Genomic DNA, 57671 nt, shown 5'->3' with positions numbered 1-57671 from the left:
GCCGGTGGGGCGCTCGCGGTGGCGGCGGTCCTGGCCGCGGTGCTGGCCGTTGGCGGGCTGCTCGGCTGGGTCGGCTGGTGGCACGGCCCGAACGCCGTCGAGGTGGGTTCCGGCCCGGTCGAGCCCGGGCCCGGCCACGCGGACGAGGCTCCCGGCGCACCCGCCGCGGGCGGTCAGGCCGGTGCACCCGCTCCTGGGCCGGCGGCCGGCGCGAACCCGGCCGAGGAGACCCGCTGGGTCGAGTCCACCCTCGCCGAGCTGTCGCTGGAGCAGCGGGTCGGGCAAATGATCATGGGTGTCGTGTTCGGGACCTCCGGAACGGACCGGAACCCCGCCGCGGTGGCGGCGAACCGGCGGACCTCCGGCGTGGACACCGCGGCGGAAGCCGTCGCCACTCTCGGCCTGGGCGGGGTGATCTACTTCGACGCCGGCGGGGCAGGACCAGGTGCGCTGCCCGACAACATAATCGACCCGGCCCAGGTCACAGCGCTCTCCGGCGATCTGCGCGCCGCCGCCCGGGTGCCGTTGCTGATCGGGACGGACCAGGAGCAGGGGGCGGTCCTGCGCATCCGGGACGGCGTGACCCTGCTGCCCGGCCAGATGGCCCAGGCCGCCACCGGCCGGGTCGCCGACGCCCGCGACGCCGCCCGGATCACCGGGGCGGACCTGCGCGCCCTGGGCATCAACGTCGACTTCGCGCCCGACGCGGACGTCAACAGCGACCCCGCGAACCCGGTCATCGGTGAACGGTCCTTCGGGGACGACCCGGCCGCGGTCGGGCGGTTCACCGCGGCCGCGGTGGAGGGGTACCGGCAGGCGGGGGTCGCGGCGGCCGCGAAGCACTTCCCCGGGCACGGAGCGACATCCGTCGACAGCCACGTCGAGCTGCCGACGATCGACCGGGACCGTGCCTCCCTCGCGGCGCTCGACCTACCGCCCTTCCAGGCAGCCATCGCCGCGGGCGTTCCCATGATCATGGTCGGTCATCTGAGTGTCCCGGCGCTCGACCCGAACGCTCCGGCCACGCTGTCGAAGGCGGTGGTGGACGGTCTCCTGCGCCACGAACTCGGCTTCGACGGGGTGGTCGTCACCGACGCTCTCAACATGGCCGCGATCACCAGGCACAACACCGGTGGCGCGGCCGCTGTGCGGGCCGTGCGAGCCGGGGTGGACCTGCTGCTGATGCCCCCCGACGTGGTCGAGGCCCGGGACGCCGTGGTCGCCGCGGTGCGGGCCGGCTCGATCACTCCGGACCGGCTCGACGACTCGGTGCGGCGCCTCCTGCGGATGAAATGGCGCCTGGGGCACGGCGCCGCGGCCACGCCGGACTCCCACGAGGCCACCGAGCCTCCCGAGATCACGGCCGAGAGCATCGCCCGGCGGGCCGTCACGCTCCTCGATCAGCCGACCTGCGGCCTGCTTCCGCTGCTCCGCGGCGGCATGCCTGGCGGTGACGGCGCCGCTGGCGGTGGTGCTGGTGGCGGTGACGGTGGCGGTGGTGCTGGTGGCGCCGTGGCCGAGGTCGAGCTCTCCGGCCCGTCGAGCGCGGTCCGGATGCTCCTGGCCGCGCTGGGGGAGCGAGGCACGGCCGCGAAGGTCGTCCCGGCGGGAGCGGCGCCGGGCCCGCCGGTCGCGCCGACCGGTAGCCAGGCCGGCGCCGCGGACGGCACCCCGGCGCCGATCCGGGTCGTGTTGGTCGGCAACTCCCCGCCGCCGATGGCCGACCGCCGGACTGTCGTCGTGTCGACCGGCACGCCCTACCAGCCGCCCGTCGGCGCCGGAGCCTGGCTCGCGACCTACTCCCGCGACCCCGCGTCCATGAAGGCACTGGCCGCCGTGCTCACCGGCGCCGCCGATCCGGCCGGTCGCCTACCCGTGACAACCCGCACCGCGACCGGCACCCCGCTTCCCCGCGGGTCAGGCCAGCCCAAACCCCGCCCCTGCTGAGCCCGCGCCCCCAGCTCCCGGACCCAGGGAACCGCGGGCCTCAGCCCAGCTGACACGCCGACGACCGCCCCGCGGGCCGGATCCACGCGCCCGACCAGCCAGACCGCACGGTGTCACCATCCTCACAGAAACAACAGGCCCAAACCCCCGACCCGCCCAGCGCGACAAACCAGAACAGGCCCAGACGGCAACCCAAGCAACGACAACCCCCCAGCCAACAGCCGCCCACCAGCAACCCGAACCAGAGGAACAAGCCGAGGCCATAGGCCCAAGCGGAACCAGAGGAACAAGCCGAAGCCATAGGCCCAAGCCACCCCAAAAACCCACCAACAACCCAACCCCAAGACCACGCCGGCGGCCGGGGGGCCCGGGGGGCAACGCCCCCCGAAAAAATAACGGCCACCCCCCAAGCAACACCTGGGCATGCGGAACTAGCGCGAGCGGGTGACGGGAATCGAACCCGCATGGCCAGCTTGGAAGGCTGGGGCTCTGCCATTGAGCTACACCCGCGATGGTGATCGGGACGAGCTTACCCCGTAGGATGTGGATGCAACGCCTCGGGGCGTAGCGTAGTGGCTAGCGCGCCTGCTTTGGGTGCAGGAGATCGGGAGTTCGAGTCTCCCCGCCCCGACCGATACCCTCGGCGCGTCACCCCGTCCAACGTCGTACCAGGAGACCGCCGCGCCGTGAAGGCCACCAAGGAGACCCTCAGCCCAACCCGGGTCAAGCTCACCGTCGAGGTGCCCTTCGACGAGCTCAAGCCGTCCGTCGATGCCACCTACCGCAAGCTGGCGCGCCAGGTGCGCGTCAGCGGCTTCCGCCCGGGCAAGGTTCCGCCGCGCATCCTCGACCAGCGCCTCGGGCGGGGCGTGATTCTTGACGAGGCGATCCAGGAGGCGCTCCCGCGCCTGTACTCCGAGGCCGTGCAGGCCGAGGAGGTCGACGTCCTGTCGCGGCCCGAGGTGGACATCACCGAGTTCGCCGACGGTGCGCAGCTCGTGTTCACCGCCGAGATGGATGTCCGTCCGCAGGTCACGCTGCCGGAGTTCGGTGACCTGGAGCTGGTCGTCGAGCCGGCGGTCGTCTCCGACGAGAAGGTCGAGGAGTACCTCGGTACCCTGCGAGACCGGTTCGCCGTGCTGAAGCCCGTCGAGCGTCCGGTTCAGGAGGGCGACTTCGTGTCGCTGGACCTGTCGGCGTCGGTGGACGGCGAGGCGATCGAGGACGCCACGGCCACCGGGATGTCGTACGAGGTCGGCAGCGGCAACCTGATCGACGGCATTGACGAGGCGATCACCGGGGCCTCCGAGGGTGACGAGCGCACGTTCGACACCGAGCTGCTCGCCGGCGAGTACGCGGGGCGCACGGCCCAGGTCACGGCGGTTGTCCGCGGTGTGAAGGAGAAGGAGCTCCCCGAGCTCGACGACGACTTCGCCACCACGGCCAGCGAGTTCGACTCGCTGGACGAGCTGCGTGCGGATGTCCGGACGCGGCTGGAGACGAGCCGGAAGGCGGAGCAGCTGGGCGAGGCCCGCGACAAGCTGCTCGACAAGCTGGTCGAGCTGGTCGAGGTGCCGGTTCCCGAGTCGGTGCTGACCGGCGAGCTGGAGGCGCGTGAGCACCGCCTCTCGCACGAGCTGGAGCACCTGGGGACGGACCGCGCGACCTACCTGGAGACGCTCGGGCAGTCCGAGGAGGAGTTCGACGCCGAGGTCCGCAGCTCCGCCGGCAAGGCGATCCGCTCGCAGTTCATCCTGGACGCGGTGATCGACGCCGAGTCGATCGGGCTGGACCAGGGCGAGCTGATGGAGCAGATCCTGATGCGGGCGCAGCGGGCGGGCGTGCAGCCGGACCAGTACGCCCAGCAGCTCGCGCAGGGCGAGGGTCTGACGGCGCTGATGGCCGACGTGCTCCGCACCAAGGCTCTGTTCCTGCTGCTGGAGAACGCGAAGGTCTCCGACACCGAGGGTAACCCGGTGGAGCTGAATCTTCCGCGCCGGCCGGCGGGCGACGAGTCCGACGTCGAGGACATCTCCGATGAGCTGGACGCGGAGGAGCTCACGGTCGCGACCTCCGAGCCCGCGGCGCAGGCGGCGTCCGCGAGCGAGAGCGGCGAGGACGCGCAGGCGTCGGCCGCGACCGGCGACGAGGCGGCGGACACAGCCTCGAAGTAGCAGCGACAGCGGTAACTGGCGGGTCCGGGGCGGTTCCCGGGTCCGCGCGGATGCCGCGTGGACGGCCTCCGGTTTATGCCCTGGTGTGGGCTGCGCCGGAGGCCGTCCGCGTGTCCGGGGACCACGCGCGGCCACCGGCAGGCACGCTGTGGTCCTGGCGGCGGGCCGGTGCGTCCGCGTCAGGCGGGTTCCGGTGCTGGTCGGGAGCGGACGCGATGATCGTGGATCCGGGGGTGTGGCCCGGTGTGGGCCGTGCTCCCGGGGCACGTGCCCCGGGAGCACGGCGATGCCGGACTGGCCCAGCCTCACGCCCAGCGCGAACATCGAAGGAGAAGCACCGGAACCGGCTCGGGTCACAGATAGTGTCGAGCCGGTCAATCAGATGCCGCCAAAGGAAGCCGAGGATCCGACCGTGAGTGACATCGCTGCCCCTCGCCTGGCTGTCCCGGGCCCGAGTCTCCGCTCCGCCGGTCCGAGCGGCCCTGGCTTCGACGAGCAGGTGTTCAACCGTCTGCTCCGTGAGCGGATCATCTTCCTTGGCTCGGTGGTGGAGGACTCGATCGCGAACGCGATCTGCGCGCAGCTGCTGCTGCTGAACGCCGAGGATCCCCAGCGGGACATCTTCCTGTACATCAACTCGCCCGGCGGTTCGGTCAGCGCCGGCATGGCGATCTACGACACGATGCAGTACGTCGAGAACGACGTCGCCACGGTGTCGCTCGGCCTCGCCGCGTCGATGGGCCAGTTCCTGCTGTGCGCGGGCGCGCCGGGCAAGCGTTACTCGCTGCCGCACGCGCGGATCATGATGCACCAGCCCTCCGGCGGCATCGGCGGCACGGCCTCCGACATCGCGATCCAGGCCGAGCAGATGCTCTACACGAAGCGGATGATGCAGGAGCGCATCGCGTTCCACACCGGCCAGCCCGTGGAGCAGATCGAGCGGGACTCCGACCGTGACCGGTGGTTCACCGCGGATGAAGCGAAGGACTACGGCTTCGTGGACCACGTCGTCCAGCGGGCCCGCCAGGTTCCCAGCGAAGGCCCGGTGAGCTGACGCCGGCAGCGTCCGCGAACCGTTCCGACCCTCGTCCCCGCGCTCCTCGGAGGCAGTCACCATGCACGGATCACAGGGCTACTACGCGCCGCAGAGCCGGTACGTCCTCCCCAACATCATCGAGAAGACGTCCCGCGGCGAGTACGGCATGGACCCGTACTCGAAGCTCCTCAAGGAGCGGATCGTCTTCCTCGGCGCGCCCATCGACGACACGTCCGCGAACGACGTGATGGCGCAGCTGCTGTTCCTGGAGTCCGAGGACCCGGACCGCGACATCTCGATCTACATCAACTCGCCCGGTGGCTCGTTCACCTCGCTGACGGCGATCTACGACACGATGCAGTTCGTCCGGCCGGACATCCAGACGATCTGCATGGGCCAGGCGGCGTCGGCGGCGGCGGTGCTGCTCGCCGCGGGTACCCCCGGCAAGCGGTTCGCGCTGCAGAACAGCCGGATCCTCATCCACCAGCCGTCCGCGCAGGGCGAGGGCCAGTCCAGCGACATCGAGATCCAGGCGCGGGAGATCCTGCGNATGCGGTCGCTGCTGGAGCGGATGCTCGCCGAGCACACCGGCCGTACCGAAGAGGCCATCCGCAAGGACATCGAGCGCGACAAGATCTTCAGCTCGGACGAGGCCAAGGAATACGGCATCATCGACGAAGTGATCAAGACCCGGAAGTCGTCGCGGCTCGCCACCGCGCGCTGAGCCTGCCTCGGGTGGTGCCGCCGGGCCCGGCGCCGGCGGGTCCGGCGCCGACTGGCCCGGCGAGGCGGCGGGGTGGTACCGGCGAGTCCTCGCCTGTGGCCTTGGCGGTACCCACCGGCGCGGCGCGGCCGGCTCGTCAGTGGCGGGTCGAGTGCGCCGCATTGGCATCGCCATCGCGCAATTCGGACACCCGATCGTGCTGTGACGCCGAACGGGCTGTGTGGACGAGCGAGGACGGGCCCGATGACCGTAGGCTGACCGGTATGAGCCCAGCGATTGGGCTCTCACCGGGCGCCTCCGCGGGGTACCGTCCCCACGGGGACGGATACAGGCAGACATGCGACGACCGGGCGGTGCGCACCGCCCCCGACACGCAGGCGACACCATCGTCTGGACGAAGGGACTGAGTCCTCGGTGGCACGCATCGGTGATGGCGGTGACCTGCTCAAGTGCTCCTTCTGCGGTAAGTCTCAGAAGCAGGTGAAGAAGCTCATCGCCGGCCCAGGCGTCTACATCTGCGATGAGTGCATTGATCTCTGCAACGAGATCATCGAGGAGGAGCTCTCGGAGTCCTCGGAGCTGAAGTGGGAGGAACTCCCCAAGCCACGGGAGATCTACGAGTTCCTCGACGGCTACGTCGTCGGCCAGGAGGCGGCGAAGAAGACGCTGTCGGTGGCCGTCTACAACCACTACAAGCGGGTGCAGGCCGGCGGCTCCACCGGTGACGGGGCCAAGAGCGAGGTCGAGCTCGCCAAGAGCAACATCCTGCTGCTGGGGCCCACCGGGTGTGGAAAGACACTCCTCGCGCAGACGCTCGCCCGGATGCTGAACGTCCCGTTCGCCATCGCCGACGCGACCGCCCTCACCGAGGCGGGTTATGTGGGCGAGGACGTCGAGAACATTCTTCTCAAACTCATCCAGGCCGCCGACTACGACGTCAAAAAGGCCGAGACGGGCATCATCTACATCGACGAGGTCGACAAGATCGCCCGGAAGTCCGAGAATCCCAGCATCACCCGGGATGTCTCGGGCGAGGGCGTGCAGCAGGCGCTGCTGAAGATTCTTGAGGGAACCACCGCGAGTGTCCCGCCGCAGGGCGGCCGGAAACACCCGCACCAGGAGTTCATCCAGATCGACACGACGAACGTCCTGTTCATCGTCGGTGGCGCGTTTGCCGGGCTTGACCGCATCATCGAATCCCGCATCGGCAAGAAGTCGCTGGGCTTCCGCGCGGTGCTCCACGGCAAGGACGATCCGGACGCCTCCGACGTCTTCGGCGACATCATGCCGGAGGACCTGCTCAAGTACGGCATGATCCCGGAGTTCATCGGCCGGCTGCCGATCATCACCAGCGTGGCGAACCTCGACCGCGAGGCGCTGATCCGGATCCTCACCGAGCCGAAGAACGCCCTGGTCCGCCAGTACAAGCGCCTCTTCGAGCTGGACGGCGTGGACCTCGACTTCACGACCGACGCCCTGGAGGCCATCGCCGACCAGGCGATCCTGCGCGGCACCGGCGCCCGCGGGCTGCGGGCGATCATGGAGGAGGTCCTGCTCTCGGTGATGTACGACATCCCGAGCCGTAAGGACGTCGCCCGCGCGGTGATCACCCGCGAGGTCGTGCTGGAGCACGTCAACCCCACACTGGTGCCGCGGGACGTGGCCGCCTCGAAGCGCAGCCCCCGCCAGGAGAAGTCGGCCTGACGCCGCCGAGGAGGCGCCCACCCACAGGTCACAGCCCCGACGGGGCCCGCGGAGATCGCCGCCGCGGGCCCCGTCGGCGTGATGCCATACCCTCGGCTGTGTGACGGACGCAGGTACGGGGAGCACGGCAGACGACCTGGCCGGGCTCGCCAGGGTCGAGAAGGCGCTCGCGGGTCGGTTCCCGCACCGGATGCACCCCGATCTGGAGCGGATGCGTGACCTTGTCGATCTGCTGGGCCATCCCGAGCGGTCGTTCCCGTCGATCCACCTGACCGGGACGAACGGCAAGACCTCGACAGCGCGGATGATCGACGCGCTGCTGCGGTCCTTCGGGCTGCGCCCGGGCCGGTACACGTCGCCGCACCTGGAATCGGTCACCGAACGGATCAGCATCAACGGCGCGCCCGCGAGCCCCGAGGTCTTCGCCCGCGCCTACGACGACGTGATCGCGTACGCCGAGTTCGTCGATTCGCGGCACGCGGAGCGGGTCACCTTCTTCGAGCTGCTGACCGCCATGGCGTTCTCCGCCTTCGCGGACTCGCCGGTGGACGTCGGCGTCATCGAGGTGGGGATGGGCGGCACCTGGGACGCTACCAACGTCATCGACGCGGGCGTCTCGGTGATCACGCCGGTCTCGATCGACCATCGCGAGCTGGGATCGACCGTGGAGGCCGTCGCCGGGGAGAAGGCCGGCATCATCCGGCCGGACGCGCTGGTGGTGCTGGCCCAGCAGTCGCTGCCGGCCGCCGAGGTGCTGCTGCGCCNGGCATCGGAGGTCGGTGCCACGGTGGCCCGGGAGGGCCTGGAGTTCGGCGTGGTCGGCCGGCGGGTCGCGGTCGGCGGGCAGATGCTGACCCTGCGGGGCCTCGGGGGGACCTACGAGGAGGTCTTCCTGCCGCTGCACGGCGTTCATCAGGCGCACAACGCGGCGGTCGCGCTGGCGGCCGTGGAGGCTTTTCTCGGCGGCGGGCAGAACAGCCTCGACGCCGACGCCGTCCTCGCCGGATTCGCCCAGGCCGACTCGCCGGGGCGGCTCGAGGTGGTCCGCCGCTCGCCGACCATCGTCCTGGACGGCGCGCACAACGTCGCCGGTGCCCAGGCACTCGCGGCGGCGGTGGGGGAGGCGTTCGGCTTCGACTCGCTCGTCGGCGTCGTCGGGGTGCTGGGCGACAAGGACGCCGACGGCATTCTCGCCGCGCTGGAGCCGGTGCTGAGCAGTGTGGTGATCACGCAGAGCGCGTCCTCGCGGGCGATGCCGGCGGATGACCTGGCCGCCATCGCGGTGGATCTCTTCGACGCCGACCGGGTGGAGGTCGCCCCTCGGCTCGACGACGCGCTGGAGGCGGCGGTGCGGCTGGCGGAGGAGGAGGGTGAGCTCGGTGGTACCGGTGTGCTGGTCACCGGGTCGCTGGCGACCGTGGGGGAGGCCCGGCACCTGCTGCGCCGCTGACGTGCGCCGCTGAGGCGTACCGCTGGCGTGCGCCGCTGGCATGTACCGCTGGCATGTACCGCTGGCATTGCCCGCGCGCCGCTCCGACGGGTGGGTCGGGGGAGTGCGCGCGCCGGGAGCGATCGCTGACCCTGTAGGTTTGCCAGGGGCCAACCGGTCACGCCCGCCAGGCCACGACCGGCCGCCCGTCCGCGTCGAAGATGACGATTCGAGTCTGAAGGAGTCCCGTGTCCGCCGAGCGCACTCTCGTCCTGGTCAAGCCCGACGGCGTCAGCCGTGGTCTCGTCGGTGAGGTCATCGGCCGCCTCGAGCGCAAGGGGCTGAAGATCGTCGCGCTGGAGCTGCGCACGCTGGAGCGCTCGGTCGCCGAGACGCACTATGGCGAGCACGCCAGCAAGCCCTTCTTCGGGGAGCTCGTCGACTTCATCACCTCCGGCCCGCTTGTCGCGCTGGTGGCGGAGGGTCCCCGCGCCGCGGAGGCCGTCCGTGGCCTGATGGGCGTCACCGACCCGGTCAAGGCCGCTCCCGGCTCGCTGCGCGGCGACTTCGCGCTGGAGATCGGTCAGAACCTCGTGCACGGCTCGGACTCGCCGGAGTCCGCCAAGCGCGAGATCGACCTTTTCTTCCCGGGCCTCAGCTGACAGCTCGCCCCTGGGCCCGCCGACGGATGGCACGCGGACGCGGCCAGCCTGCCCGCACCGGGCCCGCGCACCGGCGGCGGGCGGCTGGGCCTCGCCGGTTCGGTCGTCCGTCCGTTCGGCCGCCCCGCTGTCCGGCCTCCGCGGGTGGTCGCTCGCCTGTCGGGGGTGGCCAGCAGCCCCACCGAGGGTGAGCCCCCGGTGGGGGCGGCGCTCACAGGTGGCTCATCTGTCTGGCAGGCGCCTGGTCATCCCGCTGGTGTTGGGCGGTACGCCCCCCGATGGGGGAGGTTCCGTCCACACCAGGTGCCCGGTCGGTGGCGATGCGCCGCCGACCGGACGCCTGTCCGGGGCTGATGTGGAGCCGGCCAGCGTGCCGCGCCTGCCCCGATAGGGGCGGGGTGACACGCTTCCCGGTCGGCTCGGCGACGCCGTCGGGGGCGGTCTACGCTTTCAACTGCCCGGAGCGTGCCCGGTAGCTCGCCGCAGTCGCCTCCCCAGGCGGCCACGGTGAGCGTGTCCACGCGAGGCGCATCCGGGCCGTCCCGCCCGCTCGACGAACTCTGTACGCGTTTCGCGCGTTGGTCGGAGATGGGCCGGTCGGTGTCGTCCGTGCGCCGTCCGGTTCCGCCCACCTCGCGCCCCTCGGGAAGGCCGGCACCCGACGATGTCCAGTTCGCTGTCGTTCCTCGGTCGTGACATGGCCGTCGACCTCGGTACCGCCAACACGCTCGTCTATGTCCGTGGCCGAGGCATCGTTCTCAACGAGCCCAGTGTGGTCGCGATCAACACGACGACCTCCGGCATCCTCGCCGTCGGAACCGACGCGAAGAGGATGATCGGCCGCACGCCGGGCAACGTGGTGGCGGTACGTCCCCTCAAGGACGGCGTCATCGCCGACTTCGAGACCACTGAGCGGATGCTGCGCTACTTCATCCAGAAGGTGCACCGCCGACGGCACTTCGCGAAGCCGCGGCTGGTGGTGTGCGTCCCGTCGGGCATCACCGGGGTGGAGCAGCGGGCCGTGAAGGACGCCGGCTACCAGGCTGGCGCCCGAAAGGTCTACATCATCGAGGAACCGATGGCGGCGGCGATCGGCGCGGGCCTCCCGGTGCACGAGCCGACCGGCAACATGGTCGTCGACATCGGCGGTGGCACGACCGAGGTCGCGGTCATCTCCCTGGGCGGAATCGTGACCAGCCAGTCGATCCGGACCGCCGGCGACGAGCTCGACACCGCGATCATCTCCTACGTCAAGAAGGCGCATTCGCTGATGCTCGGCGAGCGGACCGCCGAGGAGATCAAGATGGCGATCGGCTCCGCGCACAAGATCCCGGACGAGCCGAGCGCCGAGATCCGCGGGCGCGACCTGGTCACCGGCCTGCCCAAAACCATCGTGGTCACCGCGGAGGAGATCCGCAAGGCCATCGAGGAGCCGGTGAACGCGGTGATCGACGCGGTCAAGGTGACTCTCGACCGGTGCCCGCCGGAACTGTCCGGCGACATCATGGACCGCGGCATCGTCCTGACCGGTGGCGGCGCGCTGCTGCGCGGGCTGGACGAGCGGTTGCGGCACGAGACCGGCATGCCGATCCACATCGCGGAGAACCCGCTGCACTCGGTGGCGATGGGGTCGGGCAAGTGCGTGGAGGAGTTCGAGGCCCTGCAGCAGGTTCTGATCTCCGAACCGAAGCGCTGACGCCGCGGTGGGACGTGACACCAGGCGATCCCGGCTCGTCATCGCCGCCCTGCTCGTCCTCGCCTTCACGCTGATCACGCTCGACTACCGGACGGGCGACTCCGCCACCGGTGTCCGGGGTGCGCTGCACTCGGTGGTGGGCGGCGTGGAGAACGCGGTGACGACGGTGACCCGGCCGATCGGGCGCACGGTGTCGTCCCTGACCCACCCGAACCGTTACCACGACCGTGNCGACCGGCTCACCGAGGAGAACGCGCAGCTGCGCCGCCAGATCAACGACGACGCGGAGATCGAGCGGCTGGCCGGCGAACTCTCGAACCTGCGGCTGCTCGCGGACAAGGGGCAGTACGCCGTCGTCCCGGCGCGGGTCATCGCGGTCGGTGACGTCACCGGGATGGACTGGACCGTGACGATCAACGCCGGCCGCCGGGACGGGCTCGCCGTCGACAAGGTCGTCGTGAACGCCGCGGGCCTGGTGGGGTCGGTGGCCTCGGTGAGCGACAGCACCGCCGTCGTCAGGCTGATCTGCGATCCGACCAGCCGGATCGGGGCGCGGCTGGAGCGCACGCAGCTCCTCGGGGCCGTGGCCGGCGGCCAGGGGCCCTCGACTCTGTCCTTCACCCTCTACGACGCCTCTTACCAGGTAAAAGAGGGTGACCGATTGGTTACGTTTGGTAGTCTCGACTATGTGGCGGGAGTGCCGATCGGCGAGGTGACCAGGGTGGTGGACGTGGGGGGCCTCTCGCGTACCGCCGAGGTCCGCCCGTTCGTCTCGATCGGCACCCTCGACCTGGTCGGCGTGGTCGTGGGCGGTCCGGCGGCGGATCCCGGCGACCGGGTCCTCCCGCCCCGCCCGCTGGCGGACGCCGGCGGTCCCCAGCCCTCCCAGGGGCAGGGCCAGGCCGAGCAGCCGGCCCCGACCGGCGGCGTGCCCGCGCCGCAGGGCGGGGGGTGACGCGGAGTGTGGGACACCGGGGCCGCCGAGGAACAGTTGCAGCCGCGCGTCTTCACCGCCGCGGTCGTGCTCCTGCTGGTGGCCGTCGTCCTGCAGGTTTCCGTGGTGGCGCGGCTCGGCGCCCCGCTCGGTCGTCCGGACCTGGTGCTCGTGCTGCTGGCGACCGTGGCGTTGATCGAGGGCCCGCTGCTCGGGGCGCTTCTCGGGTTCACGGTGGGGCTGGTGGCCGACCTGCTGTCCACCCACGTGATCGGGCAGACGGCGCTCGTCCTGTGCCTGGTCGGGTACCTCGCGGGGCTGGTGATGAACGCGGCTGAGCGTTCGATCGCCGTGCCGCTGGCGGCGGTCGGGGCGGCGGCCGCGCTCGGTACCCTCGGCAACGCCGCCGCCACCGCCATCCTGGGCGATGCCGCTCTCACCGGCCCCCAGGCCCTGGTGCGGGCACTGGCCGCCGGCCTCTACGCCCTGCTGGTGACCCCGTTCCTCTTCCCGCTGGCCACGGCCGCCTCTCGCCGCCTGCACCGGGACCGGAGGCGGCTGTGACCGACCGGATGCGAATCCGGCTGCTCATCCTGCGGGTGCTCGTGCTGTCCCTGCTGGTGACGCTGGGCGCTCGGCTGTGGGTGCTGCAGATCCTGGACGGTGATCGGTACCGCCAGGTCGCGGAGACCAACCGGGTCCGCGAGGTGGTCACCCCGGCCACCCGCGGGATGATCGTCGACGACGAGGGGCANCCCCTCGTGCGTAACCGGACCTCCCTGGTCATCTCCGTCAACCGGTCGACCATCGACCGGCAGGCGGACAAGGGGCAGGCCGTACTCGACCGGCTGGCCAGCGTGATCGATACGCCGCGGGCCGAGCTTGAACAGCGGATCCGCTTCTGCTCGGCGACGGTGAAGGCGCCCTGCTGGAACGGCTCGCCCTACCAGCCGGTGCCGGTGGCCAAGGACGTCGCCCCCGCGCAGGCGCTCGCGGTGATCGAGCACCCCGACCGCTTCCCCGGTGTGACGGCGGACCTGCAGGCCGTCCGCGAGTACCCGAACGGCTCGCTCGCCGCCCATGAGCTGGGCTACCTGGCGCCCGTCTCCCAGGACCAGCTCGACGACCAGGGCAGTGAGAAGGGCTACCACCTCAACAGCCTGATCGGTGTGGCCGGTCTCGAGTACACCTACGACGACGAGCTGCGTGGCGCGGACGGGGTGGAGCGGCTGGAGGTCGACCGCTTCGGCCGGGTGGCCGGCACGGCCTCCACCACGCCGCCGGTCAGCGGCGACCATCTGGTGCTGAACCTCGACCTGGACGTCCAGCGCGCCGCCGAGCAGGCGCTGGCCCGGACGCTCGAGTCCCTCGGCGCAGGTGCGCGGACAGCGTCCGCCGTCGTGCTGAACGCCCGCACCGGTGGTGTGGTCGCGCTGGCCAGCCTGCCCTCCTACGACCCCTCGGTGTTCGTCGGTGGGATCTCCCAGAACGACTACGCGGCGCTGTCCGACCCGGCGAACGGGACCCCGCTGCTTTCGCGGGCGTACCAGGGGTCGGCCGCGGCGGGCTCGACGTTCAAGGTCGTCTCCACCGCGGTCGCGATGGAGAACATGGGTGCGACGGGCGACCAGAAGTTCGACTGCGCACCGACCCTGCAGGTCGGTGACCAGATCTTCCACAACTTCGACGGCTCCTCGGCCGGCCCGATCACGCTGCGCCAGTCGCTGGTCATCTCCTGTGACGTCGTCTTCGACAAGTTCGCCTATGACGCCTGGGTCGCCGACGGCGGCCTGCGCAACGGCCGCGGTCCCTACCCGGAGCCCAAGGAACACTTCGTCCGGATGGCCGAGGCCATGGGCTTCGGGCNCCGCACCGGGATCGACCTTCCCGGCGAGACCTCGGGGGCCGTGGTCGACCGCGAAGGCGCCCGGAAGATCTGGGAGCAGCTGAAGGACTCGTACTGCCGACGGGCGCAGAACGGGTACCCGGAGGAACCGGACCCGGTCAAGGCGGAGCGGTTCCGCAAGTACGCGGCCGAGGCCTGCGTCGACGGGTACCTGTACAACGCGGGTGCCGCCGTCCAGTTCTCCATCGGTCAGGGCCAGTACCTCTCCGTGAGCCCGCTGCAGCTCGCCTCCGCCTACGCGGCCATCGCCAACGGCGGGACCCTCTACAAGCCCACGCTCGCGAAGGCGACCGTCTCCCCGGACGGCACGGAAACAAAGCTGATCGAGCCGACGGTGACCGGCCGCCTGCCCGTCTCCGCGGAGAACCTCGCCTACATCCGGGACGGCCTGCGCGGGGTGACCACTGAGCCTGGCGGCACCGCGACCAGCGTGTTCGCCGACTGGCCCAGCGATCTGGTGCCCGTCGCGGGCAAGACCGGGACCGCCGAGGTGGAAGGCAAGGGCGACACCTCCTGGTTCGCCTCGTTCGCGCCCGCGAACGACCCCCAGTTCGTCGTCGTCGTGAGCATCCCGGAGTCCGGAACCGGGGCCGAGTACGCGGCACCGGTCGCCAAGGAGATCTACCAGGCGCTCTACGGTGTCGGCCAGCCGGCCGCCCTGCCCGGTGGCAGGCCACCGGCGGAACTGCCTGAGCTCGGCCGGAGTGGCACGTTCATCGGTGGCCCGGAGGTGACGTCGGACGCGCCGGGCCAGGGCGCCGCGGCGCAGCGGACCTCCCTGCAGGGCACGCCGAGTGAGGGCATGGAGCTTTCGCCCGGCCCGGAGTCGACGACGGTGTCCGGGGCCGTGACGACCGTGTCCGGATCGGCGCAGTCCGGCCGCCACGGCTGGGCCCTGGATCTCCGCGGTGACCGGACCGGTGGCGGTGACCGGACCGGTGGCGGTGACCGGACCGGTGGCGGTGGCCGTTCCCCGCCGTGACCGACACGCCGTACGAGCGCGCCACGACCAGTGTTCCGCGGCCAGAGCGTCGTGACCGGCACGTCACACACATGTCCGCGGCCCCCGCACACGAAGGTCGACACACGGAGGTCGACGCCGGACATCAGCCAGGGGAGGGGCGATGACGCAGGATCCCGGCCCCACCGCACTGCGCTCGTCCCCGGTGCTTGTCCGGGGCCGCATGGGGCAGCTGCGGGACCGCGCCTCCGGGCGGCACTCGCCGCTGCGGCGACTGGACTGGACGCTGCAGATCTGCGTGATCGCGCTCGCGCTGGTCGGTGCGCTGCTGGTCTGGTCCGCGACCCGGCAGCGGATGGAGGAGGCGGGCAGCGACCCGCAGACCTTCCTGAAACGACACCTGCTGAACCTGGTGATCGGCCTGGTGCTGGGGGCCGCGGCCACGGTCGTCGACTACCGGATACTGCGGGCGTACGCGCCCTTCGTGTACCTCGGCTCGCTGGTCGGGCTCATAGCGGTGCTCCTCGTCGGCACCACCGTCAACGGCGCCCACTCCTGGATCGTGCTGCCGGCCGGCTTCCAGCTTCAGCCGTCGGAGTTCGCGAAGGTCGCGCTCGTCGTGGGCGCCGCCATGATCCTGGGTGAGAAGCACGAGGACCGGCATACCGGGATCCGCCGCGGTGCGCCGGGTCATGGAGACGTCCTGCTCGTGCTGGGTCTCGCGGTCGTCCCGATGGGTCTGATCATGCTTCAGCCCGACTTCGGGACCGTCATGGTGCTCGTCTTCGTGACCCTCGGCATGCTCGCGGTGAGCGGCGCGCCCCGCCGCTGGGTACTGGGGCTGGTGCTCTGCGGAGTGCTGTTCGGTGCGGCGATCCTCCAGTTCCACCTGCTGAAGCCCTACCAGGAGGCCCGGCTCACCTCGTTCGTCTCGGAGAACAAGGCGGCGTCCTCCACCGGTTACAACGTCGACCAGGCGATGACCGCCATCGCGAACGGCGGCGTCCTGGGGCGGGGGCTGTTCGACGGGCAGCAGACCCAGGGCCAGTTCGTGCCCGAGCAGCAGACCGACTTCGTCTTCAGCGTCGCGGGGGAGGAGCTGGGGTATCTCGGCGCCGGGGGCGTGATCGTCCTGCTCGGTGTGGTGCTCTGGCGGGCGATCTCGATCGGGCTCGATTCCCAGGACTCGTTCGGCGCACTGATCGCGACGGGTGTGGTCTGCTGGTTCACCTTCCAGATCTTTGTCAACATCGGCATGTGTCTCGGCGTGATGCCGGTGACCGGGCTGCCGCTCACATTCCTCTCCTACGGCGGATCGTCGATGTTCGCGAACCTGATAGCGGTCGGGCTGCTGCAGAACGTCCGCCTGCGCTCGCGCTCCGATCCGTATGCGCTCTGAGGTTCCCGGCCGACCGTCCGCGGGCAGGCCGCCACCCGCGGACGGTCGGGCATCGGCCGGGTGCCGTAGGCTCGCGGGCATGCCCGGACAGTCGCTGTTCCCTCTCCTGGAGCCACTGCTCCCACGGGTCCGGAAGCCCGTCCAGTATGTGGGCGGCGAGGGGAACTCGGTCGTCAAACCCTGGGAGGGTGCCGCGGTCCGCTGGTGCCTGATGTATCCCGACGCCTATGAGGTCGGCATACCGAACCAGGGCGTCCAGATCCTGTACGAGATCCTGAACGAGCAGCCGGACGTACTCGCGGAGCGCACCTATTCGGTCTGGCCGGACCTCGAAGCGCTCATGCGTGAGAACGGCATCCCGCAGTTCACCGTGGACGGCCACCGGGCCGTCCACGAGTTCGACCTGTTCGGCATCAGCTTCTCCACCGAGCTCGGCTACACCAACATGCTCACCGCGCTGGACCTCGCCGGCATCCCGCTGCGTTCCGCCGACCGGGGTGACACCTCGCCGCTGGTCATCGTTGGCGGCCACGCGGCCTTCAACCCGGAGCCGATCGCGGACTTCGTCGACGCGGTCGTCCTCGGCGACGGCGAGCAGGCCGTCCTGCGCATCACCGAGGCCACCCGCGCGTGGAAGGCCGCGGGTTCGCCCGGCGGCCGGTCCGAGCTGCTGCACCGCCTCGCCCGCCTCGGGCTCGTGTACGTGCCGGCGTTCTTCGACGTGAGCTACCGGGCTGACGGCCGGATCCGGGCCGTGACGCCGAACCGGGACGACATTCCGGCCCGGCCGGCCAAGCACACGCTGACCGACCTCGACTCGTGGCCGTACCCGAAGGCCCCGCTCGTGCCGCTGGCGGAATCCGTCCATGAGCGGATGAGCGTGGAGATCTTCCGCGGCTGTACGCGCGGGTGCCGTTTCTGCCAGGCCGGGATGATCACCAGGCCGGTGCGGGAACGCAACATCGCCACGGTCGGCGCGATGGTCGACGCGGGGCTGGCGGCCTCGGGCTTCTCCGAAGTCGGCCTGCTGTCGCTGTCCAGCGCGGACCACAGCGAGATCGGCGAGATGGCCAAGGAGCTGGCCGACCGTTACGAGGGCACCAACACCTCGCTGAGCCTGCCGTCGACGAGGGTGGACGCGTTCAACGTCACCCTGGCCAACGAGTTCTCCCGCAACGGCCGGCGCAGCGGGCTCACCTTCGCGCCCGAAGGCGGCTCGGAGCGGCTGCGCAAGGTCATCAACAAGACGGTCAGCGCGGAGGACCTGGTGCGCACGGTCAGCACCGCCTACGCGCACGGCTGGCGGCAGGTGAAGCTCTACTTCATGTGCGGTCTGCCGACCGAGACCGACGAGGACGTCCTGGAGATCGCCGACCTCGCCCGCGAGGTCATCCGCGCGGGCCGGCGGGCCAGCGGCCACCGCGACATCCGCTGCACCGTGTCGATCGGCGGCTTCGTGCCCAAGTCACACACGCCGTTCCAGTGGGCGGCGCAGGCGTCCCACGAGGTGACCGACCATCGCCTGAAGCTGCTGCGCGACACGGTTCGCGCCGACCGCGAGGTGGGCCGGGCGGTCGGTTTCCGCTACCACGACGGGCGCCCGGGCATCATCGAGGGCCTNCTGGCCCGCGGTGACCGCCGGGTCGGCAGGGTGATCGAGCGGGTGTGGCGCGAGGGCGGCCGGTTCGACGGCTGGAGCGAGTACTTCTCCTTCGCCCGCTGGGAGGCCGCCTGCGCGGCGGAGCTCGGCCCGCTCGGTGTGTCGCTGGACTGGTTCACCACCCGCGAGCGCGACGAGCGCGAGGTCCTGCCCTGGGACCATCTCGACTCCGGGCTGGACCGCGACTGGTTGTGGGCCGACTGGCAGGAGGCGCTGCGGGAGACCGAGCTGGACGACTGCCGCTGGACGCCCTGCTACGACTGCGGTGTCTGCCCGACGATGGGCACCGCGAACGAGATCGGTCCCACCGGGCGCAGCCTGCTTCCGGTGGTCTCCGTGGCCGCGGCACGTGGCTCGTCAGCCTGAGGGGCCGCCACCGCCGCCGGTGGTAGCCCGTATCCGTGTCCGGTTCGCCAAGCGAGGGAGGCTGCGCTTCCTCTCACACCGGGACATCGCCCGAGCCTTCGAGCGTGCCCTGCGCCGGGCCCGGCTGCCCGTCGCGCTCTCCGCGGGCTTCAGCCCGCACCCGCGGCTGTCGTGGGTCGGTGCCGCGCCCACCGGGGCGGCCAGCGAGGCGGAGTACGTCGAGATCGCGTTCTCCGCGCCGGTGATTCCGGAACAGGTGCGGGAGGCGTTGGACGCGGCGCTGCCGCCTGGTCTCGACGTGGTTCGCTGCGCCAGCGCCGAGGGCCGGCCGCTTCCCGACCGGATCGACGCGTCCCGCTGGCAGGTGCGACTACCTGGGGTGTCGAAAGCGCAACTTGAAGTGGCCATTCCCGCGCTGATGGCGCGGGACTCGCTCACCGTGGAACGAGTGATCAAGGACGGCCGTCGCGAGATCGACGTTCGCGGAGCCGTGGTCTGGGCCGTTTGCCGTGCAGAGAACGACACCTGTGCGATACTGGACGTGGTCGTACGGCACACGACGCCCGCCGTTCGACCCGACGACGTGCTGACCGCCCTATCCGCGGTTGCCGTTCTCAGCGTTCCGGTACCGCCCGAGCCAACACGACTCGAACAGGGCCGACTGCTTGAGGACGGAACGCTGGCGGACCCGCTGGCGCCGGACCGCGATGAGGCTGCCCGGCCGGTGAGTCGACTCGAAGCGTGATGAGGGCGTCGCAGGATTGCCGGCGGGTAACTGCCGGACCGAGACAGTGGCTTCTGCGCGGTCGCGACTGCTGACACAGCGCGCCCGGGAGCCCGAGAGGCTTCATAACCCGTGCCCGACGACGACCAGATCACCGAAGAGCAGACCGCATCCGAGTCCGCCACCGCGCGGCCGACACGTCGGCGGCGCGCCGCCGGCCGACCCGCTGGCCCTCCGCCGGCGGGTGCCGAGCCAGGAGCTGGCGCCGAGGGAGGCTTGAGCAGCTCCGAACCGGCTGTGACAGCGGTGCCCGCCGCGACGGCGGTTCCGCCAGCGGTGCCGGTCACGGCCGCCGTGCCGGTCACGGCAGCGGCCGCGGCGTCTCCAGTCGTGACCGAGGCCGCGGAGGAATCCGCTGCCGCCAAGCCGACGCGGCGTGCCGCGTCCACCCGGCCGCGGCGCGCGTCCCGAGCGGCCAGCGAGGCCCTGCCGGGCCCGGAGGCGACCACGGAGCCGGCCCCAGCGGTCACACCTGTTCCCTCCACCGGGGCAACCGCGGCAACCGAGCCAGCGCCGCCCGCGGCGCCGGTGCCTCCCGCCGAGGTCGTACCGCCCGCGGCGGACGCTGTCGCGGAGAAGCCGGTGCGGCCGCGTCGTCGCGCCGCCCGGGCTTCCGGGACCGCCAAGGCCACCACCGCCGAACCGCCGTCGACCACCGAACCCCCGTCGACCACCGAGCCCGCAGTCGGTGTCCGGGAGGTGGCCGTTGCCGCGGCTCCGGTCGAGAGCCACACTCCGTCCGGAGCACCCGCAGACACTACGGATCAGAGCGTGGCCGCCCCCGCGGCGACCAGGCCGCGCCGCACCCGCGCTCGTCGGGCGGCCACGAAGGTCGAGCCGGTCGTGGGCGACGAGCCGGTCGTGGGCGAAGAGGGCTCGGCGAGTGGTGCGCAGGAGCCCCCGGCCCCCGCGCCGGTAGCCGTTGCCGAGCCGGCCGGCCGCGACGCGGCGTCCGGTGACCTCGCCGCGATCTCGGGGCCGGCAACCGAGAACGCCCTGGACGCCACGGCGACGCCTGACGGCGAAGCCGAGGCAACCGCTGGAACCGAGGCCGCGGCGGAAACCGAGGCGGTCGCGGAAACCGGCGCCGTGGCAGCCACGGAGGCGGTCACGGAAGCCGAGACGGTCACGGACGCCGAGACGGTCACGGAGGCCGAGACGGTCACGGAGGCCGAGGGCGTGTCCACGGCCGGTGCCGAAGCCGGTCCGGCGCCGCAGGCCCCCGGTACCGAAGGCGATCGTCCGGCGCGCTCGACGCGGCGGCGTACGCGGGCCGTCACGCCGACCTGGACCAGTGGGGCCGAGCCGGCGAGCGTCGCACCGGCGTCGCGGCCCGCGGCCCGCCGCCCGGTGGCGATGATCATGTTCCAGCAGCCTGAGCCAGCCGCTCTCGACCAGTGGACCCGCCCCCGGCGAGGCCAGGCCGAGGGCGTGCGGTCCGATGGTCTCGGCGCCGACGCGCCGCGCACCGCTGATCTCGGTGACGACACCGCCGCCGACGAGGACGAGCTCACGGCCGGTCTCGACGAGGGCTCGGACACCGGCGCCTCGGCCGGCGGCCGGGACGAGTTCGCGGCCGGCTCCTCCGCGGAGACGGACGCGGACGGCGACGCCGATCTGGACGCGGACGCCGACGAGACCGGTCCCGGTGGGACCCGCCGCCGCCGCCGCGGCCGCCGCGGCCGCGGCCGGGCCAGGGGCGAGGACGAGTTCACCGGTATCTCCGAGGACGACGGCGGCGAGGTCGAGGCGCTCGACCGCGAGCTCGAATCCCCCGCGGAGGAGCCCGAGAGCAGGCCTGGCAGGCGCCGCACGCGCCGTGCCGGGGCACGGGAGCCCTTCGGTGAGGCGACCGACGGCGACAGCGACCTCGACGCCGATCGGGACGCCTCCGCCGAGGAGGACACGGACGACGACGGCGGCGAGATCGAGGACGGTGCGGAGGACTCCGCCGAGGACGGCACGGAGGAGGACCGCGTAGGCGGTTCCCGCCGCCGCCGGCGGCGGCGGCGGCGTTCCGGCACCACTGCCGACGGGGCGCCCACGCCCGACGACCCGCCGAACACCGTCGTGCACGTGCGTGAGACCCGCAAGGATGACGACCTCGTCCGCGGGGTGAGCGGTTCGACTCGGCTGGAGGCCAAGCGCCAGCGCCGCCGTGAGGGTCGCGACATCGGTCGCCGCCGGGTTCCGATCGTCACCGAGGCCGAGTTCCTGGCCCGGCGTGAGTCGGTCGAGCGGCGGATGATCGTCCGGCAGAACGGGGACCGCACCCAGATCGCGGTGCTTGAGGACGGCGTGCTGGTCGAGCACTTCGTCACCCGGGCGAGCTCGGCCTCGTACGCGGGCAACGTCTACCTCGGCCGGGTGCAGAACGTCCTGGCCAGCATGGAGGCGGCCTTCGTCGACATCGGCAAGGGCCGCAACGCCGTCCTGTACGCGGGCGAGGTCAACTACGACGCCTCGGGCCTCGACGGCCGCCCCCGCAAGATCGAGCAGGTGCTGAAGTCCGGCCAGTCGGTGCTCGTCCAGGTCTCGAAGGACCCGATCGGGCACAAGGGCGCCCGGCTGACGAGCCAGGTCAGCCTGCCGGGCCGCTACCTGGTCTACGTCCCCGACGGCCAGAACGCGGGTATCAGCCGCAAGCTGCCGGACACGGAGCGGGCCAGGCTCAAGAGCATTCTCAAGAAGATCACTCCGGAGAACGGCGGCGTGATCGTCCGGACCGCGGCCGAAGGCGCGAGCGAGGCGGAGCTGGAACGCGACGTCGAGCGGCTCGTCGCGCAGTGGGAGGACATCCAGCGCAAGGCGCAGAAGGCCAGCGCGCCGTCACTGCTCTACGGCGAGCCCGACCTGGTGGTCCGGGTCATCCGCGACATCTTCAACGAGGACTTCACCGAGCTCGTCGTCCAGGGCGCCAACGAGGCCGCGACGGTCGAGGAGTATGTCGACACCGTGGCTCCCGACCTGCGGGACCGGGTGCGCCGCTACGTCGGCACCGGGGATGTCTTCGCGGAGTACCGGGTGGACGAGCAGCTCTCGAAGGCGCTGGACCGCAAGGTCTGGCTGCCCTCGGGTGGTTCGCTGGTGATCGACCGGACCGAGGCGATGACGGTCGTCGACGTCAACACCGGGAAGTTCACCGGCAAGGGTGGCAACCTGGAGGAGACGGTCACCAAGAACAACCTGGAGGCGGCGGAGGAGATCGTCCGCCAGCTCCGGCTGCGTGACATCGGTGGCATCATCGTGATCGACTTCATCGACATGGTGCTGGAGAGCAACCGAGAGCTGGTGCTGCGCCGGCTCACCGAGTGCCTCGGCCGGGACCGCACCCGTCACCAGGTCGCGGAGGTGACCAGCCTCGGCCTCGTCCAGATGACCCGTAAGCGGGTGGGCCAGGGCCTCCTGGAGGCATACAGCGAGCCATGCGCGCACTGCANCGGGCGGGGCGTGACGATCCATCTGGACGCCGGCCACGCCACCCCGCCGGCGCCGCCCGTCGCCGCGTCCCCCGCGGCGGTGGCACAGCCCGCGGGTGCCCCCGGCCGCCGCGCGCGGTCGGCGACGAAACCGGCAGGTCCGGCTCTGGCTCCCGCCGCGCAGGTCGGGATCTCCGACGGCGGCCCGGCGGCGCTCGGCGGCCCTGACGGAAGTGCGATCGGTGCCGGGGGCGCAGACGGCTCCGGTGCCGGCGGCGAGCCGCCGGCCGCGGCGAACGGCCTTGCTCCGCAGGCCGACGGCGTGACCAGCCCTGACGTGGCTCCCTCGGCCGCCGGCCGCATCAGCTCGGTGACCGCCGCCGCGGTGACCGGGCCGGGTCGGATCGACACCCCTGAGGCGGGTGGCACCACCGAGACGGGTGGTACCGGGAGCGCGGTGTTCGCCAACCATGACGATCCGGACAGCGTTCTGCAGACCGAGGCGAGCGATGCCGGCCCCGTCGCGGGGGCGGAAAAGCCCGCGCGTGCTCGGCGGCGGCGGGCCTCGCGGCCGGTCTCGAAGCCGGCGGAGACGCTCCAGCCGTCCGAGGTGGCCGGGAGCTGAGCAGGTGCCTGGGCGTGTTCCGGCCCGGCTGGTGACTGGCCGGAACGGAACACGCCCGGGAGGACCGGGCGGGGGCCGGGTGGCCTCGGGGGTGGACGGATCCCCTGGCCTCGAAACCCAGCCTCGAAACCCAGGCGGGTTGGAACCCCAGGACCTCAGGTCAGGTTGGAGATGTTCCGACCGACGGCTGCCGGGGTCGTCCGGACGAACCCGTGGCAGGTGCGCTGGCGCACGAGTTCGTCCAGCGTCGCGCGGGAGCGCCGCAGTGCTCCGTCCAGCGCCTGGCGGGCCCGCGGCTCGTCACCCATCTGCAGGGCGTAGGAGGCGACGACCAGCGTCTGGACCAGATCGTCCTGTTCGGACAGGGGGTCGGCCATCCGCATGGAGCCGGGTGTGCCCGCCGCGGCGGTCGCCGCCGGCCTGCGGGGGACAGCCGCGGACGAGGACGGGACCGGCGGAACCGGCGGGAACGGCGGGAACGGGGTGGCGGGCACCTCGGGGGACAGCGTGCCTGGAGGCGTGCTGTCCGCGTCGCTGGTCAGCTCGCGGCCGTGCGCCGCGAGCCAGGTGGCCGCGATCGCGGTCAGCAGCGCCCACCCGGCCCGGGCCCAGGCCGGGGGGTCGAGCAGGTCGTCGAAGGTCAGTTCCGCGGTGACCAGCGCGATGAGGATGACGAGGGCGGCGGTGGCCGCGGGGGTGCTCCGGCCCGGGTGCCCCATCCGCGTTGCGGTACGCAGGCGGCCGGCCGGGCCCGCACCGGTGGGGGCGGCGGCCGCGAGCAGCGGGAGGCTGGCGACGACGAGGGCTGCGACGGTGGCCCCGCCCGCCACCCACGTCACGTACTGCCAGGTCACCGGATCGCCCCCTAGGTGGAGAGTTGCCCCGGCCTGCTTCGGCCGCGTTTGCTGCACGGCTCCGCGGTGCGGTGCGTAGCCGGCCGCTGGAGAACCCCACATGCTCGCCGCGGCTATCGGGTCCGGCCATGGCCCGTCCGGGTCATAGCCAGGATGACCCTGTCGGTGCCTGTCTATCGCCCGTGTCCGCTTCTCAGGTTGCCTTCCTGTGTCCTCCCATCGTTCCCGGGTTGGGCTGTGGTTCGCTGGGACGCTTCTTCCTGACCCCGTGCCGGACCCCGCGCGGACGACGAAGTTCCCATCGGGCACGGGGCCTGTCTCACCCCCGCGCGGATGACCTGTAAGGTGGACGGACACGGGACAGTCGCGTGCTCGCGATGTCGCGCCGTCCAACAGGCGCGGTGTCAGCACCATCGGGGCGGTCTGGCGCCGGGATGCTCTGAACAGTCCGCCTTTGGCGGGTGGTCAGAGGCCCGGAGAGTCGGGCCTCAGGGTGGTCTGACGCGGGCGCCGACCACGTGGGCAGACGTGACGGGCCGCCAGAGCGGTCCATGCGGGATCCAACAGCAGGGAGATCTGGTGTACGCGGTCGTTGCCAGCGGCGGCAAGCAGCACAGGGTCGCCGTCGGCGATGTGGTCGACGTCGAGCTCCTCTCCGGTGAGCCGGGCGCGGCCGTGAACCTACCGGCAGTGCTTCTGGTCGACGGTGAGTCGGTCACCCACGACGCTGACGCGCTCGCGTCCGTCGAGGTGACAGCTGAGGTCGTCGGTGTCGTGAAGGGTCCGAAGATTCGGATTCACAAGTTCAAGAACAAGACCGGCTATCACAAGCGTCAGGGGCATCGCCAGAAGTACACGCGCCTGAAGGTGACCGGGATCGAGACGGGGAAGGCCTGACGAGATGGCGCATAAGAAAGGCGCGAGTTCCTCGCGCAACGGCCGTGACTCGAACGCGCAGAGGCTGGGCGTCAAGCGTTTCGGCGGGCAGCTCGTCAAGGCCGGCGAGATCATCGTCCGTCAGCGGGGCACCCACTTCCACCCCGGTGACCTGGTCGGCCGCGGCGGCGACGACACGCTGTTCGCCCTCGCCCCCGGCCACGTCGAGTTCGGCCGTCGGCGCGGGCGCCGGGTCGTGAACATCGTTCGCAGTGAGCAGGGCGGCAGCGCCGAGAAGGTTGCGGTCAACGCCTGACCGGTGAGTGTCACGCAGTTGGTGACGCCGTAGTTTGTTGATGTTCACAGGGCGCCGCGTGAGCCATCCCTGAACCCGAGGGGGCGGCTACGCGGCGCTCTCGTGTGTTCCCCGCCCGCGGGCGCGGAGGACGGAGAGGTGGCCGATCATGGCGTCGTTCGTCGACCGGGTGGTTCTGCATGCCGCCGCCGGCGACGGCGGCCACGGTTGCAGCTCGATCCACCGCGAGAAGTTCAAGCCGCTGGGCGGTCCGGACGGTGGCAACGGCGGCCGCGGCGGGGACGTCCTGCTGCGGGTCGACCATGGGGTGACCACGCTCCTGGACTTCCATTTCCACCCGCACCAGAAGGCTGGCAGCGGGCGTCCCGGCCAGGGGTCGAACCGGCACGGCGCGGACGGCGACGATCTCGTCCTGGCGGTGCCGGACGGGACCGTCGTGCTCTCGCCGGACGGCGAGGAGATCGTCGACCTGGTCGGTGTGGGCAGTACCTACGTCCTCGCGCGTGGTGGCCGTGGTGGGCGGGGGAACGCGGCGCTGGCCTCGTCCCGCCGCAAGGCGCCCGGGTTCGCCGAGCTGGGGGAGCCCGGGGAGCACCTCGACGCCGTCCTGGAACTCAAGAGCGTCGCGGACGTCGCGCTCGTCGGATTCCCCAGCGCGGGGAAGTCCTCGCTGGTCGCGGTGCTCAGCGCCGCCCGCCCCAAGATCGCGGACTACCCGTTCACGACCCTGGTTCCGAACCTGGGAGTCGTTCAGGCCGGCGACCACCCGCCCTACACCGTCGCGGACGTCCCGGGGCTGATCCCGGGGGCCAGTGAGGGCCGCGGCCTGGGGCTGGAGTTCCTGCGCCACATCGAGCGCTGCTCGGTGATCGTCCACGTGCTCGACTGCGCCACCCTGGAGCCCGGTCGTGACCCGCTGACCGACCTGGACGTCATCGAGGCGGAGCTCGCCGCCTACCCGGCCGACCTGTCGGACCGTCCTCGCCTCGTCGTCCTGAACAAGATCGACGTGCCGGACGCCGCCGATCTCGCCGAGCTGGTCACGGCGGAGATCCAGGCCCGCGGGCTGGCTGTCTTCCCGATCAGCACGGCGAGCCGCGACGGCGTGCGGGCGCTGTCACTCGCCCTCGCCGAGCAGGTCGCGAGCCTGCGCGCGGCGGCGCCCAGCCTCAGTGCCACCCGGGTCGTTCTACGCCCGCGGGCCGTGGACGAACCGGACTTCACGGTGCGCCCGCAGGGCGACGGGTTCGTCGTCGGGGGGACGAAGCCGCTGCGGTGGGTTCGCCAGACCGACTTCACGAACGAGGAGGCCATCGGTTACCTGGCGGACCGACTGGCGCGGCTCGGTGTCGAGAAGGAACTGGCGCGGCAGGGGGCGGTGCCCGGGGTGGAGGTCACGATAGGCGAGGTGACCTTCGACTGGGAGCCGACCCTGTCCGGGCGCCAGGCCCTCCTCATCGAGGGTGCCGTCGGAGCGGATGGCGAGGACGGTGACGGGTACGGCCCGGCCCGGATCGCCGCGCCGACGATCGCGACGGTCGGTGGGTCCGGCGGCATGCCCGGCACCCGCACGGCCGCCCGCGCCGGCGCCGCCGCCCCCGCGGCCGCGGCGGCCGACCTCCCGCTCGGCCCGCGCGGCACCGACCTGCGGCTTCGGACGTCCAGGCGGCCGACCAGGGCGGAGCGGGCCCGCCGCCGGGGCGATCACCTCGATCACTTCGACGGTGACGCGACCGGCGACGCGGGTGAGGAGCGTGGCTAGGCGGTGGTGGTTCGTCCCTTCGTCACCGACGCGGCCCGCATCGTCGTCAAGGTCGGCTCCTCCTCGCTGACGACCGCCGCCGGCGGGCTCGACTCCGCTCGGGTGGAGGCGCTGGTGGCCGCCGTCGCGGGCAGGGCCGCGTCGCCCCACGGAGCGGATGACGGCCCCCACGCCCGGGACGCCGGTTTGGTCCTCGTCTCGTCGGGGGCGATCGCCGCCGGGCTCGCGCCCCTCGGCCTTTCCCGGCGGCCCCGGGACCTGGCCACTCTGCAGGCCGCGGCGAGTGTCGGCCAGAGTTCGCTCGTCCACTGCTACGCCGACGCGTTCGGCCGGGCCGGCCACCGGGTCGGCCAGGTGCTGCTGACCGCGACCGACGTGACCCGGCGCACCCACTACCGCAACGCGCGCACCACGCTGGAACGGCTGCTCGCCCTGGGCGTGGTGCCGATCGTGAACGAGAACGACGCCGTCGCCACCCAGGAGATCCGCTTCGGGGACAACGACCGGCTGGCCGCGATCGTCTCCCATCTCGTGTCCGCCGACCTGCTCGTCCTGCTGTCGGATGTCGACGGCGTCTACGAGTCGAATCCGCGGCTGGGCCCGGCGGCCATGGTGCGGGATGTCCGTTCCGACGCGGATCTCGAGGGCCTCTCCGCCCGGGGCACGGGCACGGCCGGCGTCGGGGTCGGCGGCATGGCGACGAAGATCGACGCGGCGCGGATGGCGGCGGCCGGCGGTGTCACGACCATCGTGACCTCGGCCGCGCTCGCCGCCGCGGCGCTGGCCGGCGAGGACGTCGGGACGGTGTTCCACCCGACGGGTCCGCGGCCGTCGTCACGCCTGCTGTGGCTGGCGTACGCGACGGCCCCCGAAGGCCGGCTCTATCTGGACGAGGGCGCGGTGTCCGCGGTGGTCGACCGGCGGGCCTCACTGCTGCCGGCCGGTGTGACCCGGGTCGAGGGTGACTTCTCCGCGGGCGATCCGGTCGACCTGGTGGATCCGCGGGGCCGGCCGGTGGCGCGCGGTCTGGTCGAGTTCGACTCGGTCGAGCTGCCCGGTATGCTCGGCCGCTCGACGATGGATCTGGCCGCGGAGCGCGGCCCGTCCTACGAGCGGGAGCTCGTCCACCGGGACGACCTGGTGCTGCTGTCCGCCCGGCGCTGACCCCGGGGCCGCGGACCGCGGCCGGGTGACGAGTTGCCCGGGTCCGCGGTCCGCGGCGCGATACGCCGGTAGCCTCGACGTCGGCGGCGCATGGCCGCACCTCGACGCGGGGCCAGCTTCCCGTCGGATGTCGCGGACTTCTCGGAAGGAATGCGGTCATGAACACCTCGGCGGAGGACGTCCGAGCCAGTGCGGTGCGAGCCCGGCGGGCCGCCGGCCTGCTCGCCCCGCTGCCGCGGGCGACGAAGGACGCAGCCCTGCTCGGCATGGCCACGGCGCTGATCGACCGGGCCGCCGAGATCCTCGCCGCGAACGAGGTCGACACCACCGCGGCGCGGGCGGCCGGCACATCCGACGCGCTGGTCGATCGGCTCACGCTGACCCCGGCGCGGATCGAGGCCATGGCCGGCGGGCTGCGCCAGGTGGCGGGGCTCGACGATCCCGTCGGCGAGATCGTCCGCGGCCGGGTGCTCGCCAACGGGCTGGAGCTGCGGCAGGTCCGGGTGCCGCTGGGCGTCGTCGGGATCATCTACGAGGCGCGGCCCAACGTCACGGTCGACGCGGCCGGGCTGTGCGTCAAGAGCGGCAACGCGGCGCTGCTGCGCGGCAGCGCCTCCGCGCTGCACTCCAACCGGGTGCTGGTCGACGTCCTGCGGGGCGCCGCCGAGGCGGCCGGGCTGCCCGCCGATGCCGTTCAGCTCGTCCCGGGGGCTGATCACGAGTCGGTGAAGCACCTGATGCGGCTGCGTGGGCTGGTCGACGTGCTCATCCCGCGCGGCGGCGCCGGCCTGATCCGCACCGTCGTCGAGGAGTCGACGGTGCCCGTCATCGAGACCGGCGTCGGCAACTGCCACGTCTACGTGGACGCCGACGCCGACCTGGACGTCGCACTGGCCGTCACGGTGAACGCGAAGACCCAGAAGGTCTCGGTGTGCAACTCCGCCGAGACGCTGCTCGTGCACGCCGGGATCGCCGCGGAGTTCCTGCCGCGGGTGCTTGCCGCGCTGGGCGAGGCGGGGGTCACCGTGCACGGTGATGAGACCGTCCGCGCCGTCGACCCCTCGGCGGTCCCGGCCACCGACGAGGACTGGGCGACGGAGTACCTGTCGCTGGACATGGCGGTCGGTGTCGTCAACTCGCTCGACGACGCGATCGAGCACATCCGGCGCTGGAGCAGCGGCCACACCGAGGCGATCGTCACCCGCTCGCTGGCGGCGAGCCGCCGTTTCATCGCCGCCTGCGACAGCGCCGCGGTGATGGTCAACGCCTCGACCCGTTTCACCGACGGTGAGCGGTTCGGGATGGGCGCGGAGATCGGCATCTCCACCCAGAAGCTGCACGCGCGCGGGCCGATGGGGCTCACCGAGCTGACCTCGACGACGTGGGTCGGTATCGGGGACGGCCACCTGGTGTAGGCGGTGGCGGGGCGCCCGCCGCCGGTGACAAGGATGTTTCCGCTGGTGACGGGCCTGTCGCCGGCCGGTGAGCAGGTGGCCCGTGGGTGCGGTTCGCGGCCCTGGGAAAGTCCGTCATCCCTCGTCAATCCGTCATGTGCCGCCGACCACTGGCACTATGGAAGGTGGTAGTAGCACCAGGCACCGGACCGGAAGGTGGCCATGTCGTCGCAGGGATACGCGTTCGCTGACGTCGCGGATGTGCGGGAGCGGCTCCGGGAGACGGGTTACCTCGCCGACGAGGCGATCGCCACCACGGTCTTCCTCGCGGACCGGCTGGGTAAGCCGTTGCTCGTCGAAGGCCCGGCCGGTGTCGGCAAGACCGAGCTGGCAAAGGCGCTGACCAGTGCCGTCGGCGCCGAGCTGATAAGGCTCCAGTGCTACGAGGGGCTCGACGAGGCCCGCGCGCTCTACGAGTGGAACTACAAGAAGCAGCTGCTGCGGATCCAGGCCGGCGCGGGTGCGGGTGCCGAGGGCACGGCGGAGGAGTCGTCCGGCTCGGCGGCGTGGCGCCAGACGCACGACGACATCTTCAGCGAGGAGTTCCTGCTCTCCCGCCCGCTGCTCACCGCGATCCGGCGGGACTCCCCGACGGTGCTGCTGATCGACGAGACGGACAAGGCCGACGTCGAGGTCGAGGGCCTGCTGCTGGAGGTGCTGTCCGACTTCCAGGTCACGATCCCCGAGCTGGGAACGTTGAAGGCGACCCGCCGCCCGTTCGTCATCCTCACCTCGAACGCGACGCGGGAGCTTTCCGAGGCGCTCAAGCGGCGCTGCCTCTACCTCAACCTCGACTACCCGTCGGCGGCCCGGGAGAAGGAGATCGTCCTGTCCCGCGTCCCCGAGCTCGGGGAGCGGATGGCCGAGTCGCTGGTGCGGATCGTGCGCTCGCTGCGGGCGATGGAGCTGAAGAAGGCGCCGTCGATCGCCGAGACGATCGACTGGGGCCAGACGGTCCTCGCCCTTGGTTTCGACACCATGGACGACGCCGCCGTCACCTCGACCCTCGGTGTGGTCCTCAAGCACGCCAGCGACCAGGCGCGCGCCATCAGCCAGCTCAAGCTCGGCGCCAACTGACGGTGCCAGCCCCCGGTCCGGCGTCGCCGCGCTCCGGGGTGGTGCGGCGCCGGGCGCTGTAGGACCAGGACCGGAGGTCCCGATGAACCTGCTCGACCGCACCGTGGCGTTCACCGCCGCCCTGCGCCGCGCGAACGTCCCGGTGAGCACCGCCGAGACGGTGGACGCCGTGCGCGCGGTCGGCGCCGTCGGGTGGGCCGACCGGGAGGCGGTACGGGCCGCGTTCGCCGCCACGATGTGCAAGCGGCCGCTGTACCGGAACGCGTTCGACTCGCTGTTCGACCTCTACTTCCCACCGCGGATCGGTGACGGTGTCACGCTGGCCGACTCCGGCGGCGGCTCCGGCTTCCCGCAGCAGTCCGACGGCGTCGACGGCGCCGACGGGGAGGCACCCGAGCTCACGCCCAAGGAGCTCGAGGCGCTGCGCCGCGCCATGCGGGACCAGCTGCGTGACGCCCTGCTCGACGGGGACGACGACAAGCTGCGAGACCTGGCCCGCCGCTCGGTGAGCGCGTTCGGGGCGTCCCAGAACGGCCCGGGCCAACGCAGCTATTTCATCTACCGGGTACTGCGGGCGATGTCGCCGGACACGCTCATCGCCGACCTGCTCGCCTCGATGCTCGGCGAGGAGGAACGCGGCGGGCTCGGCGAGCGGGTCGCCCGCCAGACGATCGCCGATCGGATCAAGGCGTTCGAGGACATGGTGTCCTCCGAGGTGCGGCGGCGGATGGCGGAGGAGCGCGGGATCGAGGCGGTCGAGCGTTCGGCGGTCAAGCCGCTCGCCGATCAGGTCGACTTCCTGCGCGCCTCCCAGCGCGATCTCATCGAGCTGCGCCGTCAGGTCTATCCGCTGGCCNGGAGGCTGGCGACCAGGCTCACCGCGAAGCGGCGGCTCGGCCGGTCCGGCCGGCTGGACTTCCGGCGCACGGTGCGCGCCTCGCTGGCCACCGGCGGCGTGCCGATGGAGACGAAGCACAAGCCGCACAAGCCACACAAGCCGGAACTGGTCGTCCTGTGCGACGTGTCGGGATCGGTGTCCTCCTTCGCGCACTTCACGCTCATGCTCACCCACGCCCTGCGCGAGCAGTTCTCCAAGGTGCGCGCCTTCGCGTTCATCGACACGACCGATGAGGTCACCCGCTTCCTGCGGGGCCTCGACCTGGGCGACATGATGGCCCGGATCGCCTCCGAGGCCGACCTGGTCTGGTTCGACGGCCACAGCGACTACGGCCACGCCATCGACGTGTTCGCCGAGAAGTACCCGGACGCCGTCGGCCCGCGGACGTCCCTGCTGATCCTCGGCGACGCGCGCAACAACTACCGCGCCACCTCGGCCGCGGTTTTCCGCCGACTGTGCGGGCAGGCCCGGCACTCCTACTGGCTGAACCCGGAGCCGCGCAGCTACTGGGGGTCCGGCGACTCGGCCACCGGCGCCTACGCCGACTTCGTCGACGAGATGGTCGAGTGCCGCAACGTCGAGCAGCTCCAGCACTTCATCGAGCGGCTCCTGCCCACCTGATCCGGTAACCGTTCCGGGAGCGTCCCCCGACAGGGCTCCGCGGCAGGGCGGAGAAAGTTCTCTCTCCNGGCGAACCGAGCACGCCCCGGCTGCGTCAAACCCCTCCGACGGCGACGCGGAGTGCGTCTGCCGCCTCATCCACCGGTGACCGGGCGCGGGCTGGCCGCGGGGTCGCCATGGAGGCCAGACGGAGGGGTGCCGCCAGTGGCAACCACGACCACGCCCGCATCGACCACGCCCGCATCGACCACGCCGGCCTCGCCTGGGTCGGCTGGACCGATGGCGCCGCCGCCGCACAGCGGCGCGATCGGCCCAGGGCCGAGACCTTCGGGGCCGGCAGCCGCGGCGCCCTGGGGGAGCGGACCGGCCCCGGCGGCGCGACCTGGTCCGGAGCACCGCCCGGCAGGGGCGGGGGTGAACAGCCGTCCGGCCTGGGCGGCTCCGGACCGCCGGGCTGCCCGGACCGCCTGGGCTGAGGGCCTGCCTTCCGGCCGTCGCCGGCTGCTCCTGCTCGGCGGCGTGATCATGTTGGCGGTACTGGTCGGCGGCGCTGCCCTCGGCCTCCTCGGGGAGGCACTGGACGACAACGCGTCCGACGCCGGGGCCACCGCGTCCGCTCCGGCTGCCATCCCCGTCGACCCCGTCGACCCCGTCGACCCCGCGGACTCCGGGAGCTCGACCGGATCGAGGGGTACGGACAGCTCCACCGCCGAGTCGGCCGCCGCGGCGCCGCCGTCGGACATGCGGGTCCTCCCTGACAGCTCCCGTAGCGGTGTCGTCGCGCCGGGCCGGGAATCGTCCGGGACGAGTGTGCCGTCGGGCCCCGGTGGCCAGGCGGCGCGGCCCGACGGCGTGCAGCCCCGCATCGTCCGCGACGGTACGACCGCCCTGAGCGTGCCGGCGGGTGAGGTGGACAAGGCCGTCCAGGCGCTGTCGGCGAAGGCGGACAGCCTGCGGGGGTATGTCGAGTCCAGCGAGGTCAGCGGAACTCCGTCCACCACGGACGACGCCCATCAGTACGCCACGGTGACCCTCCGGGTGCCCACGGCGTCGTTCGACGCGCTGCGCACCGGTCTGGATCAGCTCGGCACCGTGTCATCGTCCACGACGTCCTCGCGGGATGTCACCGGTGAGTACGTCGACCTGGAGGCGCGCAAGCGCGCGCTGGAGTCGTCCCGCGGCGCCTACCTGACGCTGCTGTCGAAGGCGACCACGGTGGGGGAGACCCTCTCGGTGCAGCAGGCGATCGACGGGGTGCAGATCCAGATCGAGCAGATCGAGGGCCAGCGCATGGTGCTCGCCGACGCCAGCGATCTCGCCACCCTGACCGTGCGCGTCACCGAGGCCGGTGCGCAGCCGAAACCCGAGCCGGGTGACGACCCCTCCGGGCTGGCGGAGGCGGCGCGGAAGTCCTGGCACCGATTCGTCAACGGCATCGAGGGCCTCGTCGCGCTGCTCGGCCCGCTGGCGCTGCTCGGTCTCGTCGCGGGTGCCGGCTATGTGATCTTCAGAATCGTCCGTCGGCTGCGCCGCGGCACCACGGCCGCCTCGCCGGCCGCGTCACCGGCACCGCCGGCCGTGTCACCGAGCGCGTCGCCGGCCCCGCCGGAGGGGCCGGCAGCCGGGTCCGGTTCGTAGCCAGATGTGAAGGACGTGCCCTGCCCCGTGCGGCCTACCCGCGGGCCAGGGCGGCGTCCACGATGCTCTGGGCCTCGGTCAACACGGCAGTGAGGTGCTCGGGGCCGCGGAAGCTCTCCGCGTAGATCTTGTAGACGTCCTCGGTCCCGGACGGGCGCGCGGCGAACCAGGCATCCGCCGTCGCGACCTTCACGCCCCCGATCGCCGCCCCGTTGCCCGGCGCGGACGACATCGCGGCCGTGACCGCGCCGCCGGCCAGCGTCGTCGCGCCGAGACCCTGCGGGGTCAGGGCCGAGAGGACCTTCTTCTGGGCCGGCGTGGCCGGGGCGTCGACGCGCCGGTAGGCCGGGGCGCCGAAGCGTTCCGTCAGCTCGGCGTAGAGCCGCCCAGGGTCCCGGCCCGTCACGGCGGTCATCTCGGCGGCGAGCAGGCAGGCGATGATGCCGTCCTTGTCCGTCGTCCACACCCCGCCGGAACGGCGCAGGAAGGAGGCGCCCGCGCTTTCCTCGCCGCCGAAGCCGAGCGAGCTGTCCGCGAGCCCGTCGACGAACCACTTGAACCCGACCGGAACCTCGTACAGCCGGCGCCCGAGATCGGCCGCGACCCGGTCGATCATTCCCGAGCTCACCAGCGTCTTGCCGACCGCGGCCGCGGCGGGCCAGTCCGGCCGGTGCGCGAACAGGTAGGCGATCGCGGCCGCGAGGTAGTGGTTCGGGTTGAGCAGGCCGGCGCCGGGGGTGACGATGCCGTGCCGGTCGGCGTCCGCGTCGTTCGCGAGGGCCACGTCGAAGGAACCGGCCAGCCGCAGCAGCGAAGCCATCGCGTAGGGCGAGGACGGGTCCATTCGGATCTTGCCGTCCCAGTCCANGGTCATGAAGCCGAACGTCGGGTCGACCGAGGTGTTGACCACCTCGATGTCCAGTTTGTGCCGTTCCGCGATCTCCTGCCAGTAGCGGACGCTCGCGCCGCCGAGCGGGTCGACCCCGATGCGGACCCCGGCCGCGCGAATCGCGTCGAGGTCGACGACGTTCGGCAGGTCCGCGACGTAGGCGCCGACGAAGTCGTGCACGGTGGCCGCCGCCAGCGCCTCGCGGTGGGGAACCCGGGCGACCCCGGCCAGGCCTGCCGCCAGCAGTGCGTTCGCCCGGGCCTGGATGGCGCCGGTGGCCGCGGTGTCGGCGGGCCCGCCGTGCGGCGGGTTGTACTTGAAACCCCCGTCGGCCGGCGGGTTGTGCGACGGGGTCACGACGATGCCGTCCGCCAGGCCGCCCGCCAGCCCGCCCGACCCGCCCGCCCGACCCGCCCCGCCGGTGCCGCTCCCGCCGCCGCGGCGGTTGTGGGCGAGGATGGCGTGCGAGATCACCGGGGTCGGTGTGGCTTCACCCGTGGGGGCGATGCGTACGTCCACCCCGTTCGCGACCAGCACCTCCAGCGCGCTCGCCAGCGCCGGCGCGGAGAGCGCGTGCGTGTCGACCCCGATGAACAGCGGGCCGTTCGTCCCCGCGGCCGACCGGTACTCGCAGATCGCCTGGGTGGTGGCCAGGATGTGATCCGCGTTGAAGGAGGCGCGCAGTGCGCTGCCGCGGTGCCCGGAGGTGCCGAAGGCCACCCGCTGGGCCGGGTCCGCCGGGTCGGGATGCACCTCGTGGTAGGCGGTGAGCAGCGCGGCCGGGTCGATGAGCTCGTCGGGAGCGGCGGGTTGCCCCGCGCGCGGGCTGTTCGGCATGGGCGGGCTCCATGGGACGGTGATCGGCTCCCCGGCCAGCCTAGTACCGGCGCCCGCCATGGTCCGTCCCGCGGACGGCGTCCGTCCGCGGGACGGCGTCCCGGAGTGACGCAGGCCATTGCGCCGGCGGTGCGGATGACCGGGCATGTGACTTGGCAACGGGGTTAGGGTCCCCACGTGCGACTGGGCGTGATGGGCGGGACGTTCGATCCAGTGCACAACGGGCACCTTGTCGCGGCCAGCGAGGTCGCGGCGCTGTTCGATCTGGACGAGGTGGTCTTCGTCCCGAGCGGGCGGCCGTGGCAGAAGGCCGACCGGGAGGTCTCGGCCGCCGAGGACCGCTATCTGATGACCTTCCTCGCGACGGCGGAGAACCCGCAGTTCACCGTCAGCCGCATCGACATCGAGCGCAGCGGCCCGACCTACACCATCGACACGCTGCGCCACCTGCGCCGGCTGCGCCCGGACGCCGAGCTGTTCTTCATCACCGGCGCCGACGCCCTCGCGCAGATCCTCACCTGGCGTGATCACACCGAGCTGTTCGGCCTCGCCCACTTCATCGGGGTGACCCGGCCGGGCTACCACCTGCGCCGTCATGCCAGCCTGCCCGACGAGTCGGTCAGCCTCCTGGAGGTGCCGGCACTGGCGATCTCCTCGTCCGACATCCGGCAGCGGGTCGCCCGGGCGGCGCCGATCTGGTATCTGACCCCGGACGGTGTCGTCCGTTACATCGTGAAGCGGGGGCTGTACGACCCGGGCTCCGTCCCCTCGGCGTTCACCGCGGGCGCCAGGAGGCCGGGAACCGGGGAACATTCGGCCTGATGACCGCAAACGCGGTCGCCGATTCGCGTCAGGCTGTGTCACGCTGGACGTGGTCACCCGAACCGCGGGTGGCCGGCGCACCCCCGCGGGGTGTCCCGCCCGGCGATGTCGAGGCCGGCGGGGCGGATCCGCGGTCGCGCGGACGTGGACCCCGCAGGAGACCGAAAAGCGTGACCGCTTCCCCCCGAGCCACCGAGCTCGCCCTCACCGCCGCCCAGGCCGCTGCCGACAAGATCGGGCAGGACATTCTCGTCCTCGACGTCAGCGAGCGACTCACGATCACCGACTGTTTCGTCATCGCGTCGGCCGACAACGAGCGGCAGGTCAAGGGGATCGTCGACGAGATCGAGGAGCGGCTGCGGGCACTGGGCGCGAAGCCGCTGCGCCGCGAGGGCGAGCGGGACGGCCGCTGGGTCCTGCTCGACTTCGCCGACATCGTCGTGCACGTCCAGCGGGCGGAGGAGCGCACCTACTACAGCCTGGAGCGGCTGTGGAAGGACTGCCCGGTCATCCCGTTCACCGACGCGGACGCCGCCGCCGTCGCGGACGCCGCTGTCGGGGTCGGCGCGGCGCAGCCGCGGTGAGGCTGCTTCTCTGGCGGCACGGGCGGACGTCCTGGAACGACAGGGGCCGCTTCCAGGGGCATGCGGACCCGCCCCTCGACGACACGGGGCGCCGGCAGGCGGCGACAGTCGGCCCGGTGATCGCGGCGTTGCGGCCGGAGCTTGTGGTCTCCTCGGATCTGGTGCGATGCCGGGAGACCGCTGCCAGCATCGGGTTGCCCGTGCGCGCCGACGCCCGGCTGCGGGAGATCGACCTGGGTGGGTGGTCCGGTCTCACCGGGTCTGAGGCCGCCGCCCGGTTCCCCGAGGAGGACGCCGCCTGGCGCCGCGGCGAGGACGTCCGCCGCGGCGGTGGCGAGACGTACGGGGAGGTCGCCGAGCGGGCCTTCGCCGTCCTTGACGAGATCATTGCCGAGGGGCTGCCGGTCTACCCTTCCGGGCTCGTGGTCTTCGTGCTGCACGGCGGTACGGCGCGCGCGCTCATCGGGCGGGCGCTGGGTGTCCCGCCGGCGAACTGGTGGGTGTTCGGCCCGCTGGGCAACTGCCGGTGGTCCCTGCTCCGTCGGGAGCACGGCGGTTTCCGCCTGTCGGAACACAACGGCGGCCCCCTCGCCACGGCCGTCCCGGTGCCTGATAAGGTCGTCAGCATCGGGTCGGGGGGCACTGCTCCTCTCCCGCCCGCGGAGGCGATCCTGCCGACGCAGGAGGGGCCGACAGCAGGTGATACGGAACCTGTAGACTTGCGAGCGCAGCCGGCGAGTGGCTGAACAAGCAAGAGCGGATTCCGGTAAGCTAAGATAGAAGCAACGCAAACTTAATACGGGGCTGTGGCGCAGTCTGGTAGCGCATCACACTGGCAGTGTGAGGGTCAGGGGTTCGAATCCCCTCAGCTCCACCCAATTTTCGAGAGTTCCGGCGGCATGGCATAGCCAGCCACGGATGAGCAGCGCGGTGTTCTTTCAGCGGCTGCCGGCTATGAATCTGGATGTTCATTTGGTCGCGGCTGTCCCGGCTGGCTCGTAGCGGCGCCCACGGGCGTCGTCATCCGAATGGCCTCGAGGGGCGTCACCGTATCGGAACCCGCCGCCAGAGGGCTTGCTCCGGCGTGCGGCCATGCGGCCGCATGGCCGCGCCGTCGGGTCCGGCTTGGCGAGCGCCGCCGTGGCGAGTTCGCGCCTGCCTCAGCCGTCTTCCGGAAACACTGCGAGGTTTTCCAGGAGTTCGGGCGTCCTGTCGGTTTGTCGGGTATCCGACAGGTGGAAACGCCTTGGTTCTACAGCGGAGTGGCAGTCGGCGTGGCGCCAGGGGCCATCTCTGAATACGCTGTCAAGACCAACCGGCCGCGGCCGGTGACGGCACGCGGGGCTGTGTACTCGCGTCGCCGAAGGTTATGGCCAGGCCCCAGTCGGGGACGTTTCCCGGGTACCGGGCGGGATGCCGGGTGCAGACCACTCGAGGCTGTCGTGTATACGTCACCCGCCGGTTGGCCGTGGTGGCCTTCAGTCGGATTCCTTCGGCTTCTGCCCAGGTCCCGGCCCTTCTAATGGCACCGCTGCTCCAGCGGTGGCGGAGCAGCGGTCGGATGCGCCGCTCATCGCAGATGCACGTGCGTTCTCGCTTTCGGTCACGCTGCGTTCTCATAATTCGTTGCGTACACAAAGAGGCTCACTCGTCTCCGAGGGCCTGCCCGGCCATTCCCCGCTGTCCGCAGTCCACGGCGTGCCGGGTCTGGAAGCCCATAGTACGGAGCTCCGACGTCGCCCCAGCACGTCACGGCCTGTCCTCGATTGTGTGATCGTCGCCGGCGTTCCGGGTGCGCCGCTCTCGGTGGCGGAGGTTTCCCGCACGATACGGAGAGTTAATAGCAGGCGGTCCGGGAGGCGGCGCCGTGACCCGTTCGGCAGGCCCGCGGTTCAGCTCAATGCCGCTGATCCGCCGTTGCGTCACCAAGGGGTGCTTGGTACTGTGGCGGCGCGGATGGCGGAAATCTTCGCTTTTGCCGGGCCAGGCCCGGGCGGGCCGGTGTGNAACTCGTCCGAGTCGCAACAAACAATGCAGATCTGCCGTGAAGGCCTGCCCGTCATCCCTGTGCTGAAGACTTGTGCGCTCAATCATCGTCCTTTTACGTTCGCCGGTGTTGTTTCTGCTGGCCGTGAATCGGGACACGGGTGTCAGGAGGGCTGCCGAATTGCATGCGTACATGAACAGGCGTATGGCGCTGAAAGCCGCTGGTCTGGGCACGGTTGGATTTGCGGTCGGCGCCGGCGCGTTCGGAGGTGCCGCGTCTGCCGCCGGACCGGCGTCGGCCGGAGAACTGGCGAGGGTACTCGGGTCGAAGGTCCTGTTGCCNGGAGACCCGGGCTATGATGCCGAGCGCGCTGCCTTCAACACCTTCATCCAGCATCACCCCAGGGCCATTGTCCTCGCGGAGAACGCGCGGGACGCCGCGGTCGCCGTTCGGATCGGTGCCGGGCTGGGCCTGCCCATCGCGGTGCAGGCGACCGGGCACGGTATCGGCGTCCCCGCCGACGGGGCGTTGCTGATCAACCTTCGGAAGCTGACCGGCGTCACCGTCGATCAGCGTCGGCGGACCGCGCGGATCAACGGTGGCGTGCCCTGGCGGGACGTGCTGACGGCGGCGGCCCCGCTCGGCCTGCTCCCGCCGGTCGGCTCGACCTCGCACGTGGGCGCCACCGGCTACACGACCGGCGGCGGGGTGCCGATCCTCGGTCGGACCAGCGGGTACGCGGCGGACCAGGTGCGCTCGATCGAGCTGGTCACCCCGGACGGCAGGCCGCGTTCCCTCTCCCCGGACCATGAACCAGACCTGTTCTGGGCGGTCCGCGGCGGCAAGAGCAACTTCGGGGTCGTGACCTCGTTCGAGATCGGCCTGCTGCCTGTCGCCACGGTGTACGGCGGCAGCCTGGCCTTCCCCGCCGAGTCGGTCGAGCGCGCCTACCAGGCCTACGCCGCCTGGACGTCGACGGTCTCCGACCGGATGACCTCGGTGGCCACCTTCCTCCGCTACCCCGACCTGCCGCAGATCCCGCCGGACCGGCGCGGCAGGCTGTGGCTGCTGATCGAGATCGTGTATGTCGGTTCCGAGACGGACGGCGCCGCCGAGCTCGGTCCGCTGAGGGCGCTGGGCCCGACCACCGACACCGTCGCTCCCGTCCCGGCGGCACAGCTCGACACCGTCTTCAACGTGCCGACGACGCCCGGGATCACGGTCTCCGCGACCGGGCTCATCAGGAGTCTGGACGCTGGCGGCGTCGCCTCGGTGCTGCGGGCGGTCGGTCCCGGTGTCGTGCTGCCCGCGGGGTTCGTCGAGATCCGGCACCTGGGCGGCGGATTCGGGCGCAGACCGCGGACACCCAGCGCGATCGGGCACCGGGACGCGGGTTTCCTGGTGTTTCTCAGCAACACCGTGCCCGATCCGGCGCTCGTCGAACCGGTCGTGCAGCGTCAGCAGGCGCTGCTGACCGAGCTCGGCCCGTTGCTCACCGGGGGGCGGGTCCCGAGTTTTCTGGGTCCCTTCGAGACCAGCGCGCAGGCCGTGCGCAGCGCGTACGACCCGGCGGACTGGACCCGCCTGCTCGCTCTCAAGCGCAGGCACGACCCGGACAACCTGTTCCGGATCAACCACAACATCCGCTGACGGACGGCCGCTGGCCGCCGCCCTGTCTCCCGCGGCCCAGGCAGCCCTCCCTTGGTGCGAAAGAGCAGTACCGGAAAGCCGCTCCTCCCAGCACTACGGAGATCAATTATGATGGGGAACCAGTTGCGGATCAGGCTACTGGGCCCACTCGAAGTGAGTTACGTTCCGACGATGGCCGGTGAGCTGAACCTCAGGGTGACCGCGACCAAACTCAGGCAGGTGCTGGCGATGCTGGCGGTCAACGCCAACGCGACGGTGAGCACCGAACAACTCATCGACGAGCTCTGGCCCTACGGCCCGCCCAGCACCGTGAAGACAATCGTCCAGACGTACGTCTACCAGCTCCGCAAGATCTTCGCTGACAATGTGCCCCGCCCGCGGGTGACGGACGTTCTCGTCACCCGGCCCGGCGGCTATGCCATGGCGGTACCGCGGGAGAACATCGACATCTTCCTGTTCCAGAACCTCGTGCAGTGCGGCCGGGACGCACTGGGGGCGGGTCGGGCCGCCGCCGCCGCCGACCTGCTGCGCGCCGCCCTGGATGAATGGCGCGGCCCGGTCCCGGGTGACATCTCCGCCGGCCCGTACCTGCGCGGGCTCTACGTTTACCTGGAGGAGCAGCGGCTGGAAGCCGTGTCGCTGCGCATCGAGGCCGACCTCGCGAACAACCGGCATCGGGAGATCGTCGGCGAGCTGCGGTCGCTGGTGGCAAAGCACCACCTGCACGAATGGTTCCACATCCGGTTGATGCAGGCACTGCACCGTTCGGGCCGCCGCGGTGAGGCACTCGCCGCCTATCGGCGGCTGCGGTGCATTCTCGACGACGAGCTCGGCCTGGAGCCGTCACCGGAGGCACAGCGACTCCAACAGGAGATCCTCGTCAGCCACTGAAAGGCGGCCTCGACACCCGTCGGCGCGGCGTCACGGCACCCGTCGAGCGCCGGTATAGCGCGGATGGAGCGCGGGTGGAGCGCGGTTCGAGTGGGCGTAGAGGGCCACCCACTAGCTTTTTCGACAACGCGGATCAGGCCGGTAGATCCTGATCGGTGCTGTGTGGAAGCAGTGGGAGGAAGGTCGTTCGAATGAATGGCATCGAGACTTTCGGTGGAACCTCGTGANCNGTCGCGTCGTCATCACCGGAATGGGGGTCCGGGCACCCGGGGCGCCGGGCAGGGAGCCGTTCTGGGAGCTGTTGTCCGCGGGCCGGACGGCGACCCGGCGGATTTCCTTCTTCGACCCCTCGCCCTACCGGTCCCAGGTAGCGGCGGAGGTGGATTTCGATGCCGCGGCGGAAGGGCTGAGCCCGCGGGAGATCCGCCGGATGGACCGGGCGACCCAGTTCGCGGTGGTCTGTGCCCGGGAGGCGGTGGCGGACAGCGGCATCAGCGCGGAAACCGTCCCGCCGCACCGGATCGGGGTGAGCTTCGGCAGCGCCGTCGCGGCCGCGACCAGCCTCGAACGGGAGTACCTGGTGCTGTCCGACTCGGGCCGGCGTTGGGAGATGTCGCCGGATCACCTCTCGCCCCACATGTTCGACCACATGGTGCCGAGCGTGATGCCGGCGGAGGTCGCCTGGGCAGTCGGCGCGGAGGGCCCGGTCGCCATGATCTCGGACGGCTGTACCTCCGGCCTGGATTCGGTGGGCCACGCGGTCGCGCTGATCCGTGAGAACAGCGCCGACGTCATGATCGCGGGCGCGTCGGACACCCCGATCACGCCGATCGTCGTGGCCTGCTTCGACGCGATCAGGGCGACCACGACCTACAACGACGATCCCGCGCACGCCTCCCGGCCCTTCGACGCCACCCGCAACGGCTTCGTTCTCGCCGAGGGCGCCGCCATGTTCGTGCTGGAGGAGCGGACCGCCGCCGAGCGGCGCGGCGCCCGCATCTACGCGGAGGTCGGCGGGTTCGCGACCCGGTGCAACGCGCACCACATGACCGGCCTCAGGGCCGACGGGAGGGAACTGGCCGAGGCGATCCGGGCCGCTCTCGACCAGGCCCGGCTGGACCCCGGCCGGGTGGACTACATCAACGCACACGGTTCGGGAACCAAGCAGAACGACCGGCACGAGACCGCGGCCTTCAAACGAAGCCTCGGCGAGCACGCCTACCGGACCCCGGTCAGCTCGATCAAGTCCATGGTCGGCCACTCGCTTGGCGCCATCGGCTCGGTGGAGATCGCCGCGTCGCTGCTCGCCATGGAGCACCAGACGGTGCCACCGACCGCGAACCTCCAGGTGACGGACCCCGAATGTGATCTGGACTATGTGCCGAAAGAGGCCCGGGAGCACCCGACGGACACCGTATTGACCGTGGGCAGCGGCTTCGGTGGTTTCCAGAGCGCCATGGTCCTGACCCGGCCGAGGAAGGCCGCCGCATGACCGGCGGCGCCGTGATCACCGGGCTGGGAGTCATCGCGCCGAACGCGGTGGGCGTGGCGGACTACTGGGAGGCCACAGTCGACGGACGGAACGGCATCGAAGAACTCGACAGGTTCGACACCTCGGGCTACCCGGCACGGCTCGCCGGCCTGGTGGACGGCTTCGATCCGGCCGATCACCTGCCCAGCAGGCTGCTGGCGCAGACGGATATCTCGACCCGGTTCGCGCTCGCCGCCGCTCGCTTCGCGCTCGACGACGCGGGGGTCGACCCGGCCAGGATGACCGACTACGACATGGGGGTCGTCACCGCGAACGCCTGCGGCGGCTTCGAGTTCACCCACCGCGAGTTCCGGAAACTGTGGTCGCAGGGGCCGGAGCACGTCAGCGTGTATGAGTCCTTCGCCTGGTTCTACGCGGTCAACACCGGACAGATCTCCATCCGTCATGGCATGCGCGGCCCGTCCTGTGCGCTCGTCGCCGAGCAGGCCGGCGGGCTCGACGCGGTCGGACAAGCCCGGCGCTCGGTCCGGGACGGCCTGCCGCTGGTGGTGACCGGCGGTGTCGATTCGGCGTTCGACCCGTGGGGATGGCTGTCCCATCTGGCGAGCGGCCGGGTCAGCCGCGACCGCTCCGCCTGCCGGGCCTACCGGCCCTTCGACCAGCACGCGGCCGGTTACCTGCCGGGCGAGGGGGGTGCCATGTGCGTGCTGGAGGACGCGGCGGCGGCACAGGCCCGGGGCGCCCGCGTCTACGGCCAGGTCGCCGGGTACGCCGCCACTTTCGACCCCGCGCCGGACACCGGACGTCCGCCGGCCCTGGGGCGGGCCGTCGAACTCGCTCTGGCGGACGCCGGCATCGCACCCGGCGAGGTCGACGTCGTGTTCGCCGACGCGGCGGGGGTGCCCGAGCTCGACCGGGCCGAGGCCGCCGCGTTGCGACGCGTCTTCGGTGCCCGCGGAGTGCCGGTGACCGCTCCGAAGGCGCTGACCGGGCGGCTGTTCTCCGGCGGCGNGGTGCTCGACGTCGTCGCCGCGCTGCTGTGCATCCGCCAGAACCTGATTCCGTCGACCTTCGGCACCGAGTCGGTGCCGGCCGAGTACGGCCTCGACCTGGTGCTCGGTGAGCCCCGCCCGGCGCGGGTGGACACCGCCCTCGTCGTCGCCCGCGGCCGCTGGGGCTTCAACGCGGCCCTCGTCATCCGTGACTTCCAGAACGGGAGCTGACCATGAACACGACGATGACCATCGACGAGCTGCGCGAGATCCTGGTGGCCTGCGCCGGCGGTGGTGACGACGAGGACGGCCTCCGCGGCGACATCTCGGACGTCACCTTCGAGGAGCTCGGGTACGACTCACTGGCCCTGATCGAGACGGCGGCCCGGCTGCGGCTGGACCACGACGTGGTCGTTCCCGACGAGGAGATCGCCCAGCTGCGCACACCGCGGGATCTCCTCGACCGGATCAACAGTCAGATCGGGGTCTAGCCATGGCCAGGACCCTGACCCATCGCCAGGTGGTGGCGGCGCCGGCCGACGAGGTGTACCGCCTCCTCGCCGACGTGACCGTGTGGCCGGTCGTGTTCGGCCCGAGCGTGCACGCCCGGCACTTCCACCGGACCGCGCGGGACGAACGCTTCCAGCTCTGGGCACTGGTGGCGGGCCGTGTCAGTACCTGGGTCTCCCGGCGGGAGCTCGACCCGGCCGGGCGCCGCATCACCTTCCGGCAGGAGCGGAGCGAGCCACCGGTGGCCGGTATGGCCGGCAGCTGGTCGCTGCGTCCGGTGGGCGCCGACCGCACCGAAGTCAGGTTGGACCACACGTTCTCCGTCACGGATGCCGCGACCCTGGAAACGATCAGTGCCGCGGTGGACCGCAACAGCACCGAGGAGCTGGCCGCGCTCGGCCGGTTCGCCGAGCTTGGTCATCCGGTCGACCAGCTGGTGGACAGCTTCTCCGACNCCGTCGTCCTCGACCGCCGGCTCGCGGACGTCTACGACTTCGTCTACCGGGGCGACCTCTGGGCCGAGCGGCTGCCGCACGTCGCCCGGGCCGAGATGACCGAGGAGGAGCCGGGCATCCAGCATCTGGAGATGGACACGGTCACCGCCGACGGGGCCGCGCACACCACCCGCTCGGTCCGGGTCTGCCAGCAGAACCGGAGCATCGCCTACAAGCAGCTCCTGCCACCCCGCATGCTGCTCGGTCACAGCGGCGAGTGGACGTTCACGCAGCGCGGGGACGGGGTCGAGGTGACAGCGACCCACACCGTCGCGATCGACCCGGGTGCCGCCAGGGAGGTGTTGGGGGAGTCCAGCACGCCGGCCGACGCGCGTGCCCACCTGCGCCGGGCGCTGGGGGGTAACGGGCGGGCCACCCTGGCCCAGGCCGGCAGGTTCGTCGGCTCGCGGAACGCCTCGGGCGGGTAGCGCATCCGGTGGCCGAGATGGTCACCCACGACCTGCCGCGCAGCGCGTGGGGCCGGCCGTCCGAGTGCGGCCGGCCGGCCCCACGCCCGGTCAGACGCGCCGCCAGGTCATCACCACGTGCCGCGTCGTTCCGTCGAGGTGCCTGCGCAGGGTCAGGAGACCGTCGCTCAGGCTGGCCTCTCGGACCTGCCGGGTGTTGACGACCCGGGGATGCGAGCCGATGAGGACCTGGTGGACCACCTCGCGGCCGCGAACCAGCCACTGGCCCGAGTATCCGAGGTAGTCGTCGGTCGACCCCAGATAGCTGGCTGGCGGGGAGCCGGAACGGGCTGGGCCGGCGGCGGGACCGGTTCGCATCATGCTGGCCGCCATGAAGCCGTCCGGGCCGTAGATCAGTATCCCGTCCGCTCCGTCACCGAGCGGGCCCTCGCTGGTGGAGCCGTCGTCGTCGAGATAGAAGTGGGCGATGAGTCGCCAGCTGCCGACGAGGTCCTTTTCCGCGAGCATGTGTGCTCCTGACATGCCGAATCCGATGCGGACGGGGCCCGGTAGGCCGGACTTTCTCAGTAGTTACCGAGCCCGCCGCAGACGTTGAGCGCCTGCGCCGTCACCGCCGCGGCACCCGGGGAGATCAGGTACTGAACCATGGCCGCAACCTCGGACGGCTCGACGTACCGGCCGATGGGAACGCGCGCGGTGATGCGTGAGTGGGTCTCATCGACGTCGACTCCCCACAGTGCGGAGTAGTGCTCACGCACCTGCTCGGCCATGGGCGTCTCCACGAAACCGGGGCACACCGCGTTGACGGTGATCCCCGTTTTGGCGAGTTCCAGGCCCAGCGCCTTCGTGAAGCCCACGACGCCGTGCTTGGAGGCGGAGTACGGCGAGGCGTGCACGACTCCCTGCTTCCCGCCGGTGGAGGCGATGTTGATGATCCGTCCGCGGGCCCGCTCGGCCATGCCGCCGGTGGTGAGGACCTCCTTGGTGACGCGGAAGACGCTGGTCAAATTCGTGTCGATGACCTCGCACCACAGGTCGTCGGTAATGGCGACCGTCTCGCCGCCACCCGGGCGGCCGGCGTTGTTCACCAGGATGTCGACGGGGCCGAACCGGTCGACGGCGCGCCGGACGAACTCCCGGATCTCCTCCGGGGAACGGACGTCGCAGCTGTGACCGTCAACAGTGAGGCCCTGGTCCTGAAGATCCTTGACGGTCGCCGCCAGGACGTCGGCCCGCCGTGCGCACAGGAACACCGCGATGTCGTTCCGGGCCAGGGCCGCGGCGATCTCCAGGCCGATGCCGCTGGTGGCGCCGGTAACGAGTGCGACCTGCTGGGTTTCGGTCATGATGGTCAATGTCCCATCTGTCGAAGCCGATCAGAAATCGACTGGTCGGGCAGGGTGGACCTCTTGTCGGGCACGGTGCCAGGGCTTCCTAGAGATCGACTCAAGGCCCGTTGGTGGTGGTGCGCGGGATCCCGGAAAGGGAATTCTCCCGAGATGGTCAGGCGTGGCATCGGGGAATTCCCCCGTGCAGCTCCACCATGGCGGCGAAAAGATCGTTGACGGCGGAGAGGCCTTCGTGTTCCTCACCGCGGAACTCGTGGTAGGCGCGATACAGATTCGGTGCCAGCCGCTCGCTGTCCAGCAGGCCCTTGAACTCGCCGAGGTCGGCGTCCCGAGCGGCCTGCAGCGGCGGCACCCCCTCGGCCAGGCCCGCCCGCGCCAGGTCGGCGAGCCAGGTCAGGTACCGCTCGCTGGCGTCGAGAAGCTCCGGCCCGCCGACCGGTCCGTGACCCGGGACGATCGTCGCCGCGTCGAACTCGCGCAGGCGGGTCAGTGCGTCCCGCAGGCCACCGACTGATCCGGTCAGGACGAACGGCGTCACTCCCGACATGACCAGATCGCCCGCGAACAGCACCCGCTGGCGGGGCAGCCAGGCGACCGTGTCGCAGCCACTGTGGGCCGGGCCGAACGAGTGCAGTTCGACGTCGTGCTCGCCGACGCGCAGGTTCACCGGCCCGCTGAAGGTCAGCTCCGGGAGGACCAGCTCGATGTCACCCCAGGTGACCTGGGGCCACAGCGTGGTCAGGTGCAGGCCGGCCGCCTCCGCCTCCTGTCTGGTCCGCTCGTGCCCGATCACGAGAGCCTCCGGGAAGACGAAGTTCCCGAACGTGTGGTCGCCGTGCGAGTGGGTGTTGACGATCGTTCCCGGCAGGGTGAGGTGCTCGATGAGCCNGCGCAGCAGTCTGGCCCGCGCCTCGGTCGGAGCGGTGTCCACGAGGAGGGACCTGCGCGCCCCCGCCACGAGGCCGGCGTTGTTCAGGCACCAGCCCCCGTTGGGCTGAAGAAACACGTGGACGCCGTCGGCCACCTCTTCGATGCGTGGTTCGCCAGTGAATGTCGGCATACCGCAACCGTCGTGGCTGGCACTCGAGGGCCGCTCTAGGGCCGATGTCGTCAACGGGACGCCCGGTTTCCGGCCCCGCCCGCGGCGCGTGACCCGCGTTTGACCGTGGCTCGAGCGGTCGTCCGCAGAATCGGTTACCGGCAGCCGAGACCTGGGAGAGAACTATGACCAGCGCACCCGTCCGGTTCGACCCGGCCACCGTGTACCCACGGGTCCAGCAGTTCTACGCCGCGCAGATGCAGCGCCTCGACGCCCGGGACCTCACCGGTTATGCGGACACCTTCACGGTGGACGCCGAGTTCGCGCACACGCCGGGGCGGCCGCCGGCGCGCACCCGGGCCGGCATCGTCGCGGATTTGGTGGACTTCCACCGGAAGTTCGAGGACGACCCCATGCAGCGCCGGCACCTGGTCAGCATGATCAATATCAGCCCGCGGGACGGCGGCGGTCTTACGTCGACCGCCTACTGCCTGGTCGTGAAGATCCGGCCGGGCAGCGAGCCGGTTCTCGTGAGCTGCGTGCTGCACGACGTGCTCTTCGAGACCGAGGGTGAACTGCTCACCCACTCCCGCCAGGTCACCTACGACTGAGATCTCCCGGTGCGAATGCCGGTCAGCACAAGCTCGAGGTGACGGCGCCAGTCGGATGTGCGGCTGGGCCGGAAGTACATCGTGGACATGATGCCGCAGGCCAGGACGGGGAAGTCCGCGGCCGTGAGGTCGGGGCGGAGCTGGCCTGCGGCGACCGCCCGGTCGATGATGCGGGCGATGATCTCGGCGAACTGTGCCTTCTGCTGCTCGATGCCCTCCCAGCGCAGGTCGTTGGAGCCGAGCATCGCGAGCTGAAACGCGGCGTCGCCGTCCGCGGCCTCCAGGTAGCTGCGCAGGACCGTCTCGAAGGCCACCCCGGGGTCGTCGATGTGCTCGGCCGCGGAGGCCAGGTGCGCCATCTCCTGGAAGCGTTCCCGGACCACCGCGGTGAGCAGGTCGCGCTTACCCGGAAAATGGCGGTACAGCGTGCCCAGCCCGAGCCCGCTGTGCGCGGCGATCTCCTCCATCTGGACGTCGTTGCCGTGGCGGGCGAAAAGCTCGCCGGCGCTGGCGAGAATGCGTTCGCGGTTGCGGCGGGCGTCGGCACGTAGGGGCCGCTCGGTCTCCGGCACGGCGTATCCCCTCCGGCCTGGTGTCTGGGTAACCGGAAGTCTAGTTTCCGGAGCGCCGGCTCCCGGGGCGCGGGAACGCCCGTTCCGGTCTCCCGGCCGACGCCCGTTCCCGCTCCCCGGCCGCTGCTCCCGTGCGGGGCAGGCGGCTCACACCGCCTGAACAACCGCNGTCGACCAGGTGAAACCGGAGCCGCAGCCGAGAACGACGGCGAACTCGCCGGGTTCGAGCATCCGCTGTTCCACGACATCGGCCAGGTTCGCCAGCATGTCTCCGGCCCCGAGGTGACCGGTGCGACCCCGCAGGTGCACCGTCTTGGCGTGAAGCGTGCTGTCGAGTGCGTCCCGGTACATGACGCTGAGCAGCCGCGGGCCGAGCCGGGGCGCGACGACGAGCCGGATGCGCGGGTCGTCGGGCTCCAGCCCGGCCTCGTCGAGCGCGGTGTGCAGTGAGGTCCGGACCCGCTCGGTCGCCGCCGCCCGCATGGGCTCCTTGCCGTGGGTGGCGTAGAACTCCGCCCGGGCCCGCGCCGAGGAGAGGTTCTCCTTGCCCTCCATCGGAGCGGTGGTGAACGGTGCGTCGCCGCGGGTCAGAGCCTCCAGCCAGCATTCCGTCGCGAACGTCAGCGAATGCAGGACGAGCGCGTCGCGCCCACCGTCGGAACGGTGCAGGAGCGCCGCTGTCGCCCCGTCGCCGTAACAGATGTCCGGATGGATGCGCCAGCGGTCCCAGACCGGTGGGACGAACCGGTCGGCCGTGGTCACCAGGGCCGCGGTCATGCCCGGGTCGGCCAGCAGGCTGGTGAGTGCGACATACAGCGCGGAGGTGCCGCCGCTGCAGAGCTCGTGGATGCCGGTCGGCAGCGTCGAGGGCGGCAGGTTCAGCTCGCTGGCCACGTAGTGCGCGGGTGACCACACGTCGTGCCCCTGGTGATAGACCCAGGAGTGGGCGAGGATGCCGATCGAGGCAGGGTCGCAGTCAGCCTGCTCCAGTACCTTTCGGCCGGCCAGCACCGCCATCTCCGGGGCGGCCGGTCCCGCGGAGACCGGGACCTCGGTGACCGCCAGCAGCTGCGCGGCCTCGGGCGGGAGCCGCCCGCTGTCGATCTCGTCCTTCAGCGACTCGGTGGTCGTGGGGAGCCAGGTGGTGACGGCCCTGATCCCGAGGCCGGTTCCCAGCTTCATGGTGTCGTCCTCCCGAGGGCGGGGCGTGGTGCCGATGACACGGTCAGGCCAGGACCGCGGGCTTGAGCTCCTCCTCACACCACTGGCGGAACGTGGTGGGCGTGGTGGCCTGGGGGGTGCGCGGCTCCGCGTTGTAGAGGCCGCGGTCAATCGCCGTCAGCAGGTTGACCAGCCACTGCGCCGCCGCCTCCGTCTGCCCGTTCTGGATGAGGCTGGCCTTGTAGGCGTCGGCCGGAACCTGCTGGTAGCGGACGGGGCGCCCGAGCACCTCGGACATGATCGCCGCTTCGTCGTTGTAGGACAGGTCCTCGGGGCCGAGGACGGGGATGTAGTCCTGGCCGGTCCAGGAGCTGTCCAGCAGCACGTCCGCCGCGACGGCCGCGACGTCGCGGGTGGAGCAGGTCGGCAGCTTGCGGTCACCGGAGATCGGGTAGAAGAACGTGCCCTGGTACTTGATCGGCTGGACCTGCCAGAGGAGGTTCTCCATGAACGCGGGCATCCGCAGCGTCCGGTAGTTCACGCCGGTCTTGTCGATGAGCTCGGTCATGGCGCGGCCCATCGAGTCCGTGTCGGTGACCTCCTTGTGGCCCAGGCCGCCGACGTAGACCAGTCGCCGCACGTCCTGCCGGGTGATGGCCTCGCACAGCGGGCGGGCGAAGTCCAGGGCCCGCTCGACCGGGTCGGTGCTGGTGGGGTCGGGCGGCACCAGCCAGAAGACGGAGTCCGCCCCGTCCAGCGCCTTGGTGACGACATCGAGGTCGGTCAGCGAGCCGGTAACGACCTCGACCCGACCCTGTGCCGGCGGCGCGAGCCTGGCCGGGTCGCGTGCGATCACGCGCACGGGAGTGTCCCGGGCCAGCAGGTTGGCCAGCAGCCGGCTGCCGATCTGGCCGGTGGGCGTGCAGACAACGATCACGGTGCCTCCGTGGTGTGGATTGAACCGGAAACGGAATTACTCTTCAGGTTATAGATAGCGAGCCCGGCTCCCGGCTGTCAAGGGTCGGTGTCGATGGGTGGCGATCTCCGCCGGAGGTGGCGTGCCTGCCACCCTCGGTGCCGCCCGGCGCGGCCTCGGGCGAGATGCCGCCCAGCCCGGCGCTTAGCGAGGTTTGAGCGGCGCTCTAACACACGGAACCAGCATCTGACCTGCGCGGGCACCAGACCTGACTGTGGATGGCCGGCACCGGCGGTACCTGCCGTCAGCAATACCAGCGGCCTGGGGGTCGTCGGTTCCAGCGGCCCGGGCGTCGTGCGATCCCGTTCCCGACCCCGGCGCTCGATCCAGCAGCCCGGAAATCCAGCAGCCCGAAAGGGGAGAACAGGTGGCTATTGTCAGAAGTGCGCCTTCCGTCGGCGGAGCGCCTGCCGTCGCCGGGCAGCCCGTCGCCGACGAGGTCGGCTCGTCGCCGATCACCAGGCTGCGGGACCTTTCGCTGGCCTCGGCCGCCCCGGCCGCGCTGCGCGCCGCCATCCGGGTCGGTGTGGCCGAGAAGATCGACGACACGCCGGTCCCGGTCGCCCGGCTGGCGCAGTCCCTCGACGTCGACGCGGAGATCCTCGGTCGACTGCTCCTCAACCTGAGGTGCTACGGCGTCTTCGACGCGACCGAGGAGGGCATCGTCCACACGGAGACCTCCCGGCTGCTGCGCGAGGATCATCCGCGGAGCCTCAAGTTCTGGGTCCTGTGGGTCACCGAGCCCTGGGTCTGGGACCTGTGGCCGGATCTGGAGGCCGCGGTGCGCACGGGGAAGGGCCATTTCGAGGAGCGGTACGGTGCCGAGTTCTTCGCCCACCTGCACCGGGAGCTGCCCGAATCGACCGAGGTGTTCAACCGGTCGCAGACGGAGCTGAGCAGGCTGACCTCGGCTGCCATCGCCGAGGCGTTCGATCTGAGCGGCGTGCGGACCTTCGCCGACGTCGGCGGCGGGCGCGGTTACACGCTCGCGACGCTGCTGGAGAAGAACCCACACCTGCACGGGACGCTGGTCGACCTGCCGGCCGCGGTCGCGAACCCGGACCCGCGGCTGCGCCCCGGGGGCGCACTGGCCTCGCGTTCCCGGGTCGTGCCGGGCAACTGCCTCGAACGGATTCCGGTCGAGGTCGACGTGTACCAGTTCAAGAGCATTCTCGAATGGGATGACGAAAGGACGGTCACCGCGCTGCGCAACGCCGCCAGGGCCGGGCGGCCCGGCAGCCGCGTACTGGTCGTCACCAATCTGGTCGACGACAGCCCGGAGATGCGGTACGCGACCGGCATCGACCTGCTCTTCCTGCTCAACACCAACGGCCGGAGGCACACGAAAAAAGGCGTGGCCGAGCTGGTGGAACGCGCCGGCCTCCAGCTCGACGGCATCACCCAGGTCGGGCCGCTCCTGCATGTGGTCGAGACACACGTGGCCGACGCGCCCCCGGCCGGGTGAGTCCGTCCGCCAGCCGCTCACCGACCACGGGCCGTGTGCCATGACGAACGGAAGCGCATCATGACCATCCAGGCAGCACCGCCGGATGCCGCCACCGCGCATGCCGCCGACGAGGCGTTCGCGGAGATTCTTTTCTCCCCCGAGGGGAGAGTCGACCCCTACTCGCGATACCGGCGGATACGGGAGGCTGTCCCGGTGCACCACAGCGCCATGGGGATCTGGGTGCTCAGCCGGTACGACGACGTCAACGATTCGTTGCGCAGCAAGCAGGTCGGCAAGAATGTCCGTACCTTCATGGCCGGCCGGTTCAGCGGGGACTGGGAGCAGCATTCCGCACTGCGCAAGCTGGCTTCCACGATGCTGTGGGCGGACCCGCCGGAGCACACCCGGCTACGTCGTATCGTGACCCGGGCCTTCACCACGAAGCGTGTCCTGGAGCACCAGGCATTCATCGAGCGCAGGCTGGGCGAGCTTCTCGACCCGATCGCCGAGGCCGGCGGCGGAGACATCTGCAACGACCTCTGTTTCCCGCTCCCGCTCAGTGTCGTAGCCCGCCTCGTCGGTGTCCCCCAGGATGAGGCGCCGCTGCTGCGGGAGCCGATCAGGGACTTCCAGCGGACCTTCGAACTGGGGATGACGGCCGCCGATCTGCGAAAGGCCGACGAGGCGGCGGACTTCCTCGACGACTACTACGGCGATCTGGTGCGGCAGCGGCAGCGCCGGCGGGCCGATGACCTGCTTTCCAGCCTCATCGACATCGAGGACGACGGCGAGCGGCTGAGCTTCGCGGAGCTCGTGCAGATGTGCCACATGGTCATCGCCGCCGGCAGCGAGACGACGACGTACTTCCTGACGAACGGGATCCGGCTGTTCATCGAGAACCCGGGCCAGGCAGACCTGCTCCGCGCCGACCCGGCCCTCCTGAGCCGGGCGATCGACGAGGTACTGAGGTTCGACCCACCCGCGCACATGATTCCCCGGACGGTGAGTGAGCCGACCGAGATCGGCGGAACCCTCCTCCCGGAGGGGGCGCGGCTGATGATTCTGATCGCCGCCGCCAATCGCGACCCGGTGCGTTTCACGGACCCGGAACGGTTCGACGTGACCCGCGCGGAGAGTCCGCCCATCTCCTTCGGCGCGGGTATCCACGCCTGCCCGGGCTGGCGGCTTGCCCGGATGCAGGCGGAGATCGTGTTTCCGGCCCTGGTCGGCCGATACCCGCGGATGGAGGTCACCGAGCCGCTGCGCCATCGCGCCCGGGTCGCCTTCCCCCAGGTCGAGGCCCTGCATATCCGTCTCGGCGATCGACTGGAGTGAACCGATGACCGCTGCCGCGACTGTTCGTTTCCTGTCCGACGGCTACCTGACCGAGCTGGAAAGCCTGGCAGGCAGCAGCCAGCCGGCGATTCCGCATGTGAACGTCCGGTTGCAGTTCCGCGCCACCGGTACTCCCGAGGGGGATGTGGACTATCACCTGCTGATCGAGAAAGGGGTGATCACCGGGGCCGGCCGCGGGCTGCTGGCGGACAGCGATCTCACCATCACCGCGACCTACCGCGACCTCGTCGACTTCCAGTCCGGTGACCTGCACGCCGCCACGGCGTTCGTGACCGGCCAGTTCGCGGTGACCGGCGACCGGGCGAAGCTGCTGGAGCTGATACTGGTGCTCCAGTCGGGCCACTACCACCAGTTCACCGCCGACCTGTGGGCGAGGACGACATGGTGAGCCATGGCTCCACCGTGCCGGCCAGTGGGCTGGACCCGTTCCGGCTGGACGTCCTCGCCGACCCCTACCCCGCGTTCGAGGAGCTTCGCGAGGCCGGGCCGGTCGTCTGGCTGAGGCGTTACGGGGTCTGGGCCTTCGCGCGGCACAGCGCGGTGCGCACCGCACTGCTCGCGCCCGAGACCTTCTTCTCCTCGGCCGGAACCGGGCTCACCGACCTGCGGACCCAGTCCTCCTGGCGGTCGCGCAGCCTGCTCCAGGAGGCGGATCCACCCGATCACACCCGGGCCCGCCAGGTCGTCGGCTCGGTGTTCGCGCCGGGCATGATCCAGGACCTGCGGGCGGACTGGTTCCGGGTGGCGGACGAGGCCGTCCGGGCGGCGGTCGGCCCGGACGAGGTCGACGGGATGGAACAGATCGCGCAGGTGTTGCCCCTGCGGATGTTCGCCGACGAGCTCGGTATCCCGAGCGAGGGGCGCGCCGAGCACCTGCCGCGGTTCGCCGATGTCGCCTTCAATCTCAACGGGCCGGCGAACGAGCTGTTCGACGAGGCAATGTCGGCGGGTAGGACCGTCATGCCCTGGATCGTCGAGCACCTGTACCCGGAGAGCCTGCGACCGGGGGGCTGGGGCGATCAGATCCACCGGCGGGCGCGGGCGGTGGGCTACGACCGGGAGGAGGCAGCCGTTCTGGTGCGGGGACTTCTCGTCGCCGGCATGGACACCACCGTCAAGGGTCTGGGCGCGACCCTCCTGTACCTCGCGACATACCCGGAGCAGTACGCGGCGCTGCGCGCGGACCCGGGTCTGATGCGCGCCGCCTTCGACGAGGCGATCCGGCTGGAGTCGCCCATCCAGATGTTCTTCCGCACGGTCGCGCGGGACGCGGAGGTCGACGGTTGCACCGTGCCCGCGGGCGACCGGGTGGTGCTGCTGTTCGGGGCGGCCAACCGCGATCCCCGCCGCTGGGAGGATCCGGACCGCTTCGACATCGGCCGCCGGGCCGGCGCGCATCTCGCGTTCGGCGCGGGCATCCACGCGTGTGTCGGGCGGATGATCGCCTACGTCCAGGCGGAGGCGGTGCTCTCGGCACTCGTCCGCAGGTGCGCGTCCATCGAGCTGGTCGGTACGCCGCGGTGGCGGCTGAACAACACTCTCCGCGGTCTGGACGCGCTGCCGCTCAGGCTGACCGCCGCGGACTGACCGCCGCGGGCCGGGAGAGGGTGCCCCATCGCCGCCGGTGGTGGTGTCCTCTCCACGGAAGCGCCGGGTGCCACCGTGGTTGCGGCAGGGCGTTCACCAGCATCGTTACGGGCAACGCTGACGGCGCCGTGGACCTGGCCGCGGTGTCCCGCCCGAACGGAGAAGCCCCCATGACCGTGACCGGATCCTTCGACGACTACGGCCGCACCGGACTGGCGCAGCCCCCGGCCGCCGGCGGGCACCGCCGTCACGCCCAGCAGACAGCGGACTACCAGGGCGCCGGCCGGCAGATCGTCGAGGAAGGTGCCGCGCCGCGCCGCCCGCGCTGGCCGCTGGCCGGGCTGGCGGCCGCCGTGCTGGCGCCGGTCGGTTCGTTCATGCTGGGCTTCGACCCGGACGAGTCGGTCACCCGGGAGGGCACGGAGGCGCTCTACACGGCCGTCGGCGACCATCGGATGGCGATCGGGATCGGTGCCTCGATCGGCTTCGTCGCCGTCCTGGCCCTGCTCGGTTTCGCCGCCGGGTTCACCCGGATGCTGGAACGCCNGGCACCGGAAAGTCTCGCGGTGCCGGCCGCCAGGCTCGCTTTCGCGGCCGCCCTCGGCTCGCTGATGTTCAGTTTCGGGCTCAAGCACGTACTGGCCGGCGGAGCGCCCGGCGGCATCGACAACTCGTTCTACACAAAGACCGATGTCGAGGTGCTGACGGTCGTTGTCAGCCAGATGCAGTACGCGGCCTGGTGGGGTGTCATCGCCGCCGCGGCCTGTGTCGCGGCCGTGACGATTCGGACCCGGGTGCTGCCGATGTGGTTCGGCGTCCTCAGCGCTGTGCTGGCCGGCATTTCCATCACGGCGACGCTCGTGGTCGGCCTGCCCTACTCCGCCGGCATTCTCGCCCCGATCTGGCTGCTCGCCGCGGCCATAGTGGCGCTGCGGCAGCCCGGCCGGGAGCTCTGACCGCTGGAACGCCCGCCCGCCCGGTCCGGACCCCGCGCTGGCGGGGCCTGGACCGGGCGAGTGTGCTTCGGCTCCCTCCGCCCGGTCGGCGGGAAGGCCGACCGGGCGGACCGGCGGGCCGCCCGGCGATCAGGCCACCGTGCCGCCGGGCGGGCTGGTCGCCGGTGCGGTGTCCTTCCGCAGCGAGAGGTCTCCCGCCCGTGCGGTGTTCGTCGCCCCGGCGGAGGCCGGCCCCCGGGCGGCCCGGGTGGCCGGGGCGGCGGCCGTCCCGCCGCCGTGCAGGTCCACGTGCGGCATGATCCGATCCAGCCATCCGGGCAGCCACCAGTTCGCCCGGCCGAGCAGCGCCATGGTGGCCGGCACCAGAATCATGCGGATGATCGTTGCGTCGACGAGGACGGCGACGGCCATCCCGACGCCGACCATCTTCACGGTGACGTCCGGGTCGAGCGCGAAGCCCGCGAAGACCGCGATCATGATGAGCGCGGCGGAACTGATGACCCGGCCGGTGGCGGCCAGCCCGCGCACGACGCTGCCGTGCGGGTCGCCGGTGGCCAGGTAGTCCTCCCGGATGCGGGAGAGCAGGAAGACCTCGTAGTCCATGCTCAGGCCGAACAGGACGGCGAACATCAGGACAGGCAGCCAGCTCGACATCGGCACGCTGTGCGGGAGACCGAGCAGCTCCGTTCCCCAGCCCCACTGGAAGACGACGGTGACGACGCCGTAGGCGGCCGCGATCGAGAGCATGNTCATCACGGCGGCCTTCAACGCCACCACCGGCGAGCGGAACACCAGCGTCAGCAGCAGCAGCGAGACTCCGACGACGAAGCCGACGACCCACCACAGCCGGTCGGACATCCAGTCGGACAGGTCGGTGAAGACCGCGGTGAGGCCGGTGATCTCGGCACCGGCGGGCAGGACGTCGGCGCGCAGTCGCCCGACCAGCGCGGCCGCG

General features: G+C 71.4%; 40 protein-coding genes, 3 tRNA genes and 18 pseudogenes (2 of these 61 only partly in view). 49 read left to right on the top strand and 12 right to left on the bottom strand.

Translation table 11 applies throughout. The features are described from left to right. Positions 1–1947, top strand: partial view of a glycoside hydrolase family 3 protein gene (locus tag UG55_RS03350; protein ID WP_083986366.1) — the 3' portion only. Its footprint begins 21 nt before the window's first position; 1947 of the gene's 1968 nt are visible here — the last part of the coding sequence; the start codon falls outside the window, past its left edge; it ends in the stop codon at positions 1945–1947. A 439-nt stretch (positions 1948–2386) separates the two neighbouring features. On the opposite strand, the gene UG55_RS03345 is transcribed toward UG55_RS03350, so the two are convergent. Further along, positions 2387–2457 (bottom strand) — tRNA-Gly (locus UG55_RS03345). Between the two features lie 48 nt (positions 2458–2505). Here UG55_RS03345 and UG55_RS03340 point away from each other — a divergent pair. The 21 genes and pseudogenes from UG55_RS03340 to UG55_RS03270 all read left to right on the top strand — a co-directional run. After that, positions 2506–2578, top strand: a tRNA-Pro gene (locus UG55_RS03340). Positions 2579–2633: 55 nt separating this feature from the next. Next, the gene (gene tig, locus UG55_RS03335) at positions 2634–4121 is read left to right on the top strand and encodes a trigger factor (protein ID WP_066062493.1); all 1488 of its coding nucleotides are present in this window, start codon (positions 2634–2636) and stop codon (positions 4119–4121) included. A 412-nt stretch (positions 4122–4533) separates the two neighbouring features. Continuing rightward, positions 4534–5175, top strand: a complete 642-nt coding sequence (locus UG55_RS03330; RefSeq protein WP_066062738.1) for an ATP-dependent Clp protease proteolytic subunit — start codon at positions 4534–4536, stop codon at positions 5173–5175. A 61-nt stretch (positions 5176–5236) separates the two neighbouring features. After that, positions 5237–5706, top strand: a pseudogene (locus UG55_RS03325) (ATP-dependent Clp protease proteolytic subunit); the annotation flags it as partial. Position 5707: 1 nt separating this feature from the next. Continuing rightward, the coding region (locus UG55_RS31865; protein WP_242423676.1) for an ATP-dependent Clp protease proteolytic subunit at positions 5708–5881 on the top strand (174 nt) is incomplete at its 5' end. A gap of 414 nt (positions 5882–6295) precedes the next feature. After that, positions 6296–7585, top strand: a complete 1290-nt coding sequence (clpX, locus tag UG55_RS03320) for an ATP-dependent Clp protease ATP-binding subunit ClpX (protein WP_066062487.1) — start codon at positions 6296–6298, stop codon at positions 7583–7585. Positions 7586–7685: 100 nt separating this feature from the next. Continuing rightward, positions 7686–8349 (top strand): annotated as a pseudogene (locus UG55_RS31860) (bifunctional folylpolyglutamate synthase/dihydrofolate synthase); the annotation flags it as partial. A 1-nt stretch (position 8350) separates the two neighbouring features. After that, a partial coding sequence (locus UG55_RS31855; RefSeq protein ID WP_304440378.1) for a glutamate ligase domain-containing protein occupies positions 8351–9035 on the top strand: 685 nt, incomplete at its 5' end. 227 nt (positions 9036–9262) lie between these two features. Continuing rightward, positions 9263–9676, top strand: coding sequence for a nucleoside-diphosphate kinase (gene ndk, locus UG55_RS03310; RefSeq protein ID WP_066062482.1), 414 nt, complete (start codon positions 9263–9265; stop codon positions 9674–9676). A gap of 664 nt (positions 9677–10340) precedes the next feature. Continuing rightward, on the top strand, positions 10341–11372 hold the full coding sequence (locus tag UG55_RS03305) for a rod shape-determining protein (protein WP_066062479.1): 1032 nt from the start codon (positions 10341–10343) through the stop codon (positions 11370–11372). Between the two features lie 7 nt (positions 11373–11379). After that, positions 11380–11602: pseudogene (locus UG55_RS31850) on the top strand (rod shape-determining protein MreC); the annotation flags it as partial. A 1-nt stretch (position 11603) separates the two neighbouring features. Next, on the top strand, positions 11604–12327 hold a 724-nt coding region (gene mreC, locus UG55_RS03300; protein ID WP_242423654.1), incomplete at its 5' end, for a rod shape-determining protein MreC. 6 nt (positions 12328–12333) lie between these two features. Further along, entirely contained in the window at positions 12334–12870 is a 537-nt protein-coding gene (mreD, locus tag UG55_RS03295) for a rod shape-determining protein MreD (protein ID WP_066062476.1), read from the top strand. Next, positions 12867–13060: pseudogene (locus UG55_RS31845) on the top strand (hypothetical protein); the annotation flags it as partial. The gene mreD and the pseudogene UG55_RS31845, both read left to right, overlap by 4 nt. Position 13061: 1 nt before the next feature. Then, positions 13062–14172, top strand: a pseudogene (locus UG55_RS31840) (penicillin-binding transpeptidase domain-containing protein); the annotation flags it as partial. A gap of 1 nt (position 14173) precedes the next feature. Further along, the coding region (locus UG55_RS31835) for a penicillin-binding transpeptidase domain-containing protein (protein WP_255360410.1) at positions 14174–15194 on the top strand (1021 nt) is incomplete at its 5' end. 142 nt (positions 15195–15336) lie between these two features. Continuing rightward, positions 15337–16572, top strand: coding sequence for a rod shape-determining protein RodA (gene rodA, locus UG55_RS03285; protein WP_066062472.1), 1236 nt, complete (start codon positions 15337–15339; stop codon positions 16570–16572). Positions 16573–16651: 79 nt separating this feature from the next. After that, positions 16652–18192 (top strand): annotated as a pseudogene (locus UG55_RS03280) (TIGR03960 family B12-binding radical SAM protein); the annotation flags it as partial. Between the two features lies 1 nt (position 18193). After that, positions 18194–18598: pseudogene (locus tag UG55_RS31830) on the top strand (B12-binding domain-containing radical SAM protein); the annotation flags it as partial. A 19-nt stretch (positions 18599–18617) separates the two neighbouring features. After that, positions 18618–19343, top strand: a complete 726-nt coding sequence (locus UG55_RS03275) for a TIGR03936 family radical SAM-associated protein (protein ID WP_242423653.1) — start codon at positions 18618–18620, stop codon at positions 19341–19343. 567 nt (positions 19344–19910) lie between these two features. After that, positions 19911–22821 (top strand): annotated as a pseudogene (locus tag UG55_RS03270) (Rne/Rng family ribonuclease); the annotation flags it as partial. A gap of 760 nt (positions 22822–23581) precedes the next feature. On the opposite strand, the gene UG55_RS03265 reads toward UG55_RS03270, so the two are convergent. After that, positions 23582–24280 (bottom strand): MFS transporter, encoded by a 699-nt coding sequence (locus tag UG55_RS03265; protein WP_066062461.1) that lies wholly within the window; start codon positions 24278–24280, stop codon positions 23582–23584. A 579-nt stretch (positions 24281–24859) separates the two neighbouring features. Here UG55_RS03265 and rplU point away from each other — a divergent pair. The 10 genes and pseudogenes from rplU (at position 24860) to UG55_RS03220 (ending at position 34086) form a co-directional block, all read left to right on the top strand. Beyond that, positions 24860–25177 carry a 50S ribosomal protein L21 gene (rplU, locus tag UG55_RS03260; RefSeq protein ID WP_020462729.1) on the top strand — a complete coding sequence of 106 codons (318 nt, stop codon included), beginning with the start codon at positions 24860–24862 and terminating at the stop codon, positions 25175–25177. 4 nt (positions 25178–25181) lie between these two features. After that, entirely contained in the window at positions 25182–25472 is a 291-nt protein-coding gene (gene rpmA, locus UG55_RS03255) for a 50S ribosomal protein L27 (RefSeq protein WP_066062459.1), read from the top strand. A 148-nt stretch (positions 25473–25620) separates the two neighbouring features. Next, positions 25621–27234, top strand: coding sequence for a GTPase ObgE (obgE, locus tag UG55_RS03250; protein ID WP_066062456.1), 1614 nt, complete (start codon positions 25621–25623; stop codon positions 27232–27234). Between the two features lie 6 nt (positions 27235–27240). Further along, positions 27241–28398, top strand: coding sequence for a glutamate 5-kinase (gene proB / locus UG55_RS03245; RefSeq protein ID WP_066062735.1), 1158 nt, complete (start codon positions 27241–27243; stop codon positions 28396–28398). A gap of 158 nt (positions 28399–28556) precedes the next feature. After that, positions 28557–29813 (top strand): glutamate-5-semialdehyde dehydrogenase, encoded by a 1257-nt coding sequence (locus tag UG55_RS03240; RefSeq protein ID WP_066062453.1) that lies wholly within the window; start codon positions 28557–28559, stop codon positions 29811–29813. 201 nt (positions 29814–30014) lie between these two features. Continuing rightward, the gene (locus UG55_RS03235; RefSeq protein ID WP_066062450.1) at positions 30015–30929 is read left to right on the top strand and encodes a MoxR family ATPase; all 915 of its coding nucleotides are present in this window, start codon (positions 30015–30017) and stop codon (positions 30927–30929) included. Positions 30930–31011: 82 nt separating this feature from the next. Then, positions 31012–31785, top strand: a pseudogene (locus tag UG55_RS46120) (hypothetical protein); the annotation flags it as partial. 1 nt (position 31786) lies between these two features. After that, a partial coding sequence (locus tag UG55_RS31820; protein WP_255360409.1) for a VWA domain-containing protein occupies positions 31787–32448 on the top strand: 662 nt, incomplete at its 5' end. 176 nt (positions 32449–32624) lie between these two features. After that, positions 32625–32924, top strand: coding sequence for a hypothetical protein (locus UG55_RS31815; RefSeq protein ID WP_066062444.1), 300 nt, complete (start codon positions 32625–32627; stop codon positions 32922–32924). After that, on the top strand, positions 32863–34086 hold the full coding sequence (locus tag UG55_RS03220; protein ID WP_066062441.1) for a DUF4349 domain-containing protein: 1224 nt from the start codon (positions 32863–32865) through the stop codon (positions 34084–34086). The genes UG55_RS31815 and UG55_RS03220 overlap by 62 nt, the downstream gene beginning before the upstream one ends. Before the next feature lie 34 nt (positions 34087–34120). Here the strand turns inward: UG55_RS03220 and UG55_RS31810 are convergent. Next, positions 34121–34953: pseudogene (locus UG55_RS31810) on the bottom strand (phosphoglucomutase, alpha-D-glucose phosphate-specific); the annotation flags it as partial. Between the two features lies 1 nt (position 34954). Then, positions 34955–35812, bottom strand: a pseudogene (locus UG55_RS31805) (phosphoglucomutase, alpha-D-glucose phosphate-specific); the annotation flags it as partial. A gap of 177 nt (positions 35813–35989) precedes the next feature. Here UG55_RS31805 and nadD point away from each other — a divergent pair. The 12 genes and pseudogenes from nadD to UG55_RS31790 all read left to right on the top strand — a co-directional run. Next, positions 35990–36634: a nicotinate-nucleotide adenylyltransferase gene (gene nadD, locus UG55_RS03210; protein WP_066062435.1), complete on the top strand. Its 645-nt coding sequence runs from the start codon at positions 35990–35992 to the stop codon at positions 36632–36634. 170 nt (positions 36635–36804) lie between these two features. Further along, complete coding sequence (gene rsfS / locus UG55_RS03205) at positions 36805–37218, top strand: ribosome silencing factor (protein WP_066062433.1); 414 nt, start codon at positions 36805–36807, stop codon at positions 37216–37218. Next, the gene (locus tag UG55_RS03200; RefSeq protein WP_066062430.1) at positions 37215–37964 is read left to right on the top strand and encodes a histidine phosphatase family protein; all 750 of its coding nucleotides are present in this window, start codon (positions 37215–37217) and stop codon (positions 37962–37964) included. The genes rsfS and UG55_RS03200 overlap by 4 nt, the downstream gene beginning before the upstream one ends. Before the next feature lie 54 nt (positions 37965–38018). Then, a tRNA-Ala gene (locus UG55_RS03195) sits at positions 38019–38092 on the top strand. Between the two features lie 1455 nt (positions 38093–39547). Next, a partial coding sequence (locus tag UG55_RS03190; protein ID WP_206779341.1) for an FAD-binding oxidoreductase occupies positions 39548–40855 on the top strand: 1308 nt, incomplete at its 5' end. A 171-nt stretch (positions 40856–41026) separates the two neighbouring features. Continuing rightward, positions 41027–41746, top strand: coding sequence for an AfsR/SARP family transcriptional regulator (locus tag UG55_RS03185; protein ID WP_199865011.1), 720 nt, complete (start codon positions 41027–41029; stop codon positions 41744–41746). A gap of 230 nt (positions 41747–41976) precedes the next feature. Further along, positions 41977–43238: beta-ketoacyl synthase (locus UG55_RS03180; RefSeq protein WP_242423652.1), on the top strand; the 1262-nt coding region annotated here is incomplete at its 5' end. Then, positions 43235–44249: pseudogene (locus UG55_RS03175) on the top strand (beta-ketoacyl synthase N-terminal-like domain-containing protein); the annotation flags it as partial. The gene UG55_RS03180 and the pseudogene UG55_RS03175, both read left to right, overlap by 4 nt. Position 44250: 1 nt before the next feature. After that, a pseudogene (locus tag UG55_RS31800) lies at positions 44251–44461 on the top strand (ketosynthase chain-length factor); the annotation flags it as partial. Positions 44462–44463: 2 nt separating this feature from the next. Then, complete coding sequence (locus UG55_RS03170; RefSeq protein WP_066062425.1) at positions 44464–44721, top strand: acyl carrier protein; 258 nt, start codon at positions 44464–44466, stop codon at positions 44719–44721. 2 nt (positions 44722–44723) lie between these two features. After that, positions 44724–45194 (top strand): annotated as a pseudogene (locus tag UG55_RS31795) (aromatase/cyclase); the annotation flags it as partial. Position 45195: 1 nt separating this feature from the next. Beyond that, positions 45196–45662, top strand: a 467-nt coding sequence (locus UG55_RS31790; RefSeq protein WP_242423651.1) for an aromatase/cyclase, incomplete at its 5' end; no start/stop codon positions are given. Positions 45663–45752: 90 nt separating this feature from the next. Here UG55_RS31790 and UG55_RS03160 read toward each other — a convergent pair. From UG55_RS03160 to UG55_RS31785, 4 genes and pseudogenes are all read right to left on the bottom strand, one after another. Then, the gene (locus UG55_RS03160) at positions 45753–46169 is read right to left on the bottom strand and encodes a lipocalin-like domain-containing protein (RefSeq protein ID WP_066062419.1); all 417 of its coding nucleotides are present in this window, start codon (positions 46167–46169) and stop codon (positions 45753–45755) included. A gap of 56 nt (positions 46170–46225) precedes the next feature. Further along, a complete protein-coding gene (gene fabG, locus UG55_RS03155; protein WP_066062722.1) occupies positions 46226–47011 on the bottom strand; it encodes a 3-oxoacyl-ACP reductase FabG in 786 nt (261 codons plus the stop codon). Positions 47012–47165: 154 nt separating this feature from the next. Then, positions 47166–47899, bottom strand: a pseudogene (locus UG55_RS03150) (MBL fold metallo-hydrolase); the annotation flags it as partial. Between the two features lies 1 nt (position 47900). After that, a pseudogene (locus tag UG55_RS31785) lies at positions 47901–48071 on the bottom strand (MBL fold metallo-hydrolase); the annotation flags it as partial. Positions 48072–48235: 164 nt separating this feature from the next. Here UG55_RS31785 and UG55_RS03145 point away from each other — a divergent pair. After that, positions 48236–48661, top strand: coding sequence for a nuclear transport factor 2 family protein (locus UG55_RS03145; protein WP_066062413.1), 426 nt, complete (start codon positions 48236–48238; stop codon positions 48659–48661). On the opposite strand, the gene UG55_RS03140 is transcribed toward UG55_RS03145, so the two are convergent. Together UG55_RS03140 and UG55_RS03130 are read right to left on the bottom strand one after the other, a co-directional pair. Beyond that, a complete protein-coding gene (locus UG55_RS03140; RefSeq protein WP_066062410.1) occupies positions 48652–49233 on the bottom strand; it encodes a TetR/AcrR family transcriptional regulator in 582 nt (193 codons plus the stop codon). The two genes, UG55_RS03145 and UG55_RS03140, sit on opposite strands and share 10 nt — an antisense overlap. A 1225-nt stretch (positions 49234–50458) precedes the next feature. After that, on the bottom strand, positions 50459–51331 hold the full coding sequence (locus tag UG55_RS03130) for an NAD(P)H-binding protein (RefSeq protein ID WP_066062405.1): 873 nt from the start codon (positions 51329–51331) through the stop codon (positions 50459–50461). A 406-nt stretch (positions 51332–51737) separates the two neighbouring features. On the opposite strand from UG55_RS03130, the gene UG55_RS03125 reads away from it, so the two are divergent. Genes UG55_RS03125 through UG55_RS45905 form a run of 4 tightly spaced genes read left to right on the top strand, consistent with a single transcriptional unit; the run spans position 51738 to position 55760 of the window. After that, positions 51738–52835 carry a methyltransferase gene (locus tag UG55_RS03125; RefSeq protein WP_199865010.1) on the top strand — a complete coding sequence of 366 codons (1098 nt, stop codon included), beginning with the start codon at positions 51738–51740 and terminating at the stop codon, positions 52833–52835. Positions 52836–52895: 60 nt separating this feature from the next. Further along, positions 52896–54152, top strand: a complete 1257-nt coding sequence (locus tag UG55_RS03120) for a cytochrome P450 (RefSeq protein ID WP_066062402.1) — start codon at positions 52896–52898, stop codon at positions 54150–54152. 4 nt (positions 54153–54156) lie between these two features. Beyond that, entirely contained in the window at positions 54157–54561 is a 405-nt protein-coding gene (locus tag UG55_RS03115; RefSeq protein ID WP_066062399.1) for an alkyl sulfatase C-terminal domain-containing protein, read from the top strand. Beyond that, on the top strand, positions 54540–55760 hold the full coding sequence (locus UG55_RS45905) for a cytochrome P450 (RefSeq protein ID WP_083986334.1): 1221 nt from the start codon (positions 54540–54542) through the stop codon (positions 55758–55760). The genes UG55_RS03115 and UG55_RS45905 overlap by 22 nt, the downstream gene beginning before the upstream one ends. 1085 nt (positions 55761–56845) lie before the next feature. Here the strand turns inward: UG55_RS45905 and UG55_RS31775 are convergent. Further along, positions 56846–57464 (bottom strand): annotated as a pseudogene (locus tag UG55_RS31775) (MMPL family transporter); the annotation flags it as partial. A 1-nt stretch (position 57465) separates the two neighbouring features. Further along, positions 57466–57671 (bottom strand): annotated as a pseudogene (locus tag UG55_RS31770) (MMPL family transporter) (its annotated part continues 724 nt past the right edge of the window); the annotation flags it as partial.

Source organism: Frankia sp. EI5c (genome assembly GCF_001636565.1).
In the GTDB taxonomy this organism is placed as follows: Bacteria; Actinomycetota; Actinomycetes; order Frankiales; family Frankiaceae; genus Parafrankia.
Note: the sequence above shows the minus strand (reverse complement) of the source record. Positions and strands in the feature narration are given on the sequence as shown.

What these genes read in the sequence shown, in the direction of transcription:
- UG55_RS03305 (WP_066062479.1), top strand. Translation starts at nt 10,341, where the DNA reads ATGTCCAGTTCGCTGTCGTTCCTCGGTCGTGACATGGCCGTCGACCTC.
- rodA (WP_066062472.1), top strand. Translation starts at nt 15,337, where the DNA reads ATGACGCAGGATCCCGGCCCCACCGCACTGCGCTCGTCCCCGGTGCTT.
- rpmA (WP_066062459.1), top strand. Translation starts at nt 25,182, where the DNA reads ATGGCGCATAAGAAAGGCGCGAGTTCCTCGCGCAACGGCCGTGACTCG.
- obgE (WP_066062456.1), top strand. Translation starts at nt 25,621, where the DNA reads ATGGCGTCGTTCGTCGACCGGGTGGTTCTGCATGCCGCCGCCGGCGAC.
- UG55_RS03240 (WP_066062453.1), top strand. Translation starts at nt 28,557, where the DNA reads ATGAACACCTCGGCGGAGGACGTCCGAGCCAGTGCGGTGCGAGCCCGG.
- UG55_RS03235 (WP_066062450.1), top strand. Translation starts at nt 30,015, where the DNA reads ATGTCGTCGCAGGGATACGCGTTCGCTGACGTCGCGGATGTGCGGGAG.
- UG55_RS31815 (WP_066062444.1), top strand. Translation starts at nt 32,625, where the DNA reads ATGGAGGCCAGACGGAGGGGTGCCGCCAGTGGCAACCACGACCACGCC.
- UG55_RS03185 (WP_199865011.1), top strand. Translation starts at nt 41,027, where the DNA reads ATGGCCGGTGAGCTGAACCTCAGGGTGACCGCGACCAAACTCAGGCAG.
- UG55_RS03170 (WP_066062425.1), top strand. Translation starts at nt 44,464, where the DNA reads ATGAACACGACGATGACCATCGACGAGCTGCGCGAGATCCTGGTGGCC.
- UG55_RS03160 (WP_066062419.1), bottom strand. Translation starts at nt 46,169, where the DNA reads ATGCTCGCGGAAAAGGACCTCGTCGGCAGCTGGCGACTCATCGCCCAC.
- UG55_RS03145 (WP_066062413.1), top strand. Translation starts at nt 48,236, where the DNA reads ATGACCAGCGCACCCGTCCGGTTCGACCCGGCCACCGTGTACCCACGG.
- UG55_RS03120 (WP_066062402.1), top strand. Translation starts at nt 52,896, where the DNA reads ATGACCATCCAGGCAGCACCGCCGGATGCCGCCACCGCGCATGCCGCC.
- UG55_RS03115 (WP_066062399.1), top strand. Translation starts at nt 54,157, where the DNA reads ATGACCGCTGCCGCGACTGTTCGTTTCCTGTCCGACGGCTACCTGACC.